Annotated in this window: 56 protein-coding genes and 1 other RNA gene (2 of these 57 only partly in view); 16 read left to right on the forward strand and 41 right to left on the reverse strand. The window is 58.0% G+C overall.

What is annotated here, in order from left to right:
* The 5 genes from mrdA to ACN0XM_RS05995 all read right to left on the reverse strand — a co-directional run.
* Positions 1–221, reverse strand: partial view of a penicillin-binding protein 2 gene (mrdA, locus tag ACN0XM_RS05975; protein WP_417565998.1) — the 5' end (the start) only. It extends 1,675 nt beyond the left edge of the window; 221 of the gene's 1,896 nt are visible here — the first part of the coding sequence; its start codon is at positions 219–221; its stop codon lies beyond the left edge, outside the window.
* Positions 222–230: 9 nt separating this feature from the next.
* Complete coding sequence (gene rlmH, locus ACN0XM_RS05980; protein WP_417565999.1) at positions 231–701, reverse strand: 23S rRNA (pseudouridine(1915)-N(3))-methyltransferase RlmH; 471 nt, start codon at positions 699–701, stop codon at positions 231–233.
* Positions 702–703: 2 nt separating this feature from the next.
* Positions 704–1,054: a ribosome silencing factor gene (gene rsfS, locus ACN0XM_RS05985; protein ID WP_417566000.1), complete on the reverse strand. Its 351-nt coding sequence runs from the start codon at positions 1,052–1,054 to the stop codon at positions 704–706.
* Positions 1,055–1,124: 70 nt separating this feature from the next.
* A complete protein-coding gene (nadD, locus tag ACN0XM_RS05990) occupies positions 1,125–1,775 on the reverse strand; it encodes a nicotinate-nucleotide adenylyltransferase (RefSeq protein ID WP_417566001.1) in 651 nt (216 codons plus the stop codon).
* A 5-nt stretch (positions 1,776–1,780) separates the two neighbouring features.
* Positions 1,781–3,037, reverse strand: a complete 1,257-nt coding sequence (locus tag ACN0XM_RS05995; RefSeq protein ID WP_417566002.1) for a glutamate-5-semialdehyde dehydrogenase — start codon at positions 3,035–3,037, stop codon at positions 1,781–1,783.
* A 178-nt stretch (positions 3,038–3,215) separates the two neighbouring features.
* Between ACN0XM_RS05995 and ACN0XM_RS06000 the strand changes: the two genes are divergently transcribed.
* The 3 genes from ACN0XM_RS06000 to ACN0XM_RS06010 are packed head-to-tail and all read left to right on the forward strand — an operon-like array spanning position 3,216 to position 6,684.
* On the forward strand, positions 3,216–4,232 hold the full coding sequence (locus ACN0XM_RS06000; protein WP_417566003.1) for a GGDEF domain-containing protein: 1,017 nt from the start codon (positions 3,216–3,218) through the stop codon (positions 4,230–4,232).
* Positions 4,229–5,227, forward strand: coding sequence for a GGDEF domain-containing protein (locus ACN0XM_RS06005; protein WP_417566004.1), 999 nt, complete (start codon positions 4,229–4,231; stop codon positions 5,225–5,227). Before ACN0XM_RS06000 ends, ACN0XM_RS06005 begins: the two co-directional genes overlap by 4 nt.
* Positions 5,224–6,684 (forward strand): bifunctional DedA family/phosphatase PAP2 family protein, encoded by a 1,461-nt coding sequence (locus tag ACN0XM_RS06010; RefSeq protein WP_417566005.1) that lies wholly within the window; start codon positions 5,224–5,226, stop codon positions 6,682–6,684. Before ACN0XM_RS06005 ends, ACN0XM_RS06010 begins: the two co-directional genes overlap by 4 nt.
* Here ACN0XM_RS06010 and ACN0XM_RS06015 read toward each other — a convergent pair.
* Complete coding sequence (locus tag ACN0XM_RS06015; RefSeq protein WP_417566006.1) at positions 6,681–7,259, reverse strand: LON peptidase substrate-binding domain-containing protein; 579 nt, start codon at positions 7,257–7,259, stop codon at positions 6,681–6,683. The genes ACN0XM_RS06010 and ACN0XM_RS06015 overlap by 4 nt on opposite strands.
* 52 nt (positions 7,260–7,311) lie before the next feature.
* Positions 7,312–8,568, reverse strand: a complete 1,257-nt coding sequence (locus tag ACN0XM_RS06020; RefSeq protein WP_417566007.1) for an HDOD domain-containing protein — start codon at positions 8,566–8,568, stop codon at positions 7,312–7,314.
* Positions 8,569–8,758: 190 nt separating this feature from the next.
* Here ACN0XM_RS06020 and ilvD point away from each other — a divergent pair, with 190 nt between their 5' ends.
* The gene (ilvD, locus tag ACN0XM_RS06025) at positions 8,759–10,594 is read left to right on the forward strand and encodes a dihydroxy-acid dehydratase (RefSeq protein WP_417566008.1); all 1,836 of its coding nucleotides are present in this window, start codon (positions 8,759–8,761) and stop codon (positions 10,592–10,594) included.
* Positions 10,595–10,666: 72 nt separating this feature from the next.
* Here the strand turns inward: ilvD and ACN0XM_RS06030 are convergent, their stop codons facing one another.
* The gene (locus tag ACN0XM_RS06030; RefSeq protein WP_417566009.1) at positions 10,667–11,086 is read right to left on the reverse strand and encodes a peptidoglycan-binding domain-containing protein; all 420 of its coding nucleotides are present in this window, start codon (positions 11,084–11,086) and stop codon (positions 10,667–10,669) included.
* A gap of 123 nt (positions 11,087–11,209) precedes the next feature.
* Positions 11,210–12,325: an AI-2E family transporter gene (locus tag ACN0XM_RS06035; protein WP_417566010.1), complete on the reverse strand. Its 1,116-nt coding sequence runs from the start codon at positions 12,323–12,325 to the stop codon at positions 11,210–11,212.
* Between the two features lie 127 nt (positions 12,326–12,452).
* On the opposite strand from ACN0XM_RS06035, the gene ACN0XM_RS06040 reads away from it, so the two are divergent.
* From ACN0XM_RS06040 to ACN0XM_RS06055, 4 genes are all read left to right on the forward strand, one after another.
* Positions 12,453–12,806: a hypothetical protein gene (locus tag ACN0XM_RS06040; protein WP_417566011.1), complete on the forward strand. Its 354-nt coding sequence runs from the start codon at positions 12,453–12,455 to the stop codon at positions 12,804–12,806.
* A 75-nt stretch (positions 12,807–12,881) separates the two neighbouring features.
* Positions 12,882–13,130 (forward strand): hypothetical protein, encoded by a 249-nt coding sequence (locus ACN0XM_RS06045; protein ID WP_417566012.1) that lies wholly within the window; start codon positions 12,882–12,884, stop codon positions 13,128–13,130.
* Between the two features lie 147 nt (positions 13,131–13,277).
* Positions 13,278–14,177, forward strand: coding sequence for a haloalkane dehalogenase (locus ACN0XM_RS06050; protein ID WP_417566013.1), 900 nt, complete (start codon positions 13,278–13,280; stop codon positions 14,175–14,177).
* A 184-nt stretch (positions 14,178–14,361) separates the two neighbouring features.
* Positions 14,362–15,873 (forward strand): DEAD/DEAH box helicase, encoded by a 1,512-nt coding sequence (locus ACN0XM_RS06055; RefSeq protein WP_417566014.1) that lies wholly within the window; start codon positions 14,362–14,364, stop codon positions 15,871–15,873.
* On the opposite strand, the gene ACN0XM_RS06060 is transcribed toward ACN0XM_RS06055, so the two are convergent.
* The 4 genes from ACN0XM_RS06060 to ACN0XM_RS06075 form a co-directional block, all read right to left on the reverse strand.
* Entirely contained in the window at positions 15,852–16,367 is a 516-nt protein-coding gene (locus ACN0XM_RS06060; RefSeq protein ID WP_417566015.1) for a dihydrofolate reductase, read from the reverse strand. The genes ACN0XM_RS06055 and ACN0XM_RS06060 overlap by 22 nt on opposite strands.
* A gap of 434 nt (positions 16,368–16,801) precedes the next feature.
* Positions 16,802–17,641: a thymidylate synthase gene (locus ACN0XM_RS06065; protein WP_417566016.1), complete on the reverse strand. Its 840-nt coding sequence runs from the start codon at positions 17,639–17,641 to the stop codon at positions 16,802–16,804.
* Positions 17,638–18,426: a prolipoprotein diacylglyceryl transferase gene (lgt, locus tag ACN0XM_RS06070; RefSeq protein WP_417566017.1), complete on the reverse strand. Its 789-nt coding sequence runs from the start codon at positions 18,424–18,426 to the stop codon at positions 17,638–17,640. Before lgt ends, ACN0XM_RS06065 begins: the two co-directional genes overlap by 4 nt.
* Positions 18,427–18,436: 10 nt before the next feature.
* Entirely contained in the window at positions 18,437–19,234 is a 798-nt protein-coding gene (locus ACN0XM_RS06075; RefSeq protein ID WP_417566018.1) for a sulfite exporter TauE/SafE family protein, read from the reverse strand.
* An 88-nt stretch (positions 19,235–19,322) separates the two neighbouring features.
* Here ACN0XM_RS06075 and ACN0XM_RS06080 point away from each other — a divergent pair, with 88 nt between their 5' ends.
* From ACN0XM_RS06080 to dxs, 4 genes are all read left to right on the forward strand, one after another.
* Entirely contained in the window at positions 19,323–20,096 is a 774-nt protein-coding gene (locus ACN0XM_RS06080) for an NRDE family protein (RefSeq protein ID WP_417566074.1), read from the forward strand.
* Between the two features lie 55 nt (positions 20,097–20,151).
* Positions 20,152–20,406: an exodeoxyribonuclease VII small subunit gene (locus ACN0XM_RS06085; protein ID WP_417566019.1), complete on the forward strand. Its 255-nt coding sequence runs from the start codon at positions 20,152–20,154 to the stop codon at positions 20,404–20,406.
* Positions 20,406–21,302: a (2E,6E)-farnesyl diphosphate synthase gene (ispA, locus tag ACN0XM_RS06090; RefSeq protein ID WP_417566020.1), complete on the forward strand. Its 897-nt coding sequence runs from the start codon at positions 20,406–20,408 to the stop codon at positions 21,300–21,302. Before ACN0XM_RS06085 ends, ispA begins: the two co-directional genes overlap by 1 nt.
* Before the next feature lie 133 nt (positions 21,303–21,435).
* Complete coding sequence (gene dxs / locus ACN0XM_RS06095) at positions 21,436–23,367, forward strand: 1-deoxy-D-xylulose-5-phosphate synthase (RefSeq protein WP_417566021.1); 1,932 nt, start codon at positions 21,436–21,438, stop codon at positions 23,365–23,367.
* A gap of 60 nt (positions 23,368–23,427) precedes the next feature.
* Here the strand turns inward: dxs and ribA are convergent, their stop codons facing one another.
* The 6 genes from ribA to ACN0XM_RS06125 form a co-directional block, all read right to left on the reverse strand.
* Entirely contained in the window at positions 23,428–24,066 is a 639-nt protein-coding gene (ribA, locus tag ACN0XM_RS06100; protein WP_417566022.1) for a GTP cyclohydrolase II, read from the reverse strand.
* A gap of 110 nt (positions 24,067–24,176) precedes the next feature.
* Entirely contained in the window at positions 24,177–24,659 is a 483-nt protein-coding gene (gene moaC / locus ACN0XM_RS06105; RefSeq protein WP_417566023.1) for a cyclic pyranopterin monophosphate synthase MoaC, read from the reverse strand.
* Between the two features lie 87 nt (positions 24,660–24,746).
* Complete coding sequence (locus tag ACN0XM_RS06110) at positions 24,747–25,718, reverse strand: Nudix family hydrolase (RefSeq protein ID WP_417566024.1); 972 nt, start codon at positions 25,716–25,718, stop codon at positions 24,747–24,749.
* A 2-nt stretch (positions 25,719–25,720) separates the two neighbouring features.
* Positions 25,721–26,938, reverse strand: a complete 1,218-nt coding sequence (argJ, locus tag ACN0XM_RS06115; RefSeq protein ID WP_417566025.1) for a bifunctional glutamate N-acetyltransferase/amino-acid acetyltransferase ArgJ — start codon at positions 26,936–26,938, stop codon at positions 25,721–25,723.
* 126 nt (positions 26,939–27,064) lie between these two features.
* Positions 27,065–29,803 carry a preprotein translocase subunit SecA gene (gene secA / locus ACN0XM_RS06120; RefSeq protein WP_417566026.1) on the reverse strand — a complete coding sequence of 913 codons (2,739 nt, stop codon included), beginning with the start codon at positions 29,801–29,803 and terminating at the stop codon, positions 27,065–27,067.
* A gap of 184 nt (positions 29,804–29,987) precedes the next feature.
* Positions 29,988–30,941, reverse strand: a complete 954-nt coding sequence (locus ACN0XM_RS06125; protein WP_417566027.1) for a M23 family metallopeptidase — start codon at positions 30,939–30,941, stop codon at positions 29,988–29,990.
* Positions 30,942–31,157: 216 nt separating this feature from the next.
* On the opposite strand from ACN0XM_RS06125, the gene ACN0XM_RS06130 reads away from it, so the two are divergent.
* Positions 31,158–31,604: a DciA family protein gene (locus ACN0XM_RS06130; RefSeq protein ID WP_417566028.1), complete on the forward strand. Its 447-nt coding sequence runs from the start codon at positions 31,158–31,160 to the stop codon at positions 31,602–31,604.
* A gap of 11 nt (positions 31,605–31,615) precedes the next feature.
* On the opposite strand, the gene lpxC is transcribed toward ACN0XM_RS06130, so the two are convergent.
* The 18 genes from lpxC to rsmI all read right to left on the reverse strand — a co-directional run bounded on the left by lpxC (position 31,616) and on the right by rsmI (position 51,312).
* Positions 31,616–32,533: a UDP-3-O-acyl-N-acetylglucosamine deacetylase gene (gene lpxC / locus ACN0XM_RS06135; RefSeq protein WP_099619445.1), complete on the reverse strand. Its 918-nt coding sequence runs from the start codon at positions 32,531–32,533 to the stop codon at positions 31,616–31,618.
* A 211-nt stretch (positions 32,534–32,744) separates the two neighbouring features.
* The gene (gene ftsZ / locus ACN0XM_RS06140) at positions 32,745–33,902 is read right to left on the reverse strand and encodes a cell division protein FtsZ (protein WP_417566029.1); all 1,158 of its coding nucleotides are present in this window, start codon (positions 33,900–33,902) and stop codon (positions 32,745–32,747) included.
* 98 nt (positions 33,903–34,000) lie between these two features.
* Entirely contained in the window at positions 34,001–35,236 is a 1,236-nt protein-coding gene (gene ftsA / locus ACN0XM_RS06145) for a cell division protein FtsA (protein ID WP_417566030.1), read from the reverse strand.
* Between the two features lie 36 nt (positions 35,237–35,272).
* Entirely contained in the window at positions 35,273–36,112 is an 840-nt protein-coding gene (locus ACN0XM_RS06150) for a cell division protein FtsQ/DivIB (protein WP_417566031.1), read from the reverse strand.
* A complete protein-coding gene (locus ACN0XM_RS06155) occupies positions 36,105–37,076 on the reverse strand; it encodes a D-alanine--D-alanine ligase (protein WP_417566075.1) in 972 nt (323 codons plus the stop codon). Before ACN0XM_RS06155 ends, ACN0XM_RS06150 begins: the two co-directional genes overlap by 8 nt.
* Before the next feature lies 1 nt (position 37,077).
* On the reverse strand, positions 37,078–38,523 hold the full coding sequence (murC, locus tag ACN0XM_RS06160) for a UDP-N-acetylmuramate--L-alanine ligase (RefSeq protein ID WP_417566032.1): 1,446 nt from the start codon (positions 38,521–38,523) through the stop codon (positions 37,078–37,080).
* Positions 38,516–39,601 carry an undecaprenyldiphospho-muramoylpentapeptide beta-N-acetylglucosaminyltransferase gene (gene murG / locus ACN0XM_RS06165; protein ID WP_417566033.1) on the reverse strand — a complete coding sequence of 362 codons (1,086 nt, stop codon included), beginning with the start codon at positions 39,599–39,601 and terminating at the stop codon, positions 38,516–38,518. Before murG ends, murC begins: the two co-directional genes overlap by 8 nt.
* Entirely contained in the window at positions 39,594–40,793 is a 1,200-nt protein-coding gene (ftsW, locus tag ACN0XM_RS06170) for a putative lipid II flippase FtsW (RefSeq protein WP_417566034.1), read from the reverse strand. Before ftsW ends, murG begins: the two co-directional genes overlap by 8 nt.
* Positions 40,793–42,133, reverse strand: coding sequence for a UDP-N-acetylmuramoyl-L-alanine--D-glutamate ligase (gene murD / locus ACN0XM_RS06175; protein WP_417566035.1), 1,341 nt, complete (start codon positions 42,131–42,133; stop codon positions 40,793–40,795). The genes ftsW and murD overlap by 1 nt, the downstream gene beginning before the upstream one ends.
* Before the next feature lie 15 nt (positions 42,134–42,148).
* Complete coding sequence (gene mraY / locus ACN0XM_RS06180; RefSeq protein WP_417566036.1) at positions 42,149–43,234, reverse strand: phospho-N-acetylmuramoyl-pentapeptide-transferase; 1,086 nt, start codon at positions 43,232–43,234, stop codon at positions 42,149–42,151.
* The gene (locus ACN0XM_RS06185; protein ID WP_417566037.1) at positions 43,219–44,607 is read right to left on the reverse strand and encodes a UDP-N-acetylmuramoyl-tripeptide--D-alanyl-D-alanine ligase; all 1,389 of its coding nucleotides are present in this window, start codon (positions 44,605–44,607) and stop codon (positions 43,219–43,221) included. Before ACN0XM_RS06185 ends, mraY begins: the two co-directional genes overlap by 16 nt.
* Complete coding sequence (locus ACN0XM_RS06190) at positions 44,604–46,088, reverse strand: UDP-N-acetylmuramoyl-L-alanyl-D-glutamate--2,6-diaminopimelate ligase (RefSeq protein ID WP_417566038.1); 1,485 nt, start codon at positions 46,086–46,088, stop codon at positions 44,604–44,606. Before ACN0XM_RS06190 ends, ACN0XM_RS06185 begins: the two co-directional genes overlap by 4 nt.
* A 4-nt stretch (positions 46,089–46,092) precedes the next feature.
* Positions 46,093–47,832 (reverse strand): peptidoglycan D,D-transpeptidase FtsI family protein, encoded by a 1,740-nt coding sequence (locus tag ACN0XM_RS06195; RefSeq protein ID WP_417566039.1) that lies wholly within the window; start codon positions 47,830–47,832, stop codon positions 46,093–46,095.
* A gap of 33 nt (positions 47,833–47,865) precedes the next feature.
* Positions 47,866–48,270, reverse strand: coding sequence for a cell division protein FtsL (gene ftsL, locus ACN0XM_RS06200; protein ID WP_417566040.1), 405 nt, complete (start codon positions 48,268–48,270; stop codon positions 47,866–47,868).
* A gap of 2 nt (positions 48,271–48,272) precedes the next feature.
* The gene (gene rsmH, locus ACN0XM_RS06205; protein ID WP_417566041.1) at positions 48,273–49,256 is read right to left on the reverse strand and encodes a 16S rRNA (cytosine(1402)-N(4))-methyltransferase RsmH; all 984 of its coding nucleotides are present in this window, start codon (positions 49,254–49,256) and stop codon (positions 48,273–48,275) included.
* Positions 49,253–49,705, reverse strand: coding sequence for a division/cell wall cluster transcriptional repressor MraZ (mraZ, locus tag ACN0XM_RS06210; protein ID WP_417566042.1), 453 nt, complete (start codon positions 49,703–49,705; stop codon positions 49,253–49,255). Before mraZ ends, rsmH begins: the two co-directional genes overlap by 4 nt.
* Positions 49,706–50,010: 305 nt before the next feature.
* Positions 50,011–50,361: RNase P RNA component class A (gene rnpB / locus ACN0XM_RS06215), an RNA gene on the reverse strand.
* A gap of 54 nt (positions 50,362–50,415) precedes the next feature.
* Positions 50,416–51,312 (reverse strand): 16S rRNA (cytidine(1402)-2'-O)-methyltransferase, encoded by an 897-nt coding sequence (gene rsmI / locus ACN0XM_RS06220; RefSeq protein ID WP_417566043.1) that lies wholly within the window; start codon positions 51,310–51,312, stop codon positions 50,416–50,418.
* A gap of 75 nt (positions 51,313–51,387) precedes the next feature.
* Here rsmI and ACN0XM_RS06225 point away from each other — a divergent pair, with 75 nt between their 5' ends.
* From ACN0XM_RS06225 to ACN0XM_RS06235, 3 genes are read left to right on the forward strand one after another with little or no spacing between them, the layout of a single operon-like run.
* Positions 51,388–53,319, forward strand: a complete 1,932-nt coding sequence (locus ACN0XM_RS06225; RefSeq protein WP_417566044.1) for a penicillin-binding protein activator — start codon at positions 51,388–51,390, stop codon at positions 53,317–53,319.
* A gap of 17 nt (positions 53,320–53,336) precedes the next feature.
* On the forward strand, positions 53,337–53,702 hold the full coding sequence (locus ACN0XM_RS06230) for a YraN family protein (protein ID WP_417566045.1): 366 nt from the start codon (positions 53,337–53,339) through the stop codon (positions 53,700–53,702).
* Between the two features lie 11 nt (positions 53,703–53,713).
* Positions 53,714–54,304 (forward strand): SIS domain-containing protein, encoded by a 591-nt coding sequence (locus ACN0XM_RS06235; RefSeq protein WP_417566046.1) that lies wholly within the window; start codon positions 53,714–53,716, stop codon positions 54,302–54,304.
* A 43-nt stretch (positions 54,305–54,347) separates the two neighbouring features.
* Here ACN0XM_RS06235 and ACN0XM_RS06240 read toward each other — a convergent pair whose 3' ends face one another.
* From ACN0XM_RS06240 to ACN0XM_RS06255, 4 genes are all read right to left on the reverse strand, one after another.
* Entirely contained in the window at positions 54,348–54,764 is a 417-nt protein-coding gene (locus tag ACN0XM_RS06240; RefSeq protein ID WP_417566076.1) for a ClpXP protease specificity-enhancing factor, read from the reverse strand.
* 59 nt (positions 54,765–54,823) lie between these two features.
* On the reverse strand, positions 54,824–55,453 hold the full coding sequence (locus ACN0XM_RS06245; protein ID WP_417566047.1) for a glutathione S-transferase N-terminal domain-containing protein: 630 nt from the start codon (positions 55,451–55,453) through the stop codon (positions 54,824–54,826).
* 109 nt (positions 55,454–55,562) lie between these two features.
* Positions 55,563–56,318 carry a cytochrome c1 gene (locus ACN0XM_RS06250; protein ID WP_417566048.1) on the reverse strand — a complete coding sequence of 252 codons (756 nt, stop codon included), beginning with the start codon at positions 56,316–56,318 and terminating at the stop codon, positions 55,563–55,565.
* A protein-coding gene (locus tag ACN0XM_RS06255) for a cytochrome b (protein ID WP_417566049.1) crosses the window boundary here: on the reverse strand, positions 56,318–56,351 show its 3' end. It continues 1,199 nt past the right edge of the window; the window shows 34 of its 1,233 coding nt (coding positions 1,200–1,233); its start codon lies off the right edge, out of view — the gene reads right to left on this strand; it ends in the stop codon at positions 56,318–56,320. Before ACN0XM_RS06255 ends, ACN0XM_RS06250 begins: the two co-directional genes overlap by 1 nt.

Below are 56,351 nucleotides of genomic sequence, written 5' to 3' on the forward strand. Positions count from 1 at the left end.
CTGCGATCGTAGACAAGACCTCGGGGAGGGGGGACTGACTGGACCTGTACTCGGTTCTTGTCAGACAGGGTTGTGTATACGTCGTGCTCCACGACCTGAAGTTGATACATGCGCGCAAGCAGGCCACCAACGGCCAGCATAACGACCACCAGCATAACCACAGTACGGCGTTGGAAAAGCCGGCGTTCTGCCGCCGTATCCTTGAACTCGCCCCACGGCATAGAAGCCCCCTAAGCCCGGTGGTATGGGTGATTTCGCGTGATCGACCAGGCCCGGTAAAGTTGTTCCGCCAGGATGATACGCACCAGAGGGTGAGGCAGAGTGAGTGGCGAAAGGGACCATTGCTGGTCGGCCCGCTTCCGGCAGTCTTCCGCCAGGCCGTCAGGGCCACCAACCAGGAAACTCACATCCCTGCCATCCTGTTGCCAATTTCCAAGCTGGCCGGCCAGCTTTTCGGTCGACCAGAGCCGCCCGCCAACCTCCAGCGCAATCACCCGGTCTTTCGGGCCCGTCGCTGCAAGAATGGCGTCACTTTCACGCTGCATCAGTCTGGGAATATCGGGATTTTTGCCCCGGTGAGCCATGGCTATTTCCACCAGCTCCAGGGACAGCTCCGGCGGCATACGGCGCGCGTAATCTCCGAATCCAGTACTGACCCAGTCGGGCATTTTCTGCCCCACACAGATCAGGCGTAGCCGCATGACTACTCGCTGCCTGCGACACCAAGATCCGGGGCATCGCGCCAGAACCGCTCCAGATCGTAAAATTCCCGCGTGGCAGGCATCATGACATGGACAACCACATCGCCAAGATCTACCAGAATCCAGTCACTCACGCCGGCACCTTCCACGTTGCCCGTGCGAATGCCTTGCTCTTTGGCTTCAACAACCACTGAATCGGCAAGGGATTTCACATGTCGGTTGGACGTTCCGGATGCCAGAACCATGAAGTCGGTGACACTGGTTCTGTCACGGACATCAATCACGCTGATGTCCTGTGCTTTCACATCTTCAAGCGCATTTACTACCAGGTCTTTCAGTTGTTCTGCCTGCATAATCACCCTGTTGGACGGGCGTTTGCCGGAATGGCCGCCCGAAATGTCATATTCAGACGCGATTGTAGCACTAAAAGTTCCCATCGGGGCATGCCCCATATAGCCCCTGGCGGCGAATTTCCAGCCAGACCGGATCGGGCAACAGATAACGGGGCGAACGACCATCACGAATACGCTCCCGGATTCCAGTGGCAGAGATGTCCAGAAGCGGCGGGTCCAGCTCAAGAAAAGCCCCACAGGGACGGCGATGCAACGCCTCCGACCCCGTCACAGCCCGCTCCGCCAGCAGCTGAGCCGGTTTGCCAGACGGGTCCAGCGCAAGACCAGGCCGGCGAACCACAACCACATGGGCAAGATCTGGAATTGCCTGCCATTCACGCCAACGATCGAAGCTGGCAAAGGCATCCGTGCCGATCACCATTACCAGCGGCTCGTCCTGGCCAAGTTCTGCCCGTAACTGACGAAGCGTATCGGCCGTGTAAGACGCGCCCTCCCGCGCCAGCTCCCGGTCGTCAATTTGTAACTGAGGCTCACCGGAAACCGCCAACCTGAGCATGGCCAGGCGCTGACCTGACGACGCGCCGGTCTGCCCCCTGTGCGGCGGAATATGACAGGGCACGAGACTGACGACCCCGACCCCGAGGCGGTCACTGATTTCAAGGGCCAGCCGCAGATGGCCATGGTGCACCGGATCAAAGGTTCCGCCATAAATCACATGCATGAGCATCAGGTCCGGATGTGGCCGTCGCCGAAGACGACGTATTTCTGGGACGTAAGTCCCTCAAGCCCAACCGGTCCGCGGGCGTGGATTTTATCCGTGGAGATACCGATCTCCGCGCCCAGGCCATACTCAAAGCCATCGGCAAAGCGTGTGGAGGCATTGACCATCACCGAGCTGGAATCCACCTCGGTGATAAACCGGCGCGCCCGGGTGTAATTCTCGGTGACGATGCTGTCTGTGTGCTGCGAACTGTACCGGTTGATGTGATCAATAGCACCGTCGAGCCCGTCTACCACACACACCGCCAGAACCGGCGCCAGATACTCGGCTTCCCAGTCAGCCTCGGTCGCTTCGGAGATTCCGCCAACAATGGCGCGAGTCCGCTCACAGCCGCGAAGCTCTACGCCTTTTTCAACGAAAGCCTGCACGAGAAGTGGCAGAATATCCTCCGCAATTTCCTTATCTATCAGCAGTGTTTCCATGGTATTACATGTGCCATACCGCTGGGTTTTGGCATTGACCGCAACCTTCAGTGCCTTCTCCGGATCTGCGTGGCCGTCAATGTAGACGTGGCATACACCGTCGAGATGCTTGATCACCGGTACCCTGGCATCCCGGCTGACGCGCTCAATCAGACCTTTACCGCCTCTGGGCACGATAACATCGACATACGCCGGCATTGTGATCAGTTCACCCACCGCTGCGCGGTCGGTTGTTTTGATCACTTGCACTGCCATTTCTGGCAGGCCAGCCTTTGCCAACCCCTCCGAGAGACACCGGGCAATGGCCTGATTGGAGTGGATCGATTCGGAACCACCCCGGAGAATGGAGGCGTTTCCGGACTTCAGACACAGACTGGCCGCTTCAACGGTCACATTGGGGCGGGACTCGTAAATGATGCCGATGACACCAAGGGGAACCCGCATCTTGCCGACCTGAATACCCGAAGGGCGGTACGCCATATCGGTAATGGCTCCAATGGGGTCCGGCAATGATGCCACCTGCTTCAGCCCTTCAATCATGGCATCAATCCGAGCGGGCGTAAGCTCAAGCCTGTCCAGCAAGGCTGCATCGAGACCATTTTCCCGAGCCTGTTTCAAATCCTTGCCATTGGCCACCGCCAATACATCCCGTGCCGCATCCAGCACCTCTGCGGTCGCCAGCAGAGCCTGATTGCGTACCGCAGTGGTCGAGCGGGCCACCCTTGTTGCGGCTGCACGTGCCTGCTGCCCTACCTCAGCCATGTAAGCTGCAATATCCATTCAATTACCTTTTCGTTTTCAAAGTGCTGTTTCAAGGCACAAATAAGAAAGTATGTCCCTAACTTTACCTTTCCCGTTTCAAGTACGCACCCCAAACAGATATTATACCGCTGCGGTATGCCATACTCGGAAACCTCGGGAAGGTTTTTTCAGGGAGTTGAGAAAAAGGAAGGACACCATGGCCCAAATGGCCGAAAAATTCCTGTTAAGCAAGTTTTCACGGGCAGGCTTCGTCGCCCTGATCGCCATTGCGGCTCTGTGTGCCATATTGGGTGAACCCATGGTTGCGGCAGCGGCGGGCGCGGCCGCAGGCGTTGTAATTGCCGGCAATACATTTCATCCCAGTCGGGTAAATCAACCTTGGCCGAGGGTTCAGCAGGCTTTCTTCCTGGTTCTCCTGTTGATTCTTCTGACCAGTTTCTGGACCGGCCCCTGGGTGCTCAGCCACTGGCTGTATGCCATCCCTCTCGTTGCTTTTGCTCTTGTTCCGCCTGCGGCAGCAGCACTCATTACCCTGGTCATCATTGTTCTGGCGGTGATTGCAACCCAGTGGGCCGTTGGGCTGGCCGATCGCCACCAGATGATCAGTGCCTTTTTTCTGACCATAGTACTGTCGGCCCTGCTGGTCTTCCTGCGTGACTACAAAACACGGCAACTGGCACCACTGCGCCGGACTGATGAACTGACCCAGGCCGCCAGCCGGGAATACCTCTCTGCCGATCTGCACAAGGAGATCCAGCGCAGCGAACGGGAAGGTACGGACATGTCCATTATCATGATAGGGCTTGACACCCACCTGAGTGACAACGACCCGGACGAGGATATCCGTTCGATCCTGCCACGCATCGGTCGCTACCTGCATTCCCAGATACGGGATTTTGACACCTACTACCGAGTGGCGGATCTCCAGTTCCTGGTTATTCTGCCAGGCATTTCCACCAGCGAAGCCATCGCCCGGGGCGAAACGGTCCGCAAAGGACTGGCGAGACTTTTGGAAAGTCACGGCATGAATCTCACCGTCAGTACCGGCATTGCCGGGCTCAACATTGGAGATGACGCCAATACGCTTCAACAAAGTGCGGCCAACGCTCTGCGCAGGGCCCAACAACAAGGGGGCAACCGAAGCCAGGCTTACAGTTCCTGGTCACAGCCGGCGCAACCGAGCCAGCCGCAAGCACAGGGGCCAGTTTCATGACTGAAACGCGTCTCAGGACCTGGACACACGCCTTCGGCTACAGCATCGCCTGCCTGTTTATTTTCACACTGGCCATGCAGAATCTCCGGTACGGCTTTTATGAGCTGTTTTACCTGGCCACAGGCATGGCGGCCCTGACCCTGGCGGGCGCCATTTACACCGTCATCTGCCGCCGGCACCAACTGTCAGCGCCGGGCCACCTGATCATTCTCTCCGGTCTGAACAGCGGCATGCTCGCCGCCTTGCTGACCATGGATGCACCGGGAATTACCCACTGGGCCATGCCCTTGGTCGCGCTGAACCTACTGATTCTGTCATTGCGCCAGGGCGTGGCGCTGTCGCTTCTGCTGCTGATTCCGCTATCGGTTATCCTGTTCCTGCGGCAGGCTCCGGCTGACGCAATCACCGTCATCGGGGGGCTCTTCATTCTGCTCTCAGTTGCCGCATTGTACATCTGGCATTACGATCACATGGCCCAGTCCGCCGAGGATCTCGCCATCACCGATCCGGTCACCGGGGCGCACAATTCCCGCTTTCTGGACGAAACCCTTCAAAAGGAAATCAGCCGGGCAATCGCCACCGGGCATTCCCTGTCCGTGATAGACCTGAGCATTGATTACGCGAACGAAGTTGCCGACCTGCACGGCAAGGACCAGGTTCTGGGACTATTCCGGCACATGACCGAGCACTTGTTTGGGGTTATCCGTGCCGGCGACACCCTGTATACCCTGAAAGACTCCGAATTTTTCCTGATACTGCCATTCACCCCGGAAGAGGGGGTGCGAGTGATTGCCGAACGTATCCGCCGGACCATAGCAGAGCAGAAATGGCCGGTGGTTGGTAAGGCAACCGTCAGCCTGGGTTGCACCACCCGTGGCAGCGGTGACACCCGGACCGAAACGCTCCGTAAGCGGGCCCATCAGGCCATGGAAGAGGCCCGCAGACGAGGCCCGGATTCAGCCTGGTTCAGCCCCGGAGAAACCATCGAAACATGAGCAATGCCTGGCTTAACGAACTGTCGGCCTGGCTGAGCATGCATCCAGGCTGGCTGGCATTGGCTCTATTTACCACCGCCTTCACTGAATCCCTGGCCATTGCCGGCATCATTGTTCCTGGCGTCGCTATCCTTTTTGCTATGGCCTTGCTGGCAGGTGAAACCGGGATGCCACTGGCAGAGGCACTGCTCTGGGCAGGCTTGGGTGCGATCATGGGCGACACCTTGAGTTTTGCGCTAGGGCGTCTGATGCAAGGGCGACTGACCAAGGTCTGGCCGCTGAGCCGCTACCCGAGGATCATCGACAAGGGTGAGCGCTTTTTTAATCACCACGGTGGCAAGAGTGTCATCATCGGGCGTTTTGTGGGGCCGGTACGGCCAGTAATCCCCCTGATTGCCGGGGCACTGATGATGCCCTGGCATCGCTTCCTGGCATTCAACATAGGTTCGGCGGTCGCCTGGGCGCCAGTGTATGTTTTCCCCGGTTTCCTGGTAGGCAGCGCCTTGGCCAGCGAAATCCGACCGCCGGCCCATTTTTATGCGGTCACCGGCATCAGCTTTTCAGCGCTAATTGTCGTCTATTTCGTGCTCTTGCGATTTCAGCTCGGGCTCGGGGAAGATAGTCGCTTTTACCAATGGCTGAAACAGTGGATGGGACGGTACGAGGCCACTCACCGTTTCTGGCGCCTCTACACTAACCAGCGACCAGCCCGGGAGGGAGAATTCCCGCTAGCCTCCTTCATGCTCGCAATAGGTGCTACCGCCCTGCTACTGATCTGGGGTCAACTGGCCACGACAACCCATTTGCTTGACGGATTCAATCAGGCCACCCTGCACTGGTTTGAACAACTGCGCCAACCATTACTGGACGGCCCATTCATTACCATCACCCTGCTCGGCGATCCGCCTGTACTCATTGCTGCCGGAGCCCTGGCCTGCGCGACGCTGCTGTTCCGGGGCTACTATGCCGCCGCTGTTCATATCATGGTTGCCGGCCTGGCGACCTTTTTGCTGGTATGGGGCCTGAAATCCTGGCTCGGCGTTCCCCGTCCGGATGAAGTCCTGAGCCCTCCGGATTCCGGCGCCTTCCCCAGCGGCCACACAGCCGGGATCACGCTGATGGTTACCTTGCTGGCCAGTTTTGTTGCAGGCGAAACCCGGAATCGCAAGCGCTGGCAATCTTACGTCACCCTGTCACTTCCCCTGATACCCGTGGCCCTGAGCCGGCTCTATCTCGGAGTTCACTGGTTTACGGATGTGATCGGCGGGCTTCTACTTGGTCTTGCGGTAACCGGAGCAGTCAGGGCCAGTTACAGCCGGTATGATCGGGTGCCCCTGACACCGGATGTGTTCGTCGCGATTGCTACCGTACTGTGGCTGGTGTTTGCAGGAACCTACATTGCCCTGTCCTGGGAGGACGCCATCATGAACTTACGGCCGATAGGTCCGGGTCTCTAGCCCTCCTCCAGCGCTTCCAGCAGTCCCTGCAGGCGACTGAGCCGCTCCAGCGGATCCTGCAATTCCACCAGTTTCTGCTTCTCCTGCTTGTCCAGTGGCAGCAGTTCGGTCAAGCGCCAGCCCACATCGCGGGCATCGTCGAAGTCAATATCCATATTCAGGTCCCGGATTACCGGATGCCGGAACAGCGCCCGGAGCACCGAAGGCAGCTCGCTAAAATGCGAGGGCACCTCACTCTCCGCCTCTTCAAGCAAGCACTCAACATCACCGACATTGAGCCCGTCTTCCTGCTGCCAGCTGCTGACCACCGACACCTTCGATGCCCCCTCAACGGTAATTCCCAGAAGCCCGTTCTCAAGCTGCTGGAAATCAATGATCCGCACATAGGTACCAATATCATAGAAAGTAGCGGTGGGCCCGGCTTCCCCGCCTTCCCTCAGCAGCACAACCACGAAGCCCCGGTCCTCCTTGAGGCAGCGGGTGAGCATATCGATGTAGCGCGGCTCGAACAGCTGCAGAGGAATCCTTCCCCTGGGCAGGACGATGGAATTCAGGGGAAACAGTGGTACATTCATAAGCGCAACAGTCACTAGAAAGCAGACTCCACAATTTACGCGGTCTGGACAATTATCGAATGGACAGCAATTGCTGAACTTCGTCTACCCGAGCCCTGGCCTCCGTCAGAAGCTGCAAACTGCGAGAGGCATTGAGTTCAAGCTCGCCCAGACGCCGGTAAGCTGGCACCTGGTCAAACGGAGGTAACTCCGCATTCTGGCTGGAACCAATCATCGAATGCAATTGCGCCACGATGACCACATCCACCAGTTGCGGAGCCGATTCACGGCATTCATAACCCCAGTCTTCGGCATGCCGAACCGCTTCAATAAACGCTGGCGGGAATGACCAGTTCTCCAGAACCGCCGTGCCCACGTCCGATCTCAACTCATTAATAGCATGATTCAGATTGCCCTCATCGGCAAAAAGATTTACGTGGTGCTCCGCCTGAACCAATATGGGCACAACTCCAATGTCGTGAAGCAGGCCTGCGAGCAGCGCCTCCTCCGGGTTAAGGCGAGTGGCATGGTCCGCCAGCACCCAGCACAGGGCCGCCACTTCCCTTGAATGGCGCCAGAGCTTTTCCATTTCTTTCTGCAGCGCAGCCTGGCGGGTCTTGAACACCTCCCGCATGGAGAACACCGTCACCAACTGCCGGGTGGTACGCATGCCCAATCGGACCACTGCCTCACGGACATTCCGGACGTCGCTGAATCCGCGGTACAAAGGACTGTTGCAGGCGCGAACCAGTTTCGCCGCCATGGCCGGATCCGCAGACACCGCCAGCGCTACCTGGTCCGCCGTGGATTCTTCTCGGTCCACAGCCCTCCGGACTTTCCAGGCGACATCGGGAACACTGGGAAGCCTGACCTGGTTCGACCGCAGCTCCGAGTAGAACTCCATCAGCAGATGGTGCTCCTCACTCTCGATGCCGCCGAAACCCTCCCCGGAGTCCATTTCCACCTGCGCAACCGGCGCTACTCGCAAGAGCTGATTGAGAATCTCCTGCTCGACCACCAGAAACTCGCACGGCTTGACCGCCGTCACGTCGTATATTCGGGGCTGCAGGCGCGCGATGGGGGTATTGGCTTTCTCGGTTTCGGCTTCAACCAACGATTTCCGACCGTCAAGGGATTCAAGTTCCACCTTGCCGGCAATCAGGAAGAAATCGAGACCATCCCGGATGCCCCGCTCAACAACCCGCTGGCCGGGGCCGTAAGTTCTTCGTTCAGCACGGCTGGCAAGCACAACCAACTGGTCATCAGTCAGCCGGTTAAGCGGCTGAAACTCTTTAAGGCGACGTAGCGGCAGGCTTTCCTGGCCAGCCATAGGCATACTCCTTATCGGTTCGAACCTGAAATTATCGGTTCAAACCGGAAAATTTTTGGCAACTCTGTTAACTATTGTAAACAGCGCTCCTGAAAACAACCATGCGCCTGGAGTCTAATCTGGTATCCTCTTGTTTTTTGCTTCATGCCACCAGGCAAAAATCAGGTAACAACAGAGAGACCAGAACACCATGCCTCAGTATCGTTCGCGGACATCCACCGCAGGCCGTAACATGGCTGGCGCCCGCGCCCTCTGGCGCGCCACCGGTATGAAAGACGGGGACTTTGGCAAGCCCATCATCGCCGTTGCCAACTCCTTCACCCAGTTTGTGCCCGGCCACGTGCACCTCAAGGATCTCGGGCAACTGGTGTGCCGCGAAATCGAGGCATCCGGGGGCGTTGCCAAGGAATTCAACACCATAGCGGTAGACGACGGCATCGCAATGGGCCACGACGGCATGTTGTACTCCCTCCCCTCACGGGAAATTATCGCAGACTCTGTAGAGTACATGGTGAATGCCCACTGCGCCGACGCGCTCGTATGTATTTCCAACTGCGACAAAATAACCCCAGGCATGCTGATGGCCGCCATGCGCCTGAACATCCCCACGATTTTCGTCTCGGGCGGCCCAATGGAAGCGGGCAAAACCAAACTGTCCGAACACAAGCTGGACCTGGTGGATGCCATGGTCATTGCCGCAGACCCCAACGCTTCGGACGAACAGGTGGAAGAATACGAACGCAGCGCCTGCCCGACCTGCGGCTCTTGCTCCGGCATGTTTACTGCCAACTCCATGAACTGCCTCACTGAGGCGATTGGTCTGGCCCTGCCCGGCAACGGCTCAATGCTCGCCACCCACGCAGACCGGGAACAGCTGTTCCTGAAAGCCGGCAGACAGATTGTGGAGAATGCGCGCCGCTATTACGAGGAAGATGACGCCAGCGTTCTGCCGCTGAGCATTGCCTCCATGGCTGCCTTTGAAAATGCCATGGTCATGGACATCGCCATGGGTGGCTCCACCAACACCATTCTTCACCTGCTGGCAGCTGCCCAAGAAGGTGGCGTTCCATTCACCCTGAATGAGATCGACCAGCTGTCGCGCCGAGTTCCCCAGCTCTGCAAGGTGGCGCCAAACTCGCCCAAATATCACATGGAAGACGTACACCGCGCTGGTGGCATCATGGGCATTCTAGGCGAACTGGAACGCGGTGGGCTGATCAATACCGACCTGCCCACCGTTCACAGCAAGACTATGAAGGAAGCCCTCAATACCTGGGACATCATGCGCTCTCCGCCACCGGAAGTGGTGGAATTCTACAAGGCCGGTCCAGCCGGCATTCCGACCCAGACCGCTTTTTCCCAGAACACCCGCTGGCCAAGCCTGGACGGCGACCGGGAATCCGGTTGCATCCGTTCGGTTGAGAACGCCTACAGCTCAGAGGGCGGGCTCGCGGTGCTCTTCGGTAATATCGCCCCGGACGGCTGTGTGGTCAAAACCGCGGGCGTGGACGAAGGCATCTATGTTTTCGAAGGCAAGGCCAAGGTGTTCGAAAGCCAGGACTCCGCGGTGGCTGGGATTCTGGCGGACGCAGTCAAACCCGGCGAGGTGGTTATCATCCGCTACGAGGGCCCCCGTGGCGGTCCCGGTATGCAGGAAATGCTCTACCCGACCAGCTATCTGAAATCCAAGGGGCTGGGCAAGGAATGCGCTCTGTTAACCGATGGACGTTTCTCCGGAGGTACCTCCGGCCTTTCCATTGGCCACGCCTCGCCTGAAGCTGCTGCCGGTGGTGCGATCGGGCTGATTGAGAACGGCGACGTCATCCGGATCGACATCCCGAACCGGACCATCAATGTCGAGCTCGACCAACACGAACTGGACCGCCGACGTGAAGCCCGCGATGCAAAAGGGTGGAAGCCCGAACTGCCCCGGGACCGGAAAGTATCAGCGGCCCTCAAAGCTTACGCGCTGCTGGCAACAAGTGCCGACAAAGGCGCGGTCCGGGATCTCAGCAAACTCGACTGAAAGACTGGATAGCCCGACAACAAAAAGCCCGCCGGAGCATATCCGGCGGGCTTTTTCATGGGCGAACCAGACTTACCAGAGAGACCAGCCGCCATCGTCCTTTTCTTCTATGGCACCTTCCTGCTCTGGTTTCGCTTCCGGTGCCGACGTGGCAGAAGGTCCCGTTTCCTGCGCAGGGGCGGTGGAACTGCCAGCTGACCGGGCCGAAGCCGACGATGCGACCTGTACGGATATCATGCCCAGAGCCTTTTCCGTAGGCTCGTCCAGAACGCCGCTGGCCTGAAGCCCGTTGTCCTTCTGGAATTTGGTCAATGCAGCCCGGGTAGTGTCGTCCATCTGGGGACTAACATTGGTGATCTCATACCCTGCGCCATAAAGTGCGTTCTTGAGTGCAACGGTCTCGTCCGCGAAGGCTGCGGGGGCAAAACCCAGTGTAACCGCCATACCGGCCGCAGTGGCCAGGCGTCCCAGTCGGGTAGTTGCGTTTCTCATGGTACTCACCTGCTTAGCTCCTGATATCTAATTGATACCCGTTTCTTTCTTGTTATGTGGTGCCTATCTCCACAGGCTGGGGCAACAATTTCACAGACTACCATACTTTTGTCGCATGTCGCCTCACCGGACATCCGAACCTGAATCCTCACCCCGGCCCGGCTTGAGAGCCTCGGCCGCCGACTGCGCCAGATGGGCTTCCTCGCTGAACTCGCGGATAAAAATACCCCAGAATGCCATGAACAGTGCGGCCACCAAGGGTCCCATCACGAAACCATTGATACCGAACATCACAATCCCACCCAGGGTCGAAAGCAGCACGATGTAGTCAGGCAGCTTGGTGTCCCGCCCGACCAGAATTGGTCGAAGCAGATTATCCGCCAGGCCAATCACTACCACACCGAATACCGTCAATACCGTCGCTTCGACCAGATCACCCACCGCCGCCAGGTAAATGGCCGCCGGCACCCAGACCAGGGCAGCCCCAACCGCAGGTAAAAGAGACATGATTGCCATCACCACCCCCCAAAGCAAGGCGCCCGTGATACCAAGGATCCAGAAAATCAGCCCGCCGAGCGCGCCCTGGATGATGGCAATCAACAGGTTGCCCTTCACCGTGGCCCGAGTAACTTCTGCAAATTTGGCAAACAGCAGCCTTTCCCGCTCATCTCCGAGTGGCAAGGCCCGGATCATCAGTTCCACCAGCGCCCTTCCATCACGCAGAAGAAAAAATGCCAGATAGACCATCAGAGCGAGACCGAGAAAGAACTGGAATGTGTTCTGACCAAGCCCGAACGCCTGTTTTGCAAGGAACTGGCTGCCACCAACGAATGCATTGACGAGTCGATCCCGCCATTCACTAAAGTTGATGTCGAATTGGGACAGAAAAGCCTGAATTGCCGGGAAAGACTGATTGACCCTGTCAATATACTCCCCCGGCCGCAGCTCACCGCTCTGGATCTGCTGGTAAATTGCAACCCCCTCAGCAACCAGAGAAGTAACGAGAATCAGTACGGGTATGACAACGATAAACATGCAGATACAGAGAGTTATCAGTGCATTCAGGTTCGGGCGGTCGCCCAGTTTTCGGACCAGAACCTGCTGCACTGGATGAAAAATCAGGGCAATCGCAATGGCCCAGAATATGGGGCCGAAGAAGGGTTTCATGAGAAACACGAAAGCCAGAGAGACCCCCACCAACAAGGCAAGAAAAGTCCGTGTTTCAAGTTTCGCGTACATAATTCTGGCTGTTCCCCGGAAATGGTTTTGAGTGATGGCAAGACATTCTAGCCTACCATGCTGACGTGGCCACTGTAGTCCTCTTCGGGTTATAGTGGACGGTTATTGATCAACCACCAAACAGGTCATGTTGTTGGAACTGGAAACCTTTACCACGGAAACCGCCCTTGAAGCTGCTACGCAGTTACGCAAGGTTCTGGCCGCACGGACTCACCGGCGCAAAGTAATGGGCCAGGACGTGATGGTGCCCGGGCAATTGGGTGAGGCACTGCAGCTGCCACGGATCATCAATCGCCTGCAGAGCAAGCAACAGAAACAGCGTGAGCTCGGTCTTGGGGACTTCCAGGAGCTCTGGCACACACTGTCACCGCAGACACGCGAGAAAGTACTGGACGCTATCGGCTGGTATAACCCCAAGGAACTTGACTGGGAAGACAAGCGCTCCAACCGTAAACCACTGGTCAATCCAGACAAAAAATAAGCCGTATAAATCCGGCGACAGGACTTTGAACTGTCATACTTGGCCCATATGTTGGGCAGTATCAGGAGGATATTTATGACTGAACAACACCATTTTACCGCCATCCTCGCCGAGGGCAGCGCAGTCCCCACCCTGCTATGCGGCCATTGCCGGTCAATTCTTTCCCGTACCCGTATTTTCCGGAACAAGGGCGGCCAGCATCAGGAGATGGAGTGCAAGGTCATTGGCCTCTGCTCCGCCGACGATTGTGGGGCGGTCAACTGCTGCGACCAGGCCCTGGCACTCGTTGAAAACCCGGAACGCCTGTTTGGAATTGCCTCCTGATTCAAACCGGCAACGCTCTGTTACGCAACTCAAACACACAAAATTTCCATCTGATTTATCCTGACATTCGACGATTGTATTAGGGAGGCCTGATCGCCAGATAGCTCCCGGCAATCACGCAACCAATCAGTCAGGACAGTCGATGGCATGCGTATTCTGAGAACCGATGAAGCCCGCTTCGCAGGCCTTCCGGACTACCCTTTTGCTCCAAACTATCTGGACGTAGAGCCCGGCCTTCGGATGCACTATGTTGACAATGGCCCACGCAATGCTTCCCCGGTACTAATGCTGCATGGCGAACCATCCTGGTCTTACCTGTACCGGCATATGATTCCTCTGGTGGCAGACGCAGGCTACCGGGTGCTGGCGCCGGACCTGATTGGCTTCGGCAAGTCAGACAAGCCAGACTCAGTCGAGGATTACAGCTATAGCCGCCACCTGACTTGGCTGACCAATTGGCTGGAGCAACTGAACCTTACCAATATCACCCTGGTATGCCAGAACTGGGGCTCACTGCTGGGGTTGCGACTGGCTGCCGAACATCCGCAGCGATTCAGCCGCATCATCGTCGGTAATGGCATGTTGCCAACGGGAGAAGCTCGGGTGCCTGCGGTGTTTTCGGTCTGGAAGACGTTTGCCACCCACAGCCCCTGGTTCCCGATCGGACGGATTGTCCAACTGGGCACTGAACGAACCTTGAGCAAGGCGGAACTTGCCGCCTACGAGGCGCCGTTCCCGTCCGCAGATTTCAAGGCTGGAGCAAGGGCATTCCCCAATCTGGTGCCAACAGAACCAGGGACTCAGGACAGCGAAGCCAACAAATCCGCCTGGCAGGTTCTTGAGAAATGGAAAAAACCGTTCATCACCTGCTTCAGCAGCGGCGATCCGATCACCCGCGGCGGCGACCGATATATGCAGCGCCGGATTCCAGGAGCCCATGGCCAGCCCCACATCACTCTGCGTGGTGGACACTTCCTTCAGGAAGACTCACCAGAAGATTTCGCGCGTATTATCATCGACGCCCTGAAATCAGAAATGGCGGCCTGAGCCGCACGGAGTAACTGCCAAGACTGCTCAATACCGGACGGTAAACAAATCCGTGGGGCCTTACCGGCAACTACCTACAGACCCGGCAAGATTTTGCGTATTAAAGCAACAAAAAAACCGCTACAATATGAATACATAACGCATTGCCTGACAATGCTCTACCTTCCGAATTCCGAGTGAATCAATGTCTGAATTGTCTTTTGCCGAACTGGGGCTTGATCCAGCCGTACTTGAAGCTGTATCCGCCGTTGGCTATGAAACCCCGTCACCGATCCAGGCCCAGGCCATCCCTGCACTGCTTGCCGGCAAGAATCTTCTGGGTGTGGCCCAGACAGGTACCGGTAAAACGGCGGCCTTTGCACTGCCTCTGCTGAGCCGGATTGACGCCTCCGTAACCGACCCCCAGATTCTGGTGCTGGCGCCGACGCGCGAACTGGCCATCCAGGTAGCCGAAGCGTTTACCACCTACGCCAGCAAGTTCCGGAATTTCCATGTTCTGCCAATCTATGGCGGCCAGGATTTCTTCCCCCAGATCAAGGGCCTTCGCCGTGGCGCCCAGGTTATCGTGGGCACTCCGGGCCGCATGCTCGACCACCTGCGCAAGGGTACCCTGAAACTGGATAGCCTGAAGGCGCTGGTTCTGGATGAAGCGGACGAAATGCTGCGCATGGGCTTTATCGATGACGTAGAAGCAATTCTGGCGAAAACGCCGCAGAACTGCCAGCGCGCCCTGTTCTCGGCCACCATGCCGCCGCAGATCAAGAAGGTTGCCAATACCTACCTGCGCGATGCCGTCGAGGTTCGCATCGAGAGCGAAACCCGCACGGTTGAGCGTATTTCCCAGTTCGTTCTGCCGGTATACGCCGAGCGCAAACTGGACGCCCTGACCCGGATTCTTGAAGTGGAGCCGTTCGATGGCGCCATCATCTTCGTGCGTACCAAGGCAGAAACCACGCTGCTGGCAGAGAAACTCTCCGCCCGGGGCCACGCGGTAGCACCGCTCAATGGCGATCTGAACCAGCGCCAGCGCGAGCAGACCGTTGAAGACCTGAAGAGCGGAAAAAAGGACATCATCGTCGCCACAGATGTGGCCGCTCGCGGTCTGGATGTGCCCAGGATCACCCATGTGATCAACTACGATGTACCTTACGACACCGAAGCCTACATCCACCGTACCGGCCGAACCGGACGCGCCGGACGGGAAGGCAAGGCAATCCTGCTGGTCACGCCCCGGGAGCGCAGCTGGCTGCGCACCCTGGAGCGCGCTACCAACTCGCCGATGCAGGCCTATCAACTGCCCTCGCCGGTCGAGCTGAAAAAAATGCGTGAGCAGCAGTTTGAAACGCAGCTGCTGGGTTTTGCCGAGGATGGCAAGCTGGCTAAAGCTATGGCGCTGCTGGATGAGATTGCCGAGCGCAATGAGATGGACACGGCGATGGTAGCCGGCGCTCTGGCCTGTTGGCTGGAAGCATCCCAGCCCGGTTCGCTGCCGCTGGAGCAGCCGGAAGCCTTGCCGGAGATTTCAGCCAACGCGCCGCCGCGCAGAGACCGCCAGGGTGGTCGCCCAGGCGGCAAGCCGGGATACAAGCCCGGCTTCAAGAAAGGCCCCAAGGGCCGTGGCGGCCCCGGCCCGAAGGGTAAGCCCCCCGGCAAGGGCGGTAAGCGCCCACCTCGTCAGGCAGACGCCAAGCGCTGATAGACGACGAAGCTGTAGTCGTAAGGGTTGTTATCGGACGCGGAGAAATCCTCCCGTCCGATTTCCTCCCACTCCTCCCAGTTTACTTCCGGAAAGAATGCATCCCCGTCCACCTCAGCGTGCACCTGGGTGATGTACATGCGGTCGACCATAGGCAGCGCCTCGGCATAGATCTGCCCGCCACCGATAATCATCACTTCGTCTCCGCCTTCGAGCTCGGCCTGAGCCTCGGCTTTCACCAACGCTTCCTGCAGTGACTTTGCCGCTACGGTTCCCACTGGCGCTTCCCAGGCATCATTCCGTGAAATCACCACGTTCATCCGGCCCGGCAACGGCCGGCCAATGGAGTCCCAGGTTTTCCGCCCCATGATGATGGGCTTGCCCATGGTGGCCTGCTTGAAGTAACGGAGGTCGCCCGGCAGGTACCACGGCAGGTTGTTGTTGCGGCCTATGACCCGATTTCGGGACATGGCTACTATCAGTGCTTTTCTCACCTTTCTCTCCCTTTAACGTATAACCTTGAATCTCATGATTCGCGGGCTGCAACAGGGCGGGGTACGTCCCTCCAAAAAACGCCTCAAGGCATCCATGCGCGGCTTGGGCTCCGCCATCCATGGCTCCGCACATTTTTGGAGGGACGTACCCCGCCCTGCTGCGATTCGAACATTGAGTCAGCTGACCTAAAAGCCTTTTTACCAGCACTTACAATGCCTTGATAACAGCCGGAGTGCCGTCTCGTTCGCGGATTCGGGAGATTCTAACTCCTTCAGTTTGAACGCAGGGGAGCGGGATGGGGCTTTCCGAAAATGTGCGGAGCCAGGGATGGCGGAGCCAAGCGTACACGGACGTATCCACAGCGTTTTTCGGAAAGCCCCATCCCGCTCCCCTGCCGCCCCCAAACCTATCGGACCGGGCCATAAACCGCGGGTCAAATAGCAATAGGAGCCTTAATCCCAGGGCAAGGCTCATACCCTTCGAACTCGAAGTCTTCCAGTTCGTAGTCAAAGATACTCGCCGGCTTACGCTTGATAACCAGATTCGGCAAAGCCTTTGGCTCCCGCTTCAGTTGCTCGAAGACAATGTCGTCGGTCAGGTGATTCTGATACAGGTGGCAGTCACCGAAAGTGTGGACGAACTCTCCGACGTTCAGATCACACTGCTGGGCAATCATGTGAGTCAGCAACGCATAGGACGCAATATTGAACGGCACCCCCAGGAACAGGTCGGCGCTGCGCTGGTATAGCTGGCAGGAAAGTTTACCGTCGGCCACATAGAACTGGAACAGGCAGTGGCAGGGAGCCAGCGCCATACGGCCCTGACGGACGTTGTCCTGGGGCCCGATGGACTCATCCGGAAGCTCTGCCGGGTTCCAGGCGGAGACGATCAGTCGACGGGAATTGGGCTTGGTGCGGATCTGCTGGATGACTTCGCTGATCTGGTCGATCACCTCACCATTCGGGCACTGCCAGCTGCGCCATTGCTTGCCGTAGATAGGACCAAGGTCACCGTTCTCCAGTGCCCATTCGTTCCAGATGGATACCTTGCGTTCTTTCAGCCAGGTGTTATCGGTCGAGCCACGGAGGAACCAAAGCAGCTCGTAAATGATGCTACGGAGGTGGACTTTCTTGGTGGTTACCAAGGGAAAACCGTCCTGCAGGTTGAACCGAATCTGCCGGCCGAAGACCGAACGGGTACCAACGCCGGTGCGGTCCCCTTTGTTGTATCCGTTGTCGACAACGTCTTGCATCAGGTCGAGGTAGGCTTTCATTCAGCTTTTCTCCGATAGGCAATAAACATCAGGGCAGCGCCCGCAATAATCATCGGGAAGGAAAGCACCTGCCCCATGGTGAGCCAGTCAAAGGCCAGGTAGCCCAACTGAGGGTCCGGCTGGCGCACGAATTCCACCAGGAAGCGGAACACGCCATAGCAGATCAGGAACAGGCCAGACACCGCCATTCTGGGTCGTTGCCGGGAGGAAAACCACCACAGGATGACAAACAGGGCGACGCCTTCCAGGGCAAACTGGTAGAGCTGGGAGGGATGACGGGCCAGGGAATCCGGTGCGGTGCGAAACACCATACCCCAGGCCACGTCCGTGGGCTTGCCCCACAACTCGCCATTAATAAAGTTACCAATCCGGCCGGCGCCAAGCCCCACCGGCACCAGTGGCGCAACGAAATCGGCCATGCGCCAGAAACCACACTCCACTTTGCGCCCATACCACCACATGGCGAACATCACGCCCAACAGGCCGCCGTGGAAGGACATACCGCCTTCCCACACCCGGATAAGCCAAAGCGGGTCTGCCAGAAAAGCATCAAAATTGTAGAACAGCACATAGCCCACGCGACCGCCAAGAATGACGCCCAGTGCCAGGTAAAACAGCAGGTCTCCCATCTGTTCTTCGTTGATGGGAGACCAGGGCTTGCGTGTGCGGATCCGGCCAAGCCACCAGCCGGCGACAAAGCCCACCAGATAGGTCAGGCCGTACCAGTGGATCTTGAGGGGGCCAATGGCAATGGCCACCGGATCAATCTGGGGGTGTTGCAGCATCGATAACCTCTCAACTCAGGAGAAAACGGAGACCCACCAGCAAAAGCATGATGGAAAAAGTTCGCTTGAGAACCCGGGGGTTCAGCCGGTGAGCCAGGTTGGCCCCGACACGGGCAAAGAAAATACTGGTGAAGATGATACAGATCAGCGCGGGCGGATAAACGAAACCGACACTCAGTTCCGGCAGATCCGGATGCCGCCAGCCGGTCCAGATGTTACCGAGCGCCCCGGCCATGGCAATGGGCAGGCCACAGGCGGCCGATGTGCCCACAGCCTGTTGCATGCGCACGCTGCACCAGCTCAGGTAGGGCACTGTGAGGGTGCCCCCGCCAATCCCGAAGATGGCCGAGGCCCAGCCGATGCCTCCACCGGCAATACCCAGCCCCACGTTACCCGGAACATCCCGGCCGGGTTTGGGACCCACCGGAACAATCATCTTGAGGCCAACCAGGATGACGAAAACGCCAATAACCAATTCCAGGGCCCGGCCAGTCATCAGCGATGCGGTCCAGGCGCCAATCACAGCGCCGACAATAATGCCCACCATCATCGGCCTGAACAAATCCCAGCGCACGGCACCGTGCATGTGGTGGGAACGGATCGAACTGAGCGAAGTGAATACAATCGTTGCCAGCGACGTACCCACCGCCAGGTGAGGCGCAATTTCCGGGCTGACCCCCTGGAGGCCAAAACTGAAAATCAGCACCGGGACAATGATCAGTCCACCACCAATGCCAAACAGGCCAGCGACGGTGCCCGCAAGGGCGCCGAGGGCCAGATAGGATGCAATCACATAAGTCAGGGTCATAGTCTGTCGCGCACCCGGGAAAACCAAGGCTGGTATGATACACAGCGCAAGAGTCAACTTCATTAACTGCGGGAGCCTGCCCTCCACCATGTGTCTGATCGCCTTTAGCCTTGGCCAGAACCCTCATTTCCCACTGGTTGTCGCGGCAAACCGGGATGAATTTTTCCGTCGCCCCACCGCCGCCATGGACTGGTGGACCACTGACACCGGCACCCGGGTGCTGGCCGGCCGGGATCTCCAGTCCGGGGGAACCTGGCTTGCGGTCTCCGCCGAAGGTGATGTCAGCGCCGTTACCAACGTGCGGGAAGGCGCTCCGGAAGCTGGCCGCATCAGTCGGGGTGAACTTCCCTTGCGGGCACTCACCAGTTCACGACGGCAGCTTGAAAGCTACCTGAAAGGCAATGCCAACCACTTTTCCGGCTTTAACCTGGTACACCTGACCGTCCGGGATGGGTGGTATTTCAGTAACCGGGACGCTCACCCCGGCCGACATATTCACCGCGGCGTTTACGGACTGAGCAACCACCTCCTGCAAACCCCATGGCCCAAACTGCTGCGTCTGCGGCAGGCCGCCGGCGATGCCGTTGCCTCCGCCGGCACCGATGCGGGCGCCCTGCACAATGAGCTGGTTACCCTGCTCCAGGACACCACGCCGGCTCCTGACGGGCTATTGCCCGACACCGGCGTGGGGATTGACACCGAACGATTTCTCTCGTCTCCCTTCATAGTCGGCTCAGACTACGGAACGCGGGCGACGACTGTGGTCAGTGTTTCCGACACCGGTGAAATACACGTTAGCGAACAGAGTTGGGGGCCGGATGCCGAAACTGGTGAATGCCGTCATTTCCACTGGCAGCGGTAGCGTACAAGCTCTGGTATAATCCGCGAAATTCCGCCACCCGATCGGAGGGCCCCTGATGGCCGGTGAAGAAGGCGCTACATCTATTGCTGATTTCGAAAAATCCCTCGATGAACTGGAAAAGCTGGTTCGCGATCTGGAGCAGGGGGAGCTGTCTCTCGAGCAGTCCCTGACCGCCTTTGAACGCGGCGTTAAACTGACACGCGAATGTCAGCAGGCCCTGAAAAGTGCAGAACAGCGCGTCGAGCAGCTCGTTCAGAACAGCGACGGCACCCTGGAAACCCGTTCTTTTTCTTCGGATGACGCAGACTGATGCCCGGCCAGAACCAGCTTGCGGTAGACTTTCTGGAAACCTGCCGGGCCCGTGTGGATGCTGAACTGGACCGGTGTATTGATCAGGATTCGGCATCGGGGCGCCTGCAGGAAGCCATGCGTTACAGCGTACTGGGCGGCGGCAAACGAATCCGGCCTGCCCTGTGCTTGGCTGCCGCCAAGGCTCTGGGCCAGTCTGGTGACCAGGCTCTGGTTCCCGCTTGCGCCGTGGAACTGGTCCATGCCTATTCACTCATTCACGATGACCTGCCCGCCATGGACGATGACGAACTCCGGCGTGGGCGGCCCACCACCCATATTGCCTTTGATGAAGCGACCGCCATTCTGGCCGGAGATGCTCTGCAGGCGCTGGCATTTGGCTGGCTGGCAGAGGCTCCCGGGCTATCTGAGTCCGCGCGCCTGGCCATGGTGCAGGAACTCGCTGGTGCCAGCGGCCACAGGGGCATGGTCGGTGGCCAGGCAATCGACCTGGAGTCCGTCGGCAAAACGCTGGCTCTGAGCCAGCTCGAGACCATGCACCGGCACAAGACCGGGGCACTGATTGAAGCCAGTGTCCGGATTGGCGCCATCACTGCGTCTTCGGTCAGCCAACAGGCTCTGGCGTCGCTGACCCGCTATGCGCAGGCCCTTGGCCTGGCTTTCCAGGTTCAGGACGATCTTCTGGACATCGAAGGGGACACCGAGGTGATTGGCAAACCCCAGGGCTCAGATGCCGCCCGGTCCAAACCCACCTACCCTGCCCTGCTGGGCGTTTTCGGCGCCAGAGAGCATCTGGCGGAATTGCTTGAGACCGCGCAGCACAGCCTCCGGGAGTTCGGCCCCGAAGCAGACCCGTTGCGGGCAATGGCCGATTACGTGGTGGAAAGAAGCCATTGAACCCCGGCGCCCCGAAGGCGCACACTGGCCTTAGACATTTTCGTAACAACTGGCCTGGTTTGTATGAAACAGGCTCCCCTGTTCCCTTATAATGCCAGTCAGTTACCGAACGTACCGGAAAAGACCCGAGCAGATGCAGGACACTTATATTTTCAAGGAAATCCCGTCACAGCGACCCAACACTCCGCTGCTGGACCGGGTTGATGCGCCGGCGCAATTGCGCGATTTGGCTCCGGAACAGCTGACCCAGCTGGCCCGCGAACTCAGAGCGTTTCTGTTGTGGTCGGTGGGCCAGACCGGCGGCCATTTCGGAGCCGGGCTCGGTGTGCTCGAACTTACCGTTGCCCTGCACTATGTTTTCAACACACCCACCGACCGTCTGGTCTGGGACGTCGGCCACCAGGCGTACCCCCACAAGATTCTGACCGGTCGGCGGGAGGCTATGGGCAGCATCCGCCGCAAGGGCGGGCTTGCCGGCTTTCCCAAGCGGGCCGAAAGCGAATACGACACCTTCGGCGTAGGCCATTCCAGCACGTCCATCAGTGCCGCCCTGGGTATGGCCATTGCCGCTCGCCTGCAACGCACCGGCCGGAAAAGCATCGCTGTGATTGGAGACGGAGCCATGACCGCCGGCATGGCATTCGAGGCCCTGAATCACGCCGGCCACCTGCACGCCGACATGCTGGTGATCCTGAACGACAATGACATGTCGATTTCCCATAACGTCGGGGGACTGTCCAACTACTTTGCCAAGCTGCTGTCCAGCCGTACCTATAACCAGGTTCGCGACAGCAGCAAGAAAGTCCTTCAGGGCGCACCGCACCTGATGGCTCTCGCGAAAAAAACTGAAGAGCATTTCAAGGGCATGATTGCCCCCGGCACCCTGTTTGAGGAGCTGGGATTCAATTACATCGGCCCCATTGATGGCCATGACCTGCCTCTGTTGGTTGAAACCCTGGAGAACATTCGCGAGCTTGAGGGCCCGCAGTTCCTGCATGTGGTGACAACCAAAGGCAAAGGCTTTGCGCCGGCAGAGGCCGACCCGATTGGGTATCACGCCATCAACAAGATCGACCCTGTTCCTCCGAGCAAACCCGAGCCGATCAAACCGAAGCCCGCAAAGCCCAAGTACGCCAATGTCTTCGGCCAGTGGCTGTATGATGCGGCTAAGCAGGATGAGCGGGTGGTAGGCATAACGCCTGCCATGTGCGAAGGCTCGGACCTGCTGGCCTTCTCTCAGCGGTTCCCGGATCGCTATTTCGATGTTGCAATTGCCGAACAGCATGCCGTTACCCTCGCAGCCGGCCTGGCCTGTGATGGGGCAAAACCGGTGGTTGCCATCTACTCCACCTTCCTGCAGCGCGCCTACGACCAGCTGATTCATGATGTCGCCATCCAGAATCTGGATGTGCTGTTTGCCATCGATCGCGCGGGCCTGGTGGGAGAAGACGGCCCGACCCATGCCGGGGCCTTCGATATCAGCTACCTGCGCTGCATACCGAATATGGTGGTGATGACACCGTCCGACGAAAACGAAACCCGTCAGATGCTGCAGACGGGGCTGTTGTATGAGGGCCCGGCATCCGTTCGTTACCCAAGGGGAACCGGACCGGGCGCTGAAATCCAGCAAGAACTCAAACCACTCAAAATCGGCAAGGGCCGGACCGTGCGTGCGGGCAAAGGGGTGGCCATTCTCAACTTCGGCACCCTGCTCGCACCAGCTCTGGAGGCGGCCGAAGCGCTGGGAGCGACGGTCGCAGACATGCGTTTTGTCAAACCCCTCGACCAGGAACTGGTGCTGGAACTTGCCGAACAGCACGAGCTGCTGGTGACCCTGGAAGAAAACGCCGTTGCCGGTGGTGCCGGCAGTGCCGTCACCGAATTCCTGAACAGCCATCAGGTATCCATGCCCGTGGTGCAGCTGGGGCTGCCTGACACCTTCATGGACCACGGCAAGCATGGCGAATTGCTAACGGATTGCGGCCTGGACGCGGCAGGCATCGAAGCGGCCATCGCCGCGAGAATGGAAACCCTTCGACACCAAAATCTGAAAGCCGTCAAATAAGCAAACCCTGGCTCCTGAAACGAAAAAGCCCGCGACTGTCGCGGGCTTTTTCGTTTCAGTTCACACCTCTGGGTCGTCGTCCTGGTGCGTTTCAAACCAGTGCCCAAGCTTGCTCTGCTTGGTATTGAGGTAATGCTCGTTGTGAGGGTTACGGCCAACGTGAAGAGGCATCCGTTCGACAATCTCGATGCCGTAAGACGAGAGGGCCTTCACCTTTCTCGGATTGTTGGTCATCAGTCGCAGGCTCTTGATGCCCAAATGCTCCAGCATGTCCTTGCACATGCTGTAGTCACGCAGGTCGGCGGCAAACCCCAAACGCTCATTGGCTTCTACCGTGTCGGCCCCCTGATCCTGCAGGTGATAGGCGCGAATCTTGTTCAGAAGCCCGATACCCCGGCCCTCCTGGCGCAGATACATCAGGATGCCGCGACCTTCACGGGCAATGCTGCGCAGGGCTTCCTCAAGCTGGTAGCCACAATCGCAACGCATGCTGTAGAGCGCATCACCGGTAAGACACTCGGAGTGAGTGCGGGCAAGCATGGGTTCGTCACTGTCCAGATCGCCCAGAGTCAGGGCAACATGCTCCTTTCCGGTGTCCGGTTCTTCGAAGCCATGCATGTCAAACACCCCGAACGGGGTCGGCAACCGGCAGGTCTGGATGTAACGAACAGCCACAGTGGTTCCTCGTGGTTCAGTCATTGGGGCCGCGCATTCTATCACGGGCCCGCCTGCTTGGCGTAGTCTCGACACTGTAGCTCCTCCGGTATGTGCTCAGTACCGAACACTTACGAGCACCACGACCGGGCAGATCAGGACTTGTCGGCCACCCAGTGACCACTCCGGCCACCTTTCTTCTCCAGCAGGCGGACAGAACCGATTTCCATGCCCCGGTCGACGGCCTTGCACATGTCGTACAGGGTCAATGCAGCAACGCTTGCGGCGGTCAGCGCTTCCATCTCGACACCGGTCTGGCCAGACAGCTTGCAGCGGGTAACAATGTGGACCGAAGCACCATCTTTACCAGGGGTCAGCTCTACCTTGACCGAGGTAAGATTGAGGGCGTGACACAGGGGAATCAGGTCGTGAGTTTTCTTCGCTGCCATGATCCCTGCAACACGGGCGACGGCCAGGACATCGCCCTTGGGGTGCTCACCATCGACAATCATGGCCAGCGTCGCCGGCGCCATTTGAATGGTTGCTTCGGCGCGGGCTTCACGTTCGGTGGTGGCCTTGTCAGTCACATCGACCATACGGGCTTCGCCCTTGTCATCAAGATGGGTCAGTTTGCTCACAGAATCTCCGGGAATTGGTTATACCAGATAACGAAAATGCAGAATCATCAGCATAACAGAGATGGGCACAGAGGCCCCTGATAGCCGTCAGTTTTCCGACCACCAGAAGCTGATACCGGCGACCCCCTGCCCGCCCCGTTTCCGGGCCTCAGGTAGATCCGCAAGGGTGAGCCCTCCAAGGCCAAAGACGGGAACCGGTGCCCCAGACACCAGGGTACCGAACGCTTCCCACCCCATGACCGGCTCACCGGGATGACTTCGGGTTGGTTTGACAGGTCCGAGAGTCACGTAGTCCGCGCCAATGGAAACGGCATGGTCAATCTCCGCGGCGTCATGGCAGGAAACACCTAGCCACGCATCCGCCGGAATCGGCCTCTCCTTCAGTTTGGCCGCTTCGCGCCAGGGCAGATGCAGACCACAGGCCCCAGACGTGCTGTGAAAGACTTCGGGGGAGCCATGCACGATCAAACCTGCACCTGCCGCTTCGCATACCGGCATCGCCGCTGCCACAAGCTGACGATAATCCGGCCCGGAAAGGGCCGGCGCACGGAGCACCACCAGTGACTGCGGGGCATCAGCCAGTCCAGACCTGAGACGTTCGATGGTTTCATCAGCACTGGCTGCCGTTCCGGTAACCGCCAGCTGTCCGGGCAACCGCAATGCCCGGATAATAGGCCGGTTGGCAACTGGAAAATCCTGATCCCGCAGCCGGTCAGGACTAAGCCATTTCACCGGCTGACCTTCACAGCCCTCAGGTTCGCCTTCGGCGGCTCTGGTCGCCCACACATCGAGGAATACCCGCTTGTCGCCATAGTCATGGCGGATACCGATGAGTGGCACCAGGGACGCTTCAGGGACCTTCAGGCCGGTCTCCTCAGCGATCTCACGCACCAGCGCCGCCTGAACACTTTCACCCGGCTCCACCTTGCCACCAGGGAACTCAAGCAAGCCGCCCTGGTGGAGATGGTCTGGCCGCCGGGCAATGAGCACCTGGCCGTCACGGATTATAACCGCCACGGCGACATGGATCTCTTTCACCAGGGGTTGATCTGACGTCATCCTCAGGTACGGTACTCGGCGTTAATTGTCACGTAATCGTGGGAGAAGTCGCAGGTCCAGACGGTTTCCCGTACGTCACCCCGCTTGAGATCAATGGCAATGGTGATCTCTTCCCGGTTCATCACTGCCTGGCCCCGGGCTTCCGAGTAATCCTCTGCCCGGCCGCCATTGCGTACCAGACAGACATCCCCCAGGTAGATTTCCAGGGCATTGAGATCGAGCCCTTCAACGCCAGCGCGCCCCACCGCCGCCAAAATTCGTCCCCAGTTTGGGTCTGAGGCAAACAGAGCGGTTTTCACCAACGGGGAATGGGCAACGGTATACGCGACATCCAGCGCTTCGCGCTGACTGGCTGCGCCACTGACGTCAATGGTGACGAACTTGGTAGCACCTTCGCCGTCACGGACGATGGCATGGGCCAGCTCCAGATACACCTTCCGAAGGGCCTCCCTGAGCGTCGCCAGCGATGGGCTTGATTCGGTAATTTCCGGGCCACCATATTGGCCACTGGCGATCAGCATGCAGGCGTCATTGGTCGAGGTGTCGCCATCGATGGTAATTCGATTGAACGACTTCTCACCCAAGTCTGAGGCGAGCGTCTGCAAAAGCTCCGGTGCAATTCGGGCATCGGTGGCAATAAAGCCAAGCATCGTCGCCATATTGGGGCGAATCATGCCGGCGCCCTTGCTGATGCCGGAGATGGTTGCCATGTGGCCATCCAGATCCACCTGACAGGACGCACCCTTTGGCCGGGTGTCTGTCGTCATAATGCCACTGGCGGCTTCGGCCCAGCGGCCTTCGGCTGTACTCGCAAGAGCCTCGGGAAGCGCGCCAACAATCTTCTGAACCGGCAGCGGCTCGCCAATAACACCCGTGGAAAAAGGCAGGACCTCAGCCTCACTGACGCCAGCCTGTGCTGCCAGTGCCTGGCAACAAGCGGCCGCATCCTGCAGGCCTCGCTCGCCGGTTCCGGCATTGGCATTACCGGTATTGATCAGCAGGTACCGGGGCGACGCCTCGGCAAGGTGTCTTCGGCTCAGCGTGACCGGTGCGGCACAAAACTGGTTCTTGGTAAAGATCCCGGCGACCCGGCTTCCCGGGGCCAGTTCAAATACAACCACATCCTTTCGTCCCGGCTTCTTGATACCGGCACTGGCAATACCAAGCCGGACTCCGGCCACCGGATAAAACTCAGGTAAGGTTCCCGGACCTACCGCCATTCTGTCGCTCCTCTGTCTTCAAACCTGCACGAGAGACCGTACGGCCTACTCAAAACGAAAAAACCCGCAGCCCGCCAGTTCTTGCTGGCCGATTGCGGGTTCCGGATTACTGCTCAGCTAACTGGATCAGCTGACCTTGCCACAGCATTGCTTATATTTCTTGCCGGACCCGCAGGGACAGGGCTCATTTCGGCCTACCTTGCGCTCCTGTCGCACAAAGGTGTCGGGCGTCGACGGCCGGGCACCTTCCGCGTCGCCCTCACTCTGGCTCTGGGCGGTGGCACTGGTTTCATCATGGCGCAGGCGGGCGCGGGCCAATTCCTGCTCCAGCTCCTGTTTGCGACGGCGCTCGACTTCTTCCATTTCTTCCCGGCTCTGAACGCGCACGTGACAGAGCACGCGGGTCACATCCCGCTTCATGGTATCGAGCATGGTTTCAAACAGGTTGAACGCCTCACGCTTGTATTCCTGCTTGGGGTTCTTCTGGGCATAACCCCGCAAGTGGATACCGCGACGCAGGTGGTCCATATTGGACAGATGCTCTTTCCACAGGGTATCGAGCACCTGCAGGAAGACCTGCTTCTCGAACTTGCGCATGGACTCGGAGCCGGCAATCTCCTCCTTGGCCTCATACGCAGCGACGATCTCGTCGAGAATTTTCTGACGCAGGTTCTCTTCATACAGTTTGCTGTCTTCTTCCAGCCACTGCTGGATCGGCAGATCGATAGCCATCTCCGATTGAAGCTGGGATTCCAGCCCCGCAACATCCCATTGTTCCGGCATGCTCTGGTGCGGAATGTATTCGCTGATCAGCGAGTCGACAACGTCTTCCCGGATGGTCTTGACCATATCCGAGATGTCCTCGGAAGACATGACTTCGTTACGCTGTTCGTAGATGACCGTACGCTGGTCGTTCGCAACATCATCGTATTCGAGCAGCGTTTTCCGCATATCGAAGTTGCGGCCTTCCACCTTGCGCTGGGACTTCTCGATGGCGTTGGTGACCATTCGATGCTCAATGGCCTCACCCTTTTTCATACCCATGGCCTGCATCAGGCTCTTGACCCGGTCAGGCGCGAAGATACGCATGAGGTTGTCTTCCAGCGACAGGAAGAACCTGGAAGAACCTGGATCGCCCTGACGACCGGCACGGCCTCGCAGCTGATTATCAATCCGGCGGGATTCGTGACGCTCGGTACCCACGATGTGCAGGCCACCGGCTTCAAGAACCTGATTATGACGTTCCGTCCACTCCGCCTTGATCCGGGCAACCTCTTCTTCCGAAGGGTTTTCCATGGCAGCCACTTCGTGCTCCCAGTTACCACCCAGCACAATGTCCGTACCACGACCGGCCATGTTGGTGGCAATGGTAACGGCGCCCGGACGGCCCGCCTGGGCAATGATATGAGCTTCGGATTCGTGCTGCTTGGCGTTCAGGATCTTGTGCTCGATCCGCGACTTCTTGAGCAGCATTGACAGCAGCTCAGACGCCTCGATGGACGCCGTGCCCACCAGAATCGGGCGACCCTCGGCGGTGACATCCTTGATCTCGTCGATAATCGCGTGAAACTTCTCTTCCTGAGTGAGATACACCAGGTCGTTGTAATCGATCCGCTGAATCGGCTTGTTGGGCGGAATGACGACCACATCGAGACCGTAAATCTGGCGGAACTCGAACGCTTCGGTATCCGCAGTACCTGTCATGCCCGCCAGTTTGTCGTAAAGCCGGAAATAGTTCTGGAAGGTGGTAGAGGCCAGAGTCTGGCTCTCGGCCTGGATCCTGACTCCTTCTTTTGCCTCAACCGCCTGATGCAGGCCTTCACTCCAGCGGCGGCCCGGCATGGTGCGACCGGTATGCTCGTCCACTATGACCACCTGGTCACCCTGGACAATATAATCCACATCTTTCTGGAACAGGTGGTGGGCACGCAGCGCCGAGTGAACGTGATGCAGCAGGCTAAGGTTGGCAGCGGAATAAAGGCTCTCACCCTCCTTCAGCAGCCCGCGGCTCAGTAACAACTCTTCGACTTTCTCGTGACCGGCTTCGGTAAGCTCAACCTGGCGGGACTTTTCATCAATCGTGAAATCGCCACTGGGCTCACCTTCCTCGCTCTCTTCCCCCTCTTCGAGACTGGGAACCAGTTCATTGACCGCCAGGTAAAGTCTCGAGCTGTCCTCGGTGGCACCGGAAATGATCAGCGGGGTTCGGGCCTCATCGATAAGGATCGAATCCACTTCGTCCACGATGGCGTAGTTCAGCCCCCTTTGGACCTTGTCTTCGGTGCTGAACGCCATATTGTCGCGCAGATAGTCGAAACCGAATTCGTTATTCGTACCGTAGGTTACGTCTGCCTGATAGGCGGCCCGCTTCTCTTCAGGCGGTTGGCCGGAAGCCACTACCCCTACCTGCATGCCCAGGAAGCGATAGATCTTGCCCATCCAGTCGGCATCACGACGGGCCAGGTAATCATTCACGGTAACGACATGAACACCCTTGCCGGACAGCGCATTAAGATAGACCGACGCCGTCGCGACCAGGGTCTTGCCTTCACCGGTTTTCATTTCCGCGATCCGGCCTTCGTGCAGGGTAATCGCACCAATCAGCTGAACGTCGTAATGACGCATACCCATTACCCGGCGACCCGCCTCCCGCACCGTCGCAAAAGCTTCCGGCAACAGAGCATCCAGGGACTCACCTTCGTCGATCCGCCGGCGGAACTCCAATGTCTTGCCTTGCAACTCGGAGTCAGACAGGTTGCCATAGAGCTCTTCAAGCTCATTAATGCGCAAGACAGTTTTGCGCATTCTCTTGATTTCTCTGGCGTTTTTACTGCCGAACATCTTGGTTGCAAGCTTTGTGAACATAGACCACTGCTTCTTTGATTAAACGGAGGAAGCCGGCATTCTAACCTTATTTTGTAACAGGACAAAAGGCAGGGCTCACACTGGCACGATTACGCCATGGCAAAGCACCGGATTCCGGGAAATAACCTGACTTACCGCTGAACGGCGAAACGAAACTGGAAGGTACAGGCGAGCCAGGGCAGGATCAACGACTCGCGCGCTTGATATAGGTTTCCGGGTTTTCGGACTTGCCGTTGCGGATTACCTCGAAATGCACATGCGGGCCCGTCGACCGTCCTGTGCTACCCATCAAAGCCACCACCTGGCCCTTCTGGACGACATCACCCACCTGAACCTTCACGACCTTGCAGTGAGCATAACGGGACACAAGCCCGTCGCCGTGATCAATTTCAACCAGATTGCCATAGCCGTAACGCTCTCCAGCGTATGTCACCACGCCACCGGCAACCGAAATAATGTCGCTACCATCCTTGCCAGCAAGGTCGACCCCAGCATGCCACGTGCGCTTACCGGTGAACGGGTCGGAACGATAACCGTAGCGGGAGGACAGCCAGCCCCAGGTAATCGGACGCCCCTCAAGGTAAAGCTCATCTTCTAACCTCTGGCTTGACGCAAGTTGATCAAGCAACCGCAACTGCTGTTCACGGTCCTCAATCTTGTGCTCCATTTCCTCGATCATACGGGTGAGTTCCGGAGCGGAGAAAGAGTCGCCGGACAGTGCACCTTCCGGTCCACCAACCGCCGCAGGCTGATCGAAATTGAATTCGTCACTGGCAACAAGGCCGGATTCGACAAAACGCTGGCCCAAGGCATCCAGCCGCAACAGGCGCCCCTGAATCTCCCCAAGGCGCAGAGTCAGCGCATCTACTTGTTGTTGGACATTTTCCTCAATTCCGGCGAGCTCTGCCTTCTGCCTGGAAAGCTTACGTTGCCACTCGGCCACCAGCTCCGAATTGGTAGGCTCCCGGGCCTCTGCCTGTTCGACAGCCACCTGATAGCCTCCCCAACCGGCGGCTGCCAGCATCAAAAACACTAAAAAGAACAGCCCGACGGCAAGGGAACTGTTGATCGCCAACACACGGGATTTTCCATGGTGTTTGCCAACAAGAATAATGTTCATATCATCTTCTGGTTTCATTATTGAGCCGCAAACGCATCCTGTAGCGTTGCGCCCCGGAGAAATTTCCGAGTGGGTCTGCCATCCTTTGGCAACAGCTACATACTGAAAAAATTGCAGCGCCCGGTAGACATACTCATTTACCACAATGTAAAACGAGTGTAATACAGGCACTACGCACAAACCGTGCCGAAGTGTAACCAATCGTAATCAGAGCCGTCGAGTAAAAACGCGCCCATGAAACGAAAAAGCGAGCAAAAAATGACCTTTGACAAGCTCGGCAAGACACCGGTCCTGAAAGATCTGGTGGCACGGGCCGAACTTCACCGTCAGGCCGAGGAGCTGGTTCTAGCCGCCCTTCCCGGGGACCTGGTCAAGGGGACACGCTTTGTGAGCTGCAAGGAAGGTGAGCTGGTTCTTTCGGCAGAGGCCGCCGGCAAGGCTAGCCAGATTCGCTTCCGCCAGCACGAAATCATGGAAAAGCTCCGGGAAAATGAACTGTTCCGATTTGTCTGGAAGCTGAAGGTTAAAGTCGCGCCGGCCAGATTCCAGGAGAAGCCTGCGTTTAAAAAGGCGCCTTTAAGTAAAGAAAATGCCCGGCTCCTCAAAGAGGAGGCCGGGCACACGAAGGATAAAGCACTACGCGAGGTTCTCGAAAAACTCGCAAGCCACGTCAGGGATTAAAGCGTCCTGCTTTAAGCCTGGGCTGCCAAAGCGGGCTTCATGTAGGAAATCGGCGCCGTGGCTTCGTCGTCGAACGTAACCACTTCCCAAGCGTCTTCCTCAGCTCGAAGCTTACGCAGCAGCTTGTTGTTCAGATCGTGACCGGACTTTACGCCGCGGAACTCACCGATCAGGCTGTTGCCCAGCAGATACAGGTCACCAATGGCGTCCAGAACCTTGTGCTTGACGAACTCGTCGTCATAACGAAGACCGTCTTCGTTCAGGATCTTGTAGTCGTCAACCACAATGGCATTATCCACGCTCCCGCCGAGTGCCAGGTTCATGGCACGCAGTTTCTCGATGTCGCGCATGAAGCCAAAGGTCCGTGCTCGGCTGACCTCCTTGACGAAGGACGTGCTTGAAAAATCGACCGTGGCAGTCTGGGCTCGACCCTTGAAGACCGGATGATCGAAATCAATCCCGAAGCTTACCTTGAAGCCTTCGAAAGGCAGGAAAGTAGCCTTCTTGTCGCCTTCTTCAATGGTCACTTCACGCTTGATGCGAATGAAGCGCTTGGCAGCCTCCTGCTCGGCAATGCCGGCAGATTGCAGCAGAAACACGAAGGGGCCGGCAGAGCCGTCCATGATAGGTACTTCTGCAGCACTGAGCTCCACAAAGCAGTTATCAATGCCGAGACCAGCCATGGCGGAGAGCAGATGCTCGACAGTCGCCACACGGACACCGTCTTTTACCAGCGTCGTGGACAGCATGGTCTCACCCACATTTTCCGCACAGGCACGGATCTCGACCATCGGGTCCAGATCAGAACGGCGGAAGATAATGCCCGAATCCACCGGGGCAGGCTTAAGGGTCAGGTATACTTTCTCACCCGAGTGCAAGCCAACACCGGTGGCACGGATGGTGTTTTTAAGTGTCCGTTGTTTGATCATCGGTACATAATTCCGTCACAAAAAGGCGATATTCTAGGCAAAATTCTGCCCGGAGAATACCAGAAAATAAGACTGAATACCATTTAACCACGCAGCCTTTGCCAAACCTTCATCTGCCGCCAGACCAAGGCATTCAGCGCACGTACTTAACGGCTTCAAGGTTCCGTTTTTCGTACGCAGCCCGGAACCAGATCACACTTACAACAAATTATCAGTCAGCCTGCCGACGAAGGAATGCGGGAATATCGAGATAATCGACTCCCTGCTCCTCGCTCTCCTTGCTCTGGTCGATAGCCACATTTCCACGGGAAACGGCCCGACGGCGCAGAACAGCGGGGCGGTCCAGCTGGTTGTAATCGGTTTTCCCATCCAGGGTGCGGGTGTTGTCCACAACCTTGGTTGGTTTCTCGCGGTCGCCGCCAAGTCCGGTCGCAACAACGGTCACTTTCAGTTCGTCCGTCATTTCCGGATCAATAACGGTGCCAACAACGACGGTCGCCGAATCAGACGCAAACTCACGCACAATGTCGCCAACCTCGGAGAATTCGCCCAGGTTCAGGTCCATGCCGGCAGTGATGTTGACCAGGATACCCTTGGCGCCCTGCAGGTTGATATCTTCCAGCAGCGGGCTGCGGATGGCAGCTTCGGCCGCTTCCCGTGCGCGGTTTTCGCCGGTTGCCCGAGCGGTACCCATCATCGCCATACCCATTTCGGACATGACCGTCTTTACGTCGGCAAAGTCAACGTTGATCATGCCGTTGCGGGTAATCAGATCCGCGATACCCTGAACAGCGCCCAGCAGCACATCGTTTGCCGCAGCAAACGCATCAAGAAGGCTGGTTTTCTTGCCCATTACCGCCAACAGCTTTTCGTTGGGGATGGTGATCAGAGAGTCGACGCTTTCCTCAAGCTCCTTCAGTCCGGATTCAGCAACGCTCATGCGCTTGCCACCTTCGAACAGGAACGGTTTGGTAACTACGGCAACGGTCAGGATGCCAAGTTCGCGGGCCACTTCTGCCACAATCGGCGCGGCGCCGGTGCCGGTACCGCCACCCATGCCCGCGGTGATGAAGACCATGTCCGCGCCCTTGATGGCTTCGGCAATGCGATCCCGATCTTCCAGGGCGGACTGACGACCGACTTCCGGATTGGCGCCGGCACCCAGCCCCTTGGTGATATTGCCACCGAGCTGAATGATCTGACGCGCATCCATATCGGTCAGCGCCTGGGCATCTGTGTTGGCGCAGATGAATTCCACACCTTCGATGTCGCTGTTAAGCATATGGCGAACGGCATTGCCGCCACCGCCGCCTACACCGACGACTTTAATGACAGCGTTTTGCTGGACATTATCGACGAGTTCAAACATTTCCCCTACTCCTTCGTGCTGTTTTCAGCCCTTGTTCCGGGCTGTTTGTTCGAGATTGTGTTTTCGAGATACCTTCGTGTACTAACCACCCGGTCCCGTCAGAAATGACCGGTAAACCAGGCTTTCATGCGCTCAAACAGCGAGGGTGCATCTTCACCCTTGAGCACCGGTGCCCGCCCCAGATCCATCTGGCGGAAACCATGAATCAACAACCCAACGCCAGTGGCGTAGATCGGATTATTGACCACCTCCGTCATGCCGGAGACTGCCTGCGGACAGGCCAGCCTCACCGGCATATGGAAGATCTCTTCGGCCAGCTCCACCACTCCTTCCATGGTGGAAGAACCGCCGGTAATCACGATGCCCGCCGGAATCAAGTCCTCGAACCCGGATCGACGCAATTCTGACTGCACCAGGGTGAAGAGCTCCTCGTAACGGGGCTCCACAACCTCGGCCAGTGCCTGTCGCGACAGGTCCCGCGGAGCGCGATCCCCGACACTGGGCACCTTGATGGTTTCATCGGCGCCTGCAAGCTGGGTCAGCGCGCAGGCGTACTTGATCTTGATTTCCTCGGCATTCTGGGTTGGCGTGCGGAGGGCCATGGCAATGTCGTTGGTAACCTGGTCTCCCGCGATGGGAATGACGGCGGTATGACGAATTGCGCCCCCGGTGAATACCGCAATGTCCGTGGTGCCGCCACCGATGTCCACGACACAGACCCCCAGTTCCTTTTCGTCCTCGGTGAGAATGGCGTGACTGGATGCCAACTGCTCAAGGATGATGTCATCCACCTCAAGGCCGCAGCGCCTTACGCATTTCTCGATGTTCTGGGCGGCGTTGACCGCACAGGTCACCAAATGAACCTTGGCCTCCAGCCGCACACCGGACATGCCCATCGGCTCCTTGATGCCTTCCTGGCTATCGATCACGAACTCCTGTGGCAGGATGTGCAGAATTTTCTGATCTGCCGGTATCGCAACCGCCTGGGCGGCGTCAATCACCCGGTCGATATCGGCCTGGGTGACTTCCCTGTCACGGATGGCAACAATCCCGTGGGAGTTCAGGCTCTTGATGTGGCTGCCAGCAATACCCGCATATACCGAGTGAATGCGACAGCCTGCCATCAGCTCTGCCTCTTCCACGGCGCGCTGAATCGCCTGGACAGTGGTTTCAATGTTCACCACCACCCCGCGTTTGAGGCCCCTGGAAGGGTGCGAGCCAATGCCCACTACTTCGATGGTGCCGTCCATCTTGCGCTTGCCGACTATCGCAACCACTTTCGAAGTTCCGATGTCGAGGCCGACAATCATGTTTTCCGTTTCAACCGATGACATTTATCTCACCAAACCGTAGGTCTGAATTAACCGTTGCTATGATTTCGGGCCGGAAGCTGCCACAGCAGCCTTCCACTTGACCGCCACACCATTGGTGTAGCGGGCATCCACCCGGCTGACTTCGTCCGACCGTGCCGCCAGCCGGTTTTCATAAACCGTAATAAACCGTTCAAATCGCTGTTTCACCTGATCCCGTCCAAGCACCACTTCGATGCCATTGGCCAGCTGCAGGGTCCAGGCCCCCCGATGTTCCAGGGACAGACCGGCAAAACCCAGCTCCCGGGCAACCAGCTTTTCGCTCATGTTCCGTGCCATGTCGATGACATCACGTACTCGCTCATCTGGCCCGGCCAGTCTGGGCAATTTTCCCGCCACTTCCGGATTGGATGGCGCAAACAGCTCACCGGTCCGACTTACCAGGCGCCCGTCGTTCCAGTAGGCCAACGGCTTCTTCTCGCGGATATCAATCACCAGGCGATCCGGCCAGACCCGCTGCACGGCAGCGGACTCAACCCAGGGCCGGCGCTCCAGGCTGGCCTTGATGTCCGACAGATCCGTGGCGAAATAGCTCTTGCCGATCCAGTTTCCCGCTGCGCGTTCGATTGCCACCCGGCTGTCGCCGACAAAATCCCCTTTTACATCCACCGCCAGAATCTGCTGATCCATGGCGCCTAGGACCTTGCCGGTCCCCCAGGGCACCAGAGCCGCAAGCAGAACAATCACCGCACCCATACCAACCTGAAGCCATGGCACTGCTGCCAGAACACCCCTCAGTACGCCAAACCGGTCCCGATCAGGCCCGAGGGTAGTTGCCCCACGGCGCCGCGGGGGCTCGGACGGTGTCGCCCGGCTCCGGATCAGCACTGTCTCAAGCATCAGCGAGCTCCAGTGTGTCGCTCAGAATCCTTACCACCAGCTCCTCGAAGCTGATACCCGCTGCCCTCGCAGCCATCGGCACTAGGCTGTGATCGGTCATTCCCGGCACTGTGTTGACTTCCAACAGCCAGAAGCTCCCATCGCTGTCCTGCATGATGTCGACCCGGCCCCAGGTCCTGCAACCGACAACACGAAAGGCATCGAGCGCCAGGTGCTGCAGACGCACTTCATCCTCCGGCGCCAGCCCACAGGGAATCTGGTAGCGGGTATCGTCCGCCAGATACTTGGCGTCGTAATCGTAAAACACGTGTTCGGTGCTCGCGCTCAGGCCAATGGCCGGAAGGGCCCGATCCTGCAACAGGCTCACGGTGAACTCCGGCCCTTCGATCCATTCTTCAACCAGAACAAGATTGTCCAGCGCAGCAGCGGCTTCATAGGCGTCGACCAGCTCTGCGGCAGTGTGAACCTTGCGGATACCAATACTCGAACCTTCCCTTGAAGGCTTCACGCTCAATGGGGCCTGCAATTCGGCAATGATCTGGTCGGCTTGGGCGACATCGGACATGGTCCGGAATTTCGGAGTCGGCAGACCGCAGCCCTCGAACACATACTTGGTTCTCAGCTTGTCCATGGCCAGTGCCGAGGCCAGCATTTCGCTACCGGTGTACGGAATACCGGCCTGGGACAGAATGGCCTGAAGCGTACCGTCCTCGCCGCCACGGCCATGCAAAGCAATGAATACGCGGTCAAAGTCCGGGCAATCCACGGTTCTCAGCAGACAGCCCTGAACATCGACGGCATAGGCATCAACGCCGGCTGACACCAGTGCGGCCAGAACTGCCTTGCCACTTTTCAGGGACACGTCCCGTTCGGCGGAATCACCGCCCATAAAGACCGCAACTCTTCCGAAAGCCCGGACGAGTTCTGGGTCTGCCTGGTAGGCCTGCGGTTCCGGATGATGCATCTCACTCACCTGCGATTACTCCTGTGGCCGCCAACCGTGCGGCCACTCCACCAATATCACCGGCGCCCTGGGTTATCAGCAGGTCACCATCCTGCAGCACATTCGCCAGCAGGGACTCGATTTCCCGGTTATCCTCAACGAACACCGGCTCTACGCGGCCTCTCTGGCGAATACTCCGGCAAAGAGCCCGACCATCGGCCCCCGGGATCGCAGGTTCGCCGGCTGAATAGACATCCATCAGAAGCAAACCATCCACTTCCGACAACACACGGACGAAGTCTTCGTAAAGGTCCCTGGTCCGGCTGAATCGGTGAGGCTGATACAGCATCACCAGACGGCGATCCGGCCAGGCATCGTGGGCGGCACGAATAACCGCCTCAACCTCGGTGGGGTGATGGCCATAGTCATCCACTAGGGTGACCGTGCCTTTTGGCGTCTTGTAGTCGCCGTACACCTGGAATCGGCGCCCGACACCGGCAAATCCGGCCAGACCACGACAAATGGCCTCATCAGCGACGCCCTCATCGGTTGCCACGGCAATCGCCGCCAGCGCGTTGGCGACATTGTGACGACCTGGCATTTTCAGCTCTACCGTCAGATCACTCCGACCGGCCGGACGCTTCACCACGAAATGGGTGCGCAAGCCATCGGAGGTGATGTTCTCTGCCCGGTAATCCGCCTCCGGATTGTCGATACCGTAAGTAATGATCGCCCTTGATATCCGGGGAATGATTTCCTGGACAAAAGCGTCGTCTACACACATAACCGCCACGCCATAAAACGGTAGGTTATGAAGGAAATCGATGAACGTCTGTTTTAGTTTTTCAACATCGCCACCATAGGTGTCCATGTGGTCCGCTTCGATGTTGGTAACCACCGAAATGACCGGGGTCAGATGCAGGAAGGAGGCATCGCTTTCATCAGCCTCCGCCACCAGATAGCGGGACCCACCGAGCTGGGCATTAGTGCCTGCACTGTTCAGCTTACCGCCGATCACAAACGTCGGGTCCAGTCCGGCCTCACCCAAAATCGATGCAATCAGACTGGTGGTGGTGGTTTTGCCATGTGTACCGGCGACAGCGATCCCGTGTCGGTAACGCATGATCTCGGCCAGCATTTCGGCCCTGGGCACAATGGGAACGCGCCGCTTGCGGGCGGCGGTGACTTCCGGATTGTCAGAAGCGACGGCAGACGAAACCACCACGACATCTGCGCTGGCACTGTTTTCGTCCCGATGCCCGATCTGAACCTCGACACCCATGCCTTTCAGGCGATCGGTGACCGTGCCCTCTTTCAGATCCGAACCGGAGACGTCATACCCCTGGTTTTTGAGCACCTCGGCAATGCCACTCATACCGGCACCACCAATTCCCACAAAATGGATGTGGCGAATCCGGCGCATTTCAGGCACCTGATAGACCAGGGGCGGATTGGTTGCATCAGCCATTAGCGGCCTCCAGACAGTAATTCACGACTCTCTCCGTTGCATCAGGGCGGGCCAGTGTTCGAGCGGCCTTCGCCATATCGGTTACCCGGCTGCGGTCCCGGGATAAATCACCCAGGGTTTCTGCCAGTACGGCCGGGGTCATCTTTGATTGCGGGATCATGATAGCCGCCTTCGCGGCCACCATTTGCTCACCGTTTTTGGTCTGGTGATCGTCCACTGCATGGGGAAACGGCACCAACACAGCGCCGATGCCGGCGGCACAGAGCTCCGAGATAGTCAGTGCGCCGGAGCGGCACAAAACCAGGTCGGCCCATTGGTAAGCATCTGCCATATCCTTGATAAATGGTTCGACGCTCGCCTCAACTCCATGCTCTTCATAGGCCTCCCTGGCAGCATCAACATGGCGCTCACCGCACTGGTGGCGAACCACCGGCCGTTGTGCCTCTGGCAGCAAGGCCAGTGCCTCGGGCAACTGTTGGTTGAACACCTGGGCGCCGAGACTGCCGCCAATCACCAGTAACCTGAGAGGGCCTTTCCGGCCCGCCAGCCGCTGCTCTGGGGCCGGCAATGTCGCTAGGTCATCCCGCACCGGGTTGCCGGTGCACCGGGTAACCACTTTCGGGCCAAAGCTTCCTGGAAAGGCCTCAAGCACGGTTGCTGCAAACCTCACCAGAATCCGGTTTGTCATTCCCGCGATGGCGTTCTGTTCGTGTATCACCAAAGGGGTCCGGGTCAGCCAGGCAGCCACACCACCGGGGCCTGTGACAAAACCACCCATGCCAACCACACAATCCGGACGAATCTGGCGCAGGATGGTGAACGCCTCGCCGAGGGCCCTCATCAGGCGAAACGGTGCGAGCACCAGCGACAGCTTGCCCTTGCCCCGTAAACCGGAGATATGAATCAGCGAAAGCGGAATATCGGTCTCACCGATCAGCCTTTGCTCCATGCCGCTGCGGGAGCCGAGCCAATACACCTGATGGCCTCGGGCTTCAAGGGCACGTGCCGTGGCCAGGGCCGGGAAAACATGCCCACCGGTACCACCAGCCATCATCAGAAAGCGACGTTGGTCAGTCATAAACCGCCCCTCCGCGCTTTTTTGGGCCGGTCTTCTCACGGGCCAGCTTCTCCTGGTCAAGGCGTTCCATCTCAACCCGGGCCAGAATACCGATGCTGATGCAGGTGATCATCAGGCTGGAGCCGCCATAGCTGACCAGCGGGAGGGTCAGTCCCTTGGTTGGCAGCAGCCCGGTACTGACCGCCATGTTGATAGCCGCCTGCAGGCCGATCAGCAAAGTCAGTCCGTAGGCAAAGCAGGCGGCGAAGGGCATGTCCGCTTTCTCCGCCCGGCGCGCGATGACGAAGCCAGTGACCACCAGCAGTGTGAACAGAACCAGCACCAGCAACGAACCCAGAAGTCCGAACTCCTCGGCAATAATCGCGAAGATAAAATCAGTATGAGCTTCTGGCAGGTAAAACAGCTTCTGGATAGAGTTGCCAAGACCGACACCACCCCAGTCTCCACGACCAAAGGCAATTAGCGACTGGGTCAGCTGGTAGCCGCTATCAAACTGGTCTTTCCAGGGATCGAGATAGCTTACGACCCGCTTCAGACGGTACGGCTGGGTGATGATGAGAATTGCTCCAAGCACCACCAGCGTGCCGATCAACGGCACAAACCGACTCAGTCGCACACCGCTCAGGAAGATCATGCCCGCCGCAGCCGTGACCAGGACCACCGTGGCACCAAAGTCTGGCTGGATGACCAGCAAAATCGACGCAAGGCCGAGAACCACCAGGGGTTTCAGGAAGCCGGCCCAGGTATTAAGCAACTCCTCACGACGGCGAACAACATAGCTGGCCAGATACGCGATCAGGCATAGCTTGGCCACTTCCGATACCTGAACATTGAACAGGCCAAATGGAATCCATCGGGTCGAGCCGTTCACGGTTCGTCCGAGCGGCGTAAGAACCAGAATGAGTACCAGCAGACCGATACCCAACAGCAACCAGCCACTGCGTTCCCACCAGGCCATGGGCACATTGACGGCCACCAGTGCCGCAAAACAACCAAGGCCGGCAAACAAAAGTTGGCGAATCACATAGTGATAGCTGTTACCCATAGTTTCAGCGGCCATATCCATGGATGCTGACGAAATCATCACTACCCCTACAACCATTAGAGCCACAGAACTGATCACCAGCATGGCCAGCGGCTGGATTTCTCCAAGCCACTGGCTCCGGTTCGGCAACGAGAGATCTGTGTACATCACAGGCCCTCCACCAGTGAACGGAACTGATCACCGCGATCCTGATAATCTCGGAACATATCAAAGCTGGCACAGGCCGGGGACAGCAACACCCGATCCCCGGGGCGTGCCAGTTCCGAGGACCTGGAGACCGCGTCCGCCAGGCTCGTGGACCGATAAACCGGAACACCACTCCCAAGAACCTCGGCAATGGCAGGAGCATCGCGACCGATCAGCACCACCGCCCGGCAATGCAGGACAATGGGTGCCTCAAGCGCGGTGAAATCGGCGCCTTTGCCATCACCGCCGGCAATCAGCACAACCTTGCCATTCTCCCGGGCGAGGCTCTCTATGGCTGCCACGGTTGCTCCGACATTGGTGCCTTTGGAGTCATTAATGAACTCCACGTCGTTAAACCGGCGAACAAACTCGCACCGGTGCGGCAATCCCGGAAACTCCCGGGCCACCTTCAGCATCACATCCATCGGCAGGCCAGCAGCGTGCCCCAATGCCAGGGCCGCCATGACATTGCTGATGTTGTGGCGGCCCAGCAGTTTGAGTTCACTGGCGAGGATCAGGTTGTCGAAACCGAAAGTAATCCAGGTGCCCTCATCGTCATCCCGGGTACTGAACGTTTCCGGATTCACCCTGTGAAATCCAAAACAGAGGAACCTCAGGGTATCCCGCGCCATCGGGGTGCTCAGGGCGTCATCCAGATTGACGACAGCATTCCTGCAGCCCCGGAAGATCCGCTGTTTGGCCTGGAAGTAGGCCATTTTGTTCGGGTAACGATCCATGTGGTCATCACTGACGTTCAGCACGGTGGCTGCGAGGGCATTGAGCTCTTCCGTGGTCTCCAGCTGGAAACTGGACAACTCGAGAACATAGAGGTCTGCGCCCTGGCCTAGCAGGTCCAGGGCCGGAGTACCGATATTGCCCCCCACGGCCACATTACGGTCCGCCGCTCTGGCCATTTCACCCAGCAGGGTGGTAACCGTGGTTTTGCCGTTGGAGCCGGTGATCGCGACAATCGGCGCATCCGCCGCCTCGGCGAACAGATCAATGTCGCCTCGAATCCGTGCGCCCTGCTTGGCGGCACCGGCAATCGCTGGCTCCGCAATACTGATGCCCGGGCTCACCACCAATTCGTTGAAACCTGCAAACAGGTCGCGATCAAAAGGCCCCAGGTGCACCGGAATATCCGGCCAGCCTGCTCGGAGCTGATCCAGACCGGGAGGCGCTGTGCGCGTGTCTGCAACCGCTATGTCCCGTCCTTGCTCAGATAGATAGCGCACGCATGAGAGCCCGGTTTTACCGAGCCCTACAACCAGTGTGCGACGATCCGAAACAATGACACTCATAGCAGCAGCGTGTTCCTATCTCAGTTTCAGACTGGCAATGCCAATCAGTACCAGAACGACCGTGATAACCCAGAACCGGACAATCACCCGGGGTTCAGGCCAGCCTTTCAATTCAAAGTGATGGTGCAGGGGCGCCATGCGGAAGATCCTGCGCCCGGTCAGCCGGAACGAGGCGACCTGCAGGATCACCGAGATCGTTTCCATCACGAAAACCCCCCCCATAATGAAGAGCACGATTTCCTGCCGGACAATAACCGCAACCACGCCGAGAGCCGCACCGAGGGCGAGCGCACCAACATCGCCCATGAAGACCTGGGCCGGGTAGGTGTTAAACCACAGGAAACCCAGACCAGCACCCACCAGGGCACCACAGAACACTATGAGTTCACCGGTTCCGGGCAGGTGCGGAATCAGAAGGTAATTGGCGAACTGGGCATGGCCAGACAGATACGCAAAAATGCCAAGGGCACCGGCCACCATAACCGTGGGCATGATAGCAAGGCCATCCAGGCCATCGGTAAGGTTGACAGCATTGCTGCTGCCGACAATGACGAAGTAGCTCAGCAGGATAAAGAGCACCGGCCCGAGGGTCAGAGAAACCTGCTTGACGAAGGGCACATACAGAGAGGTTTCCTGGGGCAAGGCAGAACTGAAATAAAGCACAATCGCAGCCGTGGCACCGATCACTGACTGCCAGAAGTACTTCCAGCGAGCCGGCAGGCCGCGCGGGTTTCGCTCAACCACTTTGCGATAGTCGTCGACCCAGCCAATGGCGCCAAACAGCAGCGTCACGAGAATGGTGACCCAGACATAACGGTTGCCCAGGTCTGCCCAAAGCAGGGTGCTGATACCGATGGCTACCAGAATCAGTGCACCACCCATGGTAGGTGTGCCGGCCTTGCTGAGGTGTGTTTGCGGGCCGTCGTCCCGCACGGCCTGGCCAATCTGGTACTGACTCAGCTTGCGAATCATAACTGGGCCGATGACCAGTGAAATGAGCAGGGCGGTGAGTGTTCCCAGAATTCCGCGCAGGGTCAGATACTGAAACACCGTCAGTGCCGAAAAATGTTGTGAGAGAACCTCTGTCAGCCAGAGCAGCATGAGTTATTCACCTTTTCTTTAATTCCCTCCACCACGCGATCCATGGCGGAACTGCGAGAACCCTTGACCAATACTGTCAACGGTAAGTTATTTGCCCTGACAACAGATTCCACTGCCTGATCATGGGTCAGGCAGGACTCTGTATCCTCACCAAACCCATCCGCATATCCCTCGCAGCCAGGCCCCACGGTGATCATTCGGTCAATGCCATACTCCCTGGCGCACTCTCCCACGTTCTGGTGTAGCGCCCGAGCCTCTGGGCCAAGCTCTGCCATCGCGCCCAGGACTGCGATCGTCTGCCCCGCCCGCTGACCCAAAACACACAAAGCCGCTTTCATCGAAGCCGGGTTGGCGTTGTAGCTGTCATCAATCAGCGTCAGTTCCGGCGACAGATTCAACACCTGTAGCCGACCCTGGACCGGCGCAACCTGCTTCAACCCGTTCATAATGGCCCGGTCGTTGGCGCCCAGCTCCCGGGTTGCAGCAATGGCCAGCAACATATTAGTGATGTTGTGATCGCCCTCAAGCGCCAGCGAAACCCGGCAGCACCAGTTGTCCGGGCCTTGCACCTGAATGCTTTTGGTGCCGGCGCCATGACTCTCGATCACTGCGTGGTAATCCGCTGACGAATCCAGCCGGCTGACACCGGCAACACGACGACTGCCGGCACGTTGCTGCCATTGGCTAAAGGCCGGATCATCCCGGTTCAGCACCACCAGACCATCGGCAGCAACACCATCGATGATTTCTCCTTTGGCCAGCACAATATTTTCGTAGCTGCCAAAGCCTTCCAAATGCGCCTGACCCGCGTTGGTCAGAATGGCAACTTCGGGCTTCGCCAATGCAACGGTGTGGGCGATTTCGCCCAGTCCACTGGCGCCCAGCTCAATCACGCCATAACGGTGCTCCGGCGAAAGACCAAAAAGCGTAAGCGGCACACCGATGTGGTTGTTCAGATTGCCACGGGTGGACAGCGTCGGCCCCATCTGCGACAGAATGGCAGAACACATTTCTTTGACGGTCGTCTTGCCACTGCTGCCGGTGATGGCGAGAATCCTCGCTTCACTTTCTGCGCGATTCCCGGCCGCTAACTGAGCCAGGGCCATGAGCGTGTCCCCCACGATGAGCTGGGGTAATGACACCTCGCTGTCCGGCACATCGACAACCAGACCAACGGCACCTAGCTCGCGGGCCTGCTGCAAAAAACGATGGCCGTCAAAATTCTCGCCCCGAAGCGCAACGAACAGCTGCCCCTGCTCAAGGGTGCGGGTATCGGTTGAGACGCCGGCAAACATAACTGATGCCAGGGCGTCAGACACGCACTCGGCACCCAGCCAGCTTTGGGCCTCAGCCAGCGAAAAGGCGCGCATCATGCCACACCCCCATTCAGTTTCAAGATATTGCGAACATGCTCGGCATCGCTGAAGGGGAACTTCTGGCCGGCGATTTCCTGATAGGCCTCATGGCCTTTTCCGGCGATAAGCACCAGGTCATCCGGAGCTGCGGTGCGGATAGCCGTCTGGATTGCCTCAGCCCGGTCATGAATGACCGTAACCTTCGCCGGGCCGCTAAACCCTGCAACAATGTCACGGGCAATCGCAACGGGATCTTCGCTGCGCGGATTGTCATCAGTCACAACGATGCGGTTCGCCAGCTTTTCAGCCTCCCGTGCCATTTCCGGACGCTTGCCAGCGTCACGGTCGCCGCCGCATCCGAACACGCAAATCAGGTCTCCGGCAACATGGGGGCGCAGCGCTGCCAGGGCATTTGCAAGGGCGTCCGGTGTGTGGGCGTAGTCCACCACCACCCTGACACCACTGGAGCCACCAAACCTCTCCAGCCTTCCCGGCGGAGGTGTCAGGCGAGCAACGGCCTGCTGTGCCCGTTCAACCGGAACACCCAGGGTCAAGATAGTGGCCATGGCCGCCAGCACATTACTGGCATTGAAACTGCCCATCAGGGGGACGGCAATGACAAACCGCCCCCACTCACCATCGACTTCCGCCTCAAAGCCCTCATCGGTTGGCCGGAATTCGCGCAACCAGAGCTCCGTTTGGGCTTCATGCAGGCTGTAGCGGACGCGGTCACACTTGCCGGCCAACTGGTCAAACAGCTGCCTGCCGAAAGGGTCGTCAAAGTTGATAACGGAGAAGTGCAACTCTTCACGCTCAAACAGACGGGCCTTCGCCTCGCCGTAGGCCTCCATAGATCCGTGGTAATCCAGATGATCCCGGGTCAGGTTGGTAAATACGGCGCCAGTCATGGTGAGGTTATCGATTCGTCCTTGATCCAGGGCATGAGATGAAACTTCCATCACAGCCGCACGACCGCCCTGCTTCAGGATCCGCGCCAGAACCCGGTTCACCTGAACCGCGTCCGGCGTGGTGTGAGTCGCCGGATACAGTGCACCGGGCATACCATAACCGAGAGTGCCGAGGATACCGCAGGGGGTTCCCGTCTCTTTGAGAAGCTGGGCAACGTACTGGCAAACGGACGTCTTGCCGTTGGTTCCGGTGACACCAATCAGACGCAGGCGTTGCGAAGGATGTTCGAAAAACCGGTCTGCAATCTTCCCGACCAAACCACGAAGACCGACCACCGGGACCACCAGAGCGCCAAGTCGTTCCGAACATTCGGCGGCCTGATAAGACTCCAGAAGGATAACGGTAGCCCCTTCTTTAATTGCCGCGTCGACATAAAAATCAGCCGGCGTGCTGGCTCCCGACAAGGCAATAAACGCGTCGCCGGAGGCCACCTCCCGGCTGTCGGTCTTCAGGCCGTGGATAGTCACGTCGAATACTGACGGAACCACCACGATTCCTTGTAATAAAGTGCTGAGAGATGTGATGCACATAGATTTATCCTCGATCCCCGGGCGCTGGAGAAACAGCTTTCACCGCCCCAACGTCCAGTTCAGGCTTCACATTCAGCAGTCGCAGTGCGTCACTCATCACCCTGGCGAACACCGGCGCTGCCACTTCCCCGCCGTAATATTCACCGGACTGCGGCGCATCAACGGCCACAACCGTAACCAACCTGGGGTTATCAATCGGGGCCATCCCGGCAAAAATGGCCTTGTACTGGCTGTCCTCGTAGCCTTGGGCGCCAACCAGGTGAACCGTGCCGGTCTTGCCCCCGGCAGAGTAGAAGCCGGGCTGGGCGCGCTTTCCCGTGCCACGTGAAACCACTTGTCGGAGCATATTGCGGACCTCGTAGGAAACCTGCTCGGACAATACCCGTCGCCCTTCGGGCTTCTCTTCCCGCTTTACGAGGCTCAGCGGGTAACGCACGCCACCGTTGGCAATCACCATATAGGCCTGCGCCAGCTGAAGAGCATTTACGCTCATACCGTAACCATAGGACAGGGTCGCCTCTTCCACGGGCCGCCACTTCGGCGGCGCGGGCAGTACCCCTACGGCTTCCCCGGGGAAGCCGATCCCGGTCGGCTGACCAATGCCCAGTCGCGCGTATATATCGCGGATCACATCACCGCCGAGCACCGTGGCAATCTTGCTGATCCCGACGTTACTGGACTTGACTATAATGTCAGTCACACTGAGCAGGCCATAGTTGCGATGATCGCGGATGGTGAAACGTCCAAAACTCCGGTAACCCGGGTTGGTATCAACACTGCTGTTGACCGTATATTTGCCAGATTCCAGCGCTGCTGCCATCGTTATGGGCTTCATGGTCGAGCCCGGCTCAAACAGGTCGGTTATTGCCTTGTTTCTAAGATTTTCCGCAGCCAGCTGGCTGCGGTCATTGGGGTTGTAGGACCCCTGATTCACCATTGCCAGAACCTCACCGGAATCGACATCCAGCATGACCAGCGTGCCACCGCGGGCATTGTGGGCGGCAACTACCGCCTTGAGCTCACGGTAAGCCAGATATTGAAGGCGCAGATCAATACTGAGCGCTAAATTGCGCCCGGGGCTGGCATCCCGGATCAGAGTCAGGTCCTTGATAATTCTGCCCCGGTTATCCTTGAGAACCCGCTTGCGGCCGGATTCGCCGGATAACCATTGGTTAAAGGCCAGCTCTATACCTTCCTGGCCACGCTCGTCGATATTCGTGAAACCGACCACGTGAGCCGTCACTTCGCCTGCGGGATAGTAACGACGGTATTCCTGCCGCGCATACACTCCCGGAATATCCAGAGCGAGTGCCTGTCTGGCAAGATCAGGCTGAACCTTGCGGCGCAGGTAAATGAACTCGCGACCGGAATACTCCTTCAGCCGCTCACGCAGGGAGGCCTCACTTATGTCGAGCAGCCGGGCAAGATTGGTCAGGCGCGGCTCAGAGGGATCGGCCTCCGAAGGGTTGGCCCAGATAGTCTGCACCGGCGTGCTGACTGCCAAAGGCTCACCGTATCGATCGGTAACAACGCCTCGATGAGCGTCGATGGTCTCAACCCGGATGGTCCTGACATCCCCCTGCTTGCGCAGAAAATCGTTGTCGACCACGTGCAGGTCGACCAGGCGCCAACCCAGCACCCCGATAACCAGCAGAAAGACGCCCAGCACGGAGCCAAAGCGCCAGGCGGCCAGCCCGGACGCCAAACGCTGGCCCCATGTTGTCTTCTTTCCCTGATCGGACACGTCAATCACCCTGAACGTTGTTGTTATCGTCGGTTACTGACTAGCAACCGGAGACATCAGGGGTACCAGCACAATGTCCTGACGCCCTGGCACCACCATGTTGAAACGCTCTGCTGCCAGACTTTCCACCCGGCCATGAGCGCTCAAGGCACTTTGCTCAAGCAGAAGCTGACTCCACTCACTCTGGTATCTATCCCGTCCCGCCTGAAGCTGCGACAACGTGTTGAAAAGTTCACGGTTTTCGTGAGCGCTCACGACAACACCAATGGAGGAAGCAACCAGCAACACTACCAGAGCGAGAGACACCAGGACCTTGCCCTGCCTCGTGGCATCAAAAACCTGCCGTGAGATCCGAACAGCCGTTGCTACGCCGTCCCGGACTTTCTGCTTGTTCAACTTTGCCGTCTTAACCGGCTCTTCAATGGCTACCGCGCCCATGATTACGCGCTCCCCTGCGAGTTTTTTCTGATATCAGTGCGTTCCAGCACCCGCATGACTGCACTGCGGGCGCGTACGTTGTCACTTACTTCGTCGGCACCGGCCTTACTGGCCTTGCCAACAAGCCGGAAGTCGGATGCTTCCTGTTCTGCGGTCACCGGCACACCTTTGGGCATCTGGGGCCCACGGGCCAGATCCCGCATAAACCGCTTGACCAGCCGGTCTTCAAGCGAATGAAAGCTGATGACCACCAGCCGACCACCCGTTGCCAGTCGGTCGACCGCCGCCCTGAGGCCGATTTCGAGATCTTCCAGTTCCCGGTTAATGAAGATCCGGATCGCCTGGAAGGTCCGCGTCGCGGGGTGCTTGTGCTTCTCTTTCTTTGGTACTGCCTCGCTGACCAGCTCTGCCAGTTGGCGAGTCGTCTCAACAGGCGTTTCCTGTCGGCGCTGAACCAGGAGTCGGGCAATACGGCGGGAAAAGCGCTCCTCGCCATACCGCCAGATCACATCGGCTATCTGGGCTTCTTCTGCCGTTGCCAGCCACTGGGCAGCGCTAGGCGCCTGCTCGGTGTTCATCCGCATGTCCAGCGGGCCATCGCGCATGAAGCTGAAACCACGAGATGCGTCATCCAGTTGTGGTGACGAGACACCAAGATCCAGCAACACTCCGTTGACCGACTCCCAGCCCTGCCCGGTGACCGCTGAATCCAGCTCTGCAAAAGACCCATGGAAACAATGGAAGCGGTTGTCTTGTGCTTCGAGTTCCCGGGCCGCTCTAATAGCCTCGGGATCCTTATCAATACCCAGCAAATGGCCCGCCTCGCCAAGACGCCCAAGAATCAGGCGACTGTGACCACCCCGTCCAAAGGTGCCATCCACGTAGTATCCGTCGGGGTCGTTGACCAGATAGTCGACCGCCGAGTCCAGGAGCACCGAGCGATGCGAATATGCCGCCCCGGCCTCCTGCTCGCGACCGGAGGTCATAGAGACAGCGCCCCCATCTCTGGCGGCATTTCGTCGTCATCGGAGGGCTCATCCAGCCAAGAGAACCAGCGCTCTTCGCTCCACAACTCGAACTTTTTGCCCTGCCCGATCAACATCAGCTTCTTCTCCAGATGGGCGTAGCTTCTCAGTGTCGGGGGAATCAGGATGCGCCCGGCCGAGTCCAGCTCCATGGGCGCAGCATTACCCAGAATCAGACGCTGCAGGCGGCGGGCCGCCTTGTTCATATTGGGAAGGGCCTCAATCTTGGGCCTCAGGATTTCCCATTCGGGCTCGGGATAGACCAGCAAACAGCGCTCTTCGTCGGCATTCGCCGTCAATACAATGCGACCACCACAGGCCTGCGCGAGCTGTTCGCGCACCTTGGCGGGGATCGCCAGGCGACCCTTCACATCCATATTGATGGCATGACTGCCGAGAAAATTACTCATTCACACTGTCTCTGGGTGCCTGAAATCCACAAAAAACCACTAGAAACCACTTTTTCCCACTTCCGCACACTATAGAAACACGCAATACACAATGCAAGCGCCGCAAACAGCGCCACACGCGGGAAAGTTCCTTTTATGACAAGAGGTTACAGAGACGGATTCAATAAAATGGTGAGATTACGAAAAAGAAAAGAAGCAAAATCAAACACCTGCAAAATAGTCTAAAGAAGACAAGTGAGGTTTAAGATTTTTTGGCTATAAAAGACATCTGTTGAGAATGACAGACTTTACATGAAGGGAATAAAAGAGTGAGCTCGCCGATAAGCCGGGTTCTGTCTTGGACAGTCATTCATCTAGGGCCTGCGTCACCACAGGCCTCAAGCAACCTACCCGAATCCAGCGCGGGCCACGCCATTGGATTCCTATTTGGTCTTGCTCCAGGTGGGGTTTACCATCGCCGTGGACTGTTACCAGCCACGCGGTGCGCTCTTACCGCACCGTTTCACCCTTACCGGCGCCCGAAGGCGCTTAGGCGGTCTGCTTTCTGTTGCACTTTCCGTCGGCTCACGCCGCCCAGGCGTTACCTGGCACCTTGCCCTATGGAGCCCGGACTTTCCTCCCCCGGTAAAACCGGCGGCGACTGTCTGGCGAGCTCGGGCGTGACGATACTCCTGCCTCTACGGGCTTGCAAGCGAAACTGCCACAGGCACTCAGGCATCCTTCAGCCCAAGAGCGCGCTGATAAAGCTCGTTCTTTGAAAGCCCGGTTAATTCGGCGGCCATTTTTGCCACTGTCTTTACCGGCAGTTCCGCCAGCAGCACCTTCAGGACTCTATCAACATCCAGTGTCGCCGCATCGCTATCGACAGCGCGGGGTTCTGCACCACGGATCATCACCACAAACTCGCCACGGGTGCCATGGGGATCCAGCTCCAGCTCCGCCAGAACCTCGTGCACTGCACCTGAATAGAAGGTCTCGAAAGTCTTGGTGATTTCCCGGCCAAGCACCATCTCCCGATCAGACCCCAGAACCTCCGCGATATCCCGCACCGATTCGAGGATCCGGTGGGGCGATTCGTAGAAGACCAGAGTCGCGACCTCACGGGATAAAGACTCAAGACTTGCGCGGCGGCCGGAACGTTTTGCAGGCAGAAATCCTACAAACAAAAACAGGTCTGTGGGCAACCCGGCAGCACTCAACGCGGTTACCAGCGCACAGGGCCCCGGAATGGGACTGACCACGAATCCAGCGGCTCTGGCCTCGCGGACCAGCACATAGCCCGGATCGGAGATCAGCGGAGTGCCAGCATCGGAAATCAGAGCCACATCCCGCCCCGCTTCAAGTTCCGCCAGTATACTGGCGGCACGGTCTTTTTCGTTATGATCATGCAGTGCAATGAGCCGTTTCTGAATGCCCAGATGGTTCAGCAGTCGACCACTGTGCCTGGTATCCTCAGCAGCTACCACATCAACACCCGCCAGAACCCGGGTTGCGCGCGGAGACATATCATCGAGATTGCCAATGGGTGTAGCAACGATAAAAAGCGTTCCGACGGAAGCCCCTTCCCGGCTGACCCCGGAGGAAAAATCACTGACCACATTCTTCAAAGTTGCTGCCTCATTGATACCAACCCCCGGACCGTGACAGTTACGTCATGTGAATTAACCCCGGAGCTGTTAAACTTGCCACCGTTAGTCTGGCGCTACAAGCCCAATAATCCGGAGTATATCGAGCTTGCCATGATAAAGACCCGCATCCATAAACGAGCCCTGGCCAGCGTTCTTGCCGCCGCCCTTTTTTCCGCCGGCTGTGCCAGCGTCAATCTTGATTCGCACATCGCACAAACTGCCGATCAGGCCCTTGAAATGGCCAGCAGGGAAGACAACCTCGAGACGGCCCAGGCCTACCTGCTAAGAATTGCCAGCCGATTCCAGGATCAGGGCGACCACGAGGCAGCCCGAACGCTACTGCAAAGTGAGCGACTGGCGCAACCTGTACCAGCGCTTGATAACCAGAAACGGCTTCTGTCCATGGCAAGTGCAACAGCGCTTGACGATCAATCCTGGGCAAAAGAACTTGCCAGTGAAATGTCGCCTTCTGATTTCATCGACTACCCGGCAAACCTGATGGTACGGGCAGCAAATCTGCAAGCAGACACCTTCGCCCTTGCGGAGAATCCGTTGTCTGCGGCCATGACCCTCATATTACTGGCTCAGACCGACACTACGGCCGATGCACAGCAGATTCATGATCGGGTCTGGTCATTACTGGAACAAGTGTCTGATGGAGAGCTGGGTTCGGCCTCATCAGATGCCATTGGCTATGAGGCCCAGGGCTGGCTGGAGCTGGCAAGCATTGTACGAGCACCCGATATCGGCATCGATGAGCAGGGCCGAATCATACGCAGCTGGCAGAACAACTGGCCAGGGCACCCAGCCGCACAGGTGCTGCCATCCGACCTGCGGCTTATCGCGACAATGGCCGATAGCCGGCCCGAGAAAATCGCACTGGCACTGCCCCTCAAAGGCCCGCTGGCAACGGCCGGAAAAGCGATTCGGGACGGTTTTCTTGCCGCCTACTACCTGGATGACTCCGCTAATCGCATTAAAACCGACATCCGGATCTTCGATACCTCCGACACGCCGTTCGGCGAACTTTATCGCGAGCTTTCGGAACAGGATATTGACCTGGTAGTCGGCCCTCTTGAGAAGGAGGCCCTCGCCGGACTGGGTGCCATGAATACTCTACCGATACCGGCTCTGGGGCTGAACTACCTGCCATCCGGGACCCAGGCACCGAATGGCCTCTATCAGTTTGGCCTTTCAGCCGAAGACGAAGCGCGCCAGATAGCCGACAGATTGCTAGCCGAAGGGCTGCGCCAGGTGTTGGTGCTTATCCCCCAGGGTGAATGGGGCGACCGGGTGGAACAAGCTCTCCTGCAGCGGCTGTCCACCTCTGATGGTGTTGCCCTGGATACAGAACGCTTCTTCAGGGAAGACAATCTCAGGGCGGTAACAGCCGACCTACTCGGTATTACCGTCTCCCGTGACCGGGCTATCCAGGTCGAACGCACCATTGGCATAGACGTTGAATTCGAGCCTCGCCGTCGTCAAGATGCGGATGCCATTGTCATGGTTGCAGAACCCACCATCGCCCGCCAGTTCAACCCGCTCTTTGCCTTCTATTTCGGAGGCGATCTGCCCGTTTATTCGCCCTCTATCATTTACGAAGGCACCCCATCGCCATCCCGGGACCGTGATCTAAACGGCGCTATTTTCACCGACATTCCCTGGGTTCTCGGCGATGACAACGAACTTCGAACCAGGGCCACGGAGATCATGTCAGGCACCCGGGGCCAACCAGGCAGACTGTTTGCCATGGGCGCAGATGCCTGGCACCTCAGCAAACGATTACCCCTGCTCAGACAGGTCGAAAGCGCGTCGATCGCAGGGCAGACAGGTGTTCTGACCATGACATCTGAAGGCAGTATCCACCGGGAACAGCTCTGGGCACAATTCCGGAACGGAACACCGGAACTTCTTCCGAAGCTCGAACCGGAGGTCGCCGACACCAACTCCCAGGGTGAGCCAATGCCGATCACCGGGCAGAACTAAGGAACAATTCAATCGCCATGGATGGCACAAAAGCCCTGGGAAATCACTTCGAAGGCGTTGCGGCCCGCTACCTCATGAGTCGCGGCGTCCGGATTGTTGAGCGTAACGTTTATAATCGCGGCGGCGAGATAGATCTGGTCGGCCGTGATGGCGAAACACTGGTCTTCTTTGAAGTTCGTTACCGCGGGCCCGGCAGCCTCGTCGACCCCGCAAGCTCCATCAATTATCCGAAACAGCAGAGACTGATAAAAGCGGTTTCCTTTTATCTGCACAGGCACGGACTCTGGAATAGCGTCTCACGAATTGATGTGGTTGCGATCACCCCGGGTACCATCAAAAAATACCGGGTACAATGGATCAGGAATGCAATTCTGGCAAGATAGTGATACTGACGATGACCGACACAGAACACCAGATTAACCAGTGGTTCGCAAGTCACATGGAGCATACCGCTCAGGCGGCAAGCACCGCAGGCCCTGCCATTGAGGACGTTGCGGACGCCTTCGTAGCCACCCTGCTCCAGGACGGAAAAATCGTCACCTGCGCCAACGGCAACGCCAATATACTGGCTCAGTATTTCTGCACCTCGCTTCTTAACAGGTTTGAACAGGACAGGCCCGCTCTGCCGGCCATTAACCTGGGTGCAGACGCCACCACCTACTCGGCGATCTGTCGCGACAACCGGTTCAACGACACCTTCTCCCGTCAAGTCAGAGCCATCGGGAAACCGGGAGACCTGCTGCTTGTAATCGTTGACGACGGCCACAAAGCCAACCTCATACAGGCCATCCAGGCCGCCCATGACCGGGAAATGAGCGTTGTTGTCCTCAGTGCCAGGGAGAAATCCGATATTACCTCTCTGATGCATCCCGAGGACCACGAGATCGCGCTCAACAATCTGAGCCCGACTGAGGCGACGCCCCTGCTGCTGTTGATCATTAATGCGCTGTGCGGACTGATCGATGGCAAGCTTTTCGGAGGATAAAAAAAGCCAGCTTACGCTGGCTTTCTGGAACAGGAAAAGCTCGTTACTTCACCACTTTGAGCGTAGGCCTTCCTGAGGGCCGATCCTCCTGCCCGGAAGGGGACTGCTCTCCGTCGCGCTCGCGGGTACCGCCATCAGGGTCCGGTGAGCCAGGCTCACTGCCGAACACCATACCTTCCCCGTTTTCCTTCGCATAGATCGCCATAACAGCTTGCAGAGGTATGAACACCTGCATGGGCACACCTCCGAAACGGGCACTGAACTCCAGCGCACCGTTACCAATAACCAGGCCACGTACTGCGCCCGAGCTGATGTTCAGAACAATCTGCCCGTTCGCCACATGCTCGGTCGGCACCTGTACACCCTGAATGCCTGCATCCACCACAATGTAGGGCGTACAGTCATTGTCCAGAATCCACTCATTGAAAGCACGTACCAGGTACGGACGGCTGGACGTCATGGTGTTTTTGCTCTCAGCCACTACCACTCTCCTGCTCCGACCAGCGGAACTTTTCCAAATCAGCTGCGAATGTCTTCTTCCAGATCAGACAGACTTGCCTTGAAGCCTTCCCGGCTGAAAATACTGTCCATATATTTCTGCAGCGGCTTGGCCTGCTTATCGCTAAGGTCAATGCCCAATGCCGGAAGACGCCATAGAATCGGCGCAATGCAGCAATCCACAATGGTAAATTCTTCGGACAGGAAAAAAGGCATTTCACCGAACAGCGGCGCCGTTGCCAGCAAGCTTTCCCGCAGTTCCTTGCGCGCCGCCTCGGAGGCCTTGGCGTTTGGCTGGGCCAGAATCTGGTCGACCAGACCACACCAGTCTTTCTGAATGCGATGGATCATCAGCCGGCTATTGGCTCGTGCAACCGGATAAACCGGCAATAACGGCGGGTGAGGAAAACGCTCGTCGAGATACTCCATCATGATGTTGGGCTCGTAAAGCACCAAGTCACGATCCACCAGTGTCGGCAGGGCGTTGTATGGGTTCAGGTCGGCCAGTTCGGCCGGCGGATTGTCCGGGTCCACATCAACAATATCAACGGTAACACCCTTCTCTGCCAGAACGATACGCACCCTATGGCTGTAATGGCTGGCCGGATCCGAGAAAAACGTCATTGATGACCGCTTGGTCACAACGCCCATAGAACTACCTCACGAGTAAACAAACCGAAATGATCCTGAAAAAACGCAAAAATCCAGCGGGCCGGTTATTGCCCGCTGGAACTCAGGGGACGATATTATACCCTATTTCTCAGTGTACGTCCTTCCAGTACTCACGATTGAGGAGATAAGCGAACACAAAGAAGATAGCAACAAAGATCAGAACAAAAATCCCCAGGCGCTCACGCTCCAGCTTGACCGGATCGGCCATGTAGGACATGAAGTTGGTCAGGTCGTACATGGCCTGATCAAACTCGGCTCCTGTCATGCTGCCCTCAATTGCGTATTCAGGACAGACATCGGCATTATTGACATTACCACTGAGCGGCTCAACACTGGGCTCAACACCGATGTTCGGCGGCACAGCACAGAGGCCCTGAAGCCCGACCATCACGTGTGGCATACCTACCGCCGGGAACACAACGTTGTTGACACCAAGCGGGCGGGACTCGTCCTTGTAGAAGCCACGCAGGTAAGAGTATACCCAAGCTTCACCACGCAGGCGGGTCTCCAGGGTCAGGTCGGGCGGCGGCGCACCGAACCAGGCGGCGGCCATATCCTTGTTCATGGAGTTTTTCATCAGCTCACCAATTTTGGCACCGGTGAAGATCAGATTCTCCTCGTACAATGAAACCGGAATCTCCAGGTCATCGGCGACCCGCTTGTAGCGGGCGTATTCCATGGAGTGGCACCCCATACAGTAGTTGGTGAACGTCGCCGCACCACGCTGGAGCGACGCGTTATCAGTGTGATCTGACTCGAACGGATCCAGATGAACCGCCCCACCAGCAGCCAGCCCAAGGGCCGGCAGGATTGCGATGAAAAGACCAAAGATCAGCTTTCTCATTATCCTGTCACCCTCTCTGGAACTGGCTTGGTT

The sequence above is a fragment of the Marinobacter sp. genome, from assembly GCF_048269445.1.
Lineage (GTDB): Bacteria > Pseudomonadota > Gammaproteobacteria > Pseudomonadales > Oleiphilaceae > Marinobacter.

Bases quoted from the DNA above. Each gene is read 5' to 3' on its own strand.
- ftsA (WP_417566030.1), bottom strand. From the start codon at position 35,236: ATGTCATCGGTTGAAACGGAAAACATGATTGTCGGCCTCGACATCGGA.
- ACN0XM_RS06050 (WP_417566013.1), top strand. From the start codon at position 13,278: ATGCGTATTCTGAGAACCGATGAAGCCCGCTTCGCAGGCCTTCCGGAC.
- ribA (WP_417566022.1), bottom strand. From the start codon at position 24,066: ATGACTGAACCACGAGGAACCACTGTGGCTGTTCGTTACATCCAGACC.
- ACN0XM_RS06005 (WP_417566004.1), top strand. From the start codon at position 4,229: ATGACTGAAACGCGTCTCAGGACCTGGACACACGCCTTCGGCTACAGC.
- ACN0XM_RS06240 (WP_417566076.1), bottom strand. From the start codon at position 54,764: ATGACGTCCAGCCGTCCGTACCTGGTACGTGCTTTCAATGAGTGGATT.
- ftsL (WP_417566040.1), bottom strand. From the start codon at position 48,270: ATGGGCGCGGTAGCCATTGAAGAGCCGGTTAAGACGGCAAAGTTGAAC.
- secA (WP_417566026.1), bottom strand. From the start codon at position 29,803: ATGTTCACAAAGCTTGCAACCAAGATGTTCGGCAGTAAAAACGCCAGA.
- ACN0XM_RS06030 (WP_417566009.1), bottom strand. From the start codon at position 11,086: ATGAGAAACGCAACTACCCGACTGGGACGCCTGGCCACTGCGGCCGGT.
- ACN0XM_RS06155 (WP_417566075.1), bottom strand. From the start codon at position 37,076: ATGCATCATCCGGAACCGCAGGCCTACCAGGCAGACCCAGAACTCGTC.
- rsfS (WP_417566000.1), bottom strand. From the start codon at position 1,054: ATGCAGGCAGAACAACTGAAAGACCTGGTAGTAAATGCGCTTGAAGAT.
- rlmH (WP_417565999.1), bottom strand. From the start codon at position 701: ATGCGGCTACGCCTGATCTGTGTGGGGCAGAAAATGCCCGACTGGGTC.
- lpxC (WP_099619445.1), bottom strand. From the start codon at position 32,533: ATGATCAAACAACGGACACTTAAAAACACCATCCGTGCCACCGGTGTT.
- ispA (WP_417566020.1), top strand. From the start codon at position 20,406: ATGCCCGGCCAGAACCAGCTTGCGGTAGACTTTCTGGAAACCTGCCGG.
- ACN0XM_RS06010 (WP_417566005.1), top strand. From the start codon at position 5,224: ATGAGCAATGCCTGGCTTAACGAACTGTCGGCCTGGCTGAGCATGCAT.
- ACN0XM_RS06110 (WP_417566024.1), bottom strand. From the start codon at position 25,718: ATGACGTCAGATCAACCCCTGGTGAAAGAGATCCATGTCGCCGTGGCG.
- ACN0XM_RS05995 (WP_417566002.1), bottom strand. From the start codon at position 3,037: ATGGATATTGCAGCTTACATGGCTGAGGTAGGGCAGCAGGCACGTGCA.
- ACN0XM_RS06250 (WP_417566048.1), bottom strand. From the start codon at position 56,318: ATGAGAAAGCTGATCTTTGGTCTTTTCATCGCAATCCTGCCGGCCCTT.
- argJ (WP_417566025.1), bottom strand. From the start codon at position 26,938: ATGGCGGTAGGTCCGGGAACCTTACCTGAGTTTTATCCGGTGGCCGGA.
- ACN0XM_RS06065 (WP_417566016.1), bottom strand. From the start codon at position 17,641: ATGAAAGCCTACCTCGACCTGATGCAAGACGTTGTCGACAACGGATAC.
- ACN0XM_RS06000 (WP_417566003.1), top strand. From the start codon at position 3,216: ATGGCCCAAATGGCCGAAAAATTCCTGTTAAGCAAGTTTTCACGGGCA.
- ACN0XM_RS06035 (WP_417566010.1), bottom strand. From the start codon at position 12,325: ATGTACGCGAAACTTGAAACACGGACTTTTCTTGCCTTGTTGGTGGGG.
- murG (WP_417566033.1), bottom strand. From the start codon at position 39,601: ATGACTGACCAACGTCGCTTTCTGATGATGGCTGGTGGTACCGGTGGG.
- ACN0XM_RS06075 (WP_417566018.1), bottom strand. From the start codon at position 19,234: ATGACCCTGACTTATGTGATTGCATCCTATCTGGCCCTCGGCGCCCTT.
- nadD (WP_417566001.1), bottom strand. From the start codon at position 1,775: ATGCATGTGATTTATGGCGGAACCTTTGATCCGGTGCACCATGGCCAT.
- ACN0XM_RS06020 (WP_417566007.1), bottom strand. From the start codon at position 8,568: ATGGCTGGCCAGGAAAGCCTGCCGCTACGTCGCCTTAAAGAGTTTCAG.
- ilvD (WP_417566008.1), top strand. From the start codon at position 8,759: ATGCCTCAGTATCGTTCGCGGACATCCACCGCAGGCCGTAACATGGCT.
- ACN0XM_RS06190 (WP_417566038.1), bottom strand. From the start codon at position 46,088: ATGTGCATCACATCTCTCAGCACTTTATTACAAGGAATCGTGGTGGTT.
- ACN0XM_RS06230 (WP_417566045.1), top strand. From the start codon at position 53,337: ATGGATGGCACAAAAGCCCTGGGAAATCACTTCGAAGGCGTTGCGGCC.
- ACN0XM_RS06085 (WP_417566019.1), top strand. From the start codon at position 20,152: ATGGCCGGTGAAGAAGGCGCTACATCTATTGCTGATTTCGAAAAATCC.
- ACN0XM_RS06015 (WP_417566006.1), bottom strand. From the start codon at position 7,259: ATGAATGTACCACTGTTTCCCCTGAATTCCATCGTCCTGCCCAGGGGA.
- mraZ (WP_417566042.1), bottom strand. From the start codon at position 49,705: ATGAGTAATTTTCTCGGCAGTCATGCCATCAATATGGATGTGAAGGGT.
- lgt (WP_417566017.1), bottom strand. From the start codon at position 18,426: ATGCTGCAACACCCCCAGATTGATCCGGTGGCCATTGCCATTGGCCCC.
- ACN0XM_RS06040 (WP_417566011.1), top strand. From the start codon at position 12,453: ATGTTGTTGGAACTGGAAACCTTTACCACGGAAACCGCCCTTGAAGCT.
- ACN0XM_RS06045 (WP_417566012.1), top strand. From the start codon at position 12,882: ATGACTGAACAACACCATTTTACCGCCATCCTCGCCGAGGGCAGCGCA.
- murD (WP_417566035.1), bottom strand. From the start codon at position 42,133: ATGAGTGTCATTGTTTCGGATCGTCGCACACTGGTTGTAGGGCTCGGT.
- dxs (WP_417566021.1), top strand. From the start codon at position 21,436: ATGCAGGACACTTATATTTTCAAGGAAATCCCGTCACAGCGACCCAAC.
- ACN0XM_RS06185 (WP_417566037.1), bottom strand. From the start codon at position 44,607: ATGATGCGCGCCTTTTCGCTGGCTGAGGCCCAAAGCTGGCTGGGTGCC.
- rsmH (WP_417566041.1), bottom strand. From the start codon at position 49,256: ATGACCTCCGGTCGCGAGCAGGAGGCCGGGGCGGCATATTCGCATCGC.
- ACN0XM_RS06125 (WP_417566027.1), bottom strand. From the start codon at position 30,941: ATGAAACCAGAAGATGATATGAACATTATTCTTGTTGGCAAACACCAT.
- ftsZ (WP_417566029.1), bottom strand. From the start codon at position 33,902: ATGTTTGAACTCGTCGATAATGTCCAGCAAAACGCTGTCATTAAAGTC.
- murC (WP_417566032.1), bottom strand. From the start codon at position 38,523: ATGGCTGATGCAACCAATCCGCCCCTGGTCTATCAGGTGCCTGAAATG.
- ACN0XM_RS06235 (WP_417566046.1), top strand. From the start codon at position 53,714: ATGACCGACACAGAACACCAGATTAACCAGTGGTTCGCAAGTCACATG.
- ACN0XM_RS06055 (WP_417566014.1), top strand. From the start codon at position 14,362: ATGTCTGAATTGTCTTTTGCCGAACTGGGGCTTGATCCAGCCGTACTT.
- ACN0XM_RS06150 (WP_417566031.1), bottom strand. From the start codon at position 36,112: ATGCTTGAGACAGTGCTGATCCGGAGCCGGGCGACACCGTCCGAGCCC.
- mraY (WP_417566036.1), bottom strand. From the start codon at position 43,234: ATGCTGCTCTGGCTGACAGAGGTTCTCTCACAACATTTTTCGGCACTG.
- ACN0XM_RS06130 (WP_417566028.1), top strand. From the start codon at position 31,158: ATGAAACGAAAAAGCGAGCAAAAAATGACCTTTGACAAGCTCGGCAAG.
- ftsW (WP_417566034.1), bottom strand. From the start codon at position 40,793: ATGTACACAGATCTCTCGTTGCCGAACCGGAGCCAGTGGCTTGGAGAA.
- ACN0XM_RS06245 (WP_417566047.1), bottom strand. From the start codon at position 55,453: ATGGGCGTTGTGACCAAGCGGTCATCAATGACGTTTTTCTCGGATCCG.
- ACN0XM_RS06080 (WP_417566074.1), top strand. From the start codon at position 19,323: ATGTGTCTGATCGCCTTTAGCCTTGGCCAGAACCCTCATTTCCCACTG.